We start from the raw sequence: 57516 nt of genomic DNA, 5'->3' as shown, positions 1-57516 counted from the left end.
CGCTGGGCGCGGTGTGGAACCCCACCGACGCGCTCAATCTGAGCCTGGACCTGTACCAGATCAACATCCGCAACCGCATCGCGCTGTCGGGCGCCATCTCCACCACCACCCCGTCGGTGGTCAGCTACCTGGCGGCCAACGGCATCAGCAACCTCGACTACAGCAGCATCAGCTACTTCACCAATGCCGCCAACACGCGCACCCGCGGCGTCGACTTCGTGGGCACCTACCTCGCCGACCTGGGCAGCGCCGGCACCCTGACCACGACGCTGAGCGCGAACTACAACCAGAACAAGGTCACCAGCGTCAAACCCAACCCCGCGGTGCTGGCCAACCTCGGCGTGAGCTTCACGCGCCTCAACCGCCAGGACATCAAGGGCTACCTCGCCAATTCCTCGCCGCGCAGCAAGCTGATCCTCGGCGAGCAGTACGACATCGGCAACTGGGGTTTCGTCGGTACGCTCACCCGCTACGGGAGCTACACCAGCTACGTGAGCAGCCTGGCCAGCTACAACCCGGCGAAGGGCATCGTCGACCAGACCTTCAGCCCCAAGTGGATCCTCGACCTGGCGGGCAACTACCGCTGGCAGGGCTGGACCTTCACGCTGGGTGCGGACAACGTGCTGAACACCCACCCCGACAAGAACATCGCCAACAACAACAACCACGGCACGTTGCCGTACTCCACCTTCTCGCCGTTCGGCTACAACGGCGCCTACGTCTACGGCAAGGTGGCGTACCGCTGGTAAGCAGCTGCACCGAAAGGCCCGAAGCCCCGGCCATGCCGGGGCTTCCTTGTTTTGCGGGCGTCGCCAGGCGCAAGCGCGACGGCTGCGAAGCCCGCTACCGGAAGAAAGAACAGCGCTGGCGCGAGGGCGACAAGACGGTGCTCGACCTCGGGTGAGCCCCGGCAGGGCCGGGATCGCGGCGGCGTCCTGCGCCACGACCCCGGCCGGCCGCCGGCGTTTCCTCACCCCTTGCGGAACACCAGGTGCCCGCCTTCGGCGGTAACCTGGACGGTATCGCCCGACTGGAAGCGGCCCTCGAGGATTTCCCTTGCCAGCGGGTTCTCCAACTGCTGCTGGATCGCCCGCTTCAGCGGCCGCGCCCCATAGACCGGGTCGAAGCCGACGTTGCCGAGCAGCGCCAGCGCGTCGTCGCTGACCGACATCTTCAGCTGGCGCTCGGCCAGGCGCTGCTCCAGGTAGGCCAGCTGGATGCGGGCGATCGCGCGGATCTGCGTCTTGTCCAGCGGGCGGAACACCACGATCTCGTCGAGCCGGTTGATGAACTCCGGGCGGAAGTGCGCCTGCACCACGCCCATCACCGACGCCTTCATCTTGGTGTACTGCTCCTCCGCGTCGCCGCCGTCGTCGGATGCGTCCTGGATCATCTGCGAGCCCAGGTTCGAGGTCATCACGATCACGGTGTTGCGGAAGTCCACGGTACGGCCCTGGCCGTCGGTGAGGCGGCCGTCGTCGAGCACCTGCAGCAGGATGTTGAACACGTCTGGATGCGCCTTCTCCACCTCGTCCAGCAGGATCACGCTGTACGGCCGGCGGCGCACCGCCTCGGTGAGGTAGCCGCCCTCCTCGTAGCCGACGTAGCCCGGCGGCGCGCCGACCAGCCGGCTCACCGAGTGCTTCTCCATGAATTCGCTCATGTCGATGCGCACCATCGCGTCGGTGGTGTCGAACATGAACTCGGCCAGCGCCTTGCACAGCTCGGTCTTGCCCACGCCGGTGGGACCGAGGAACAGGAACGAACCGTTCGGCCGGTTCGGGTCGGACAGCCCGGCGCGCGAGCGGCGGATCGCGTCGGACACCGCATGCACCGCCTCGTCCTGGCCGACCACCCGCTTGTGCAGTTCCGTTTCCATGTGCAGCAGCTTGTCGCGCTCGCCTTCGAGCATCTTGCTGACCGGGATGCCGGTCCAGCGGCTGACCACCTCGGCGATTTCCTCGGCGGTGACCTTGGTCTGCACCAGCTTGAAATCCTGCGTCTCGGCGGCCTGCGCCGCAGCCAGCTGCTTTTCCAGCGCCGGCAGCTTGCCGTACTGGATCTCGCTCATCTTGGCGTAGTCCTGCCGGCGCTGGGCGGCATCGAGCTCCTGCCGCGCCTGCTCGATCTGTTCCTTCACCTTGGTCGCGCCCTGCAGCGCGGCCTTCTCGGACTTCCAGATCTCGTTGAGATCGGAGAACTCGCGCTCGAGCTTGCCGATGTCGGTCTCGAGGTCGGCCAGGCGCTGCTTCGACTCGCTGTCCTTCTCCTTCTTCAGCATCTCGCGCTGGATCTTCAGCTGGATCAGCCGGCGCTCCAGCCGGTCGAGTTCCTCCGGCTTGGAGTCGATCTCCATGCGGATGCGCGAGGCGGCCTCGTCCATCAGGTCGATCGCCTTGTCCGGCAGCTGGCGGTCGGCGATGTAGCGATGCGACAGCGTGGCCGCGGCGACGATCGCCGGGTCGGTGATCTCCACGCCGTGGTGCACCGCATAGCGCTCCTTCAGCCCGCGCAGGATCGCGATGGTGTCCTCCACACTCGGCTCGCCCACGAAGACTTTCTGGAAGCGGCGCTCGAGCGCGGCATCCTTCTCGATGTACTTGCGGTATTCGTCCAGCGTAGTGGCGCCGATGCAGTGCAACTCGCCGCGCGCCAGCGCCGGCTTGAGCATGTTGCCGGCGTCCATGGCGCCTTCGGCCTTGCCGGCGCCGACCATGGTATGCAGCTCGTCGATGAACAGGATGATCTGGCCTTCGTTCTTGGCCAGGTCGTTGAGCACGGCCTTCAGGCGCTCCTCGAACTCGCCGCGGAACTTCGCGCCGGCGATCAGCGCGCCCATGTCCAGCGCCAGCACGCGGCGGTCGCGCAGGCCCTCGGGCACCTCGCCCTTGATGATGCGCTGGGCCAGACCCTCGACGATGGCGGTCTTGCCCACGCCGGGCTCGCCGATCAGCACCGGGTTGTTCTTGGTGCGCCGCTGCAGCACCTGGATGGTCCGGCGGATCTCCTCGTCGCGGCCGATCACCGGGTCGAGCTTGCCCGACTCGGCGCGCGCGGTGAGATCGATGCAGTATTTTTCCAGCGCCTGGCGCTGTTCCTCGGCGTTCTCGCTCTGCACCTTCTCGCCGCCGCGCAGCCTCTCGATCGCCGCTTCCAGATGCGCCTTGGTCGCGCCGGCCGCCTTCAGCGCCGCGCCCAGCTCGCCCTTGTCCTCCAGCGCCGCCAGCACGAACAGCTCGCTGGCGATGAACTGGTCGCCGCGCTGCTGCGCCAGCTTGTCGGTGAGGTTGAGCAGGCGGTTGAGGTCGTTGCCGAGATTGACGTTGCCTTCCTGCCCGCTGACCTTCGGCAGGCGCTCCAGCAGGTCGTTGACGCGCTGGTTCAGCAGCGGCACGTTGACCTGGGCCTGGGTCAGCAGCGGCGCGGTCGAGCCGCCCTGCTGGCCGAGCAGCGCGGCCATCACGTGCACCGGTTCGAGCATGTTGTGGTCGCGGCCCACGGCCAGTGACTGCGCGTCGGCCAGCGCCTGCTGGAAACGCGAGGTGAGTTTGTCCATCCGCATGAGTAGGCCCCCGCAAGAGGTGAAAGGTTCCGGCGGACGATGCCGCCACTGCCCGGCTAAATGCGGACAACAGGGAGCGATTCAAGCAAACAGCATGACGACGCGGCGTCAAGGGCCGGCCGCGGCTCAGCCGTCGGCCAACCAGATCAGGCTGGCGAAGCGGCCGCTGCGGGCGCCGTCGCGGCGGTAGGAGTAGAAACGCGCGTCGGCCAGCGTGTCGCAGTCGCTGCCATGGATGTACCGCACGCCGGCCGCCTGCAGCCGGCGCCGCGCCAGCGCGGCGAGGTCGCAGCGCCAGTGGCCGGGCCGGGTCGGCACGAAATGGGCGGCGGCCGCGGCATCGGGGGCCACGAAGGCCTCGCGCACCTCCTCGCCCACCTCGTACGAAGCCGCGCCGATGCACGGCCCCAGCCATGCCAGCAGCCGCGCCGGCGGGGTTTCCAGCTGGGTCAGGGTGGCCTCCAGCACGCCGGCGGCCAGCCCGCGCCAGCCCGCATGGGCCGCGCCGATCTCGCTGCCGTCGGCAGCACAGAACAGCACCGGCAGGCAGTCGGCGGTGAGAATGGCCAGCACCGTGCCGGGAATATGCGACACCGCCGCATCCGCCTGCGGCTCGCTCGCGCCGGGCAGCGGCCCCAGCTGGGCCACGCCGACCCCATGCGCCTGGTGCAGCCAGCGCGGCGCGGACGGCAGGCGCAGTGCCTGCTGCAGGGCGCTGCGGTTGGCTTCGACCGCATCGATCGAATCGCCGCTGCGCAGCCCCAGGTTGAAGCGGTCGAACGGCGCCGCCGAGATGCCCGGCCCCTGCCGCGTGGTGATCGCCGCATGGACCCGCGACGGGGCGGCCCAGTCGGGGAAGATCCAGGTATCGGTCATGGTTTCAGGGCATGAGAATGGGGAACGGCAAGCATCGCACATGCGCCGGCGGCGTTCCTCGCAGTTGCCGTCAGTAATGGTCCGGGCCGTGCTCGGCCAGGTCCGCGCGCAGCGCCTCGATCAGCGCCTGCTGGTCGGCCGGCCGCTTCGCGTCGAACGACAGCGCCTCGCCCGTGGCCGGGTGGACGAACGACAGCTTCTCGGCGTGCAGCGCCTGCCGGCGGAAGCCGCGCAGCGCGGCGGCCAGTCCCGCGGTGGCGCCCTTGGGCAGCTTCAGCCCGCCGCCGTACAGCGGGTCGCCGACCAGCGGGTGGCCGATGTGCGCCATGTGCACCCGGATCTGGTGGGTGCGGCCGGTTTCCAGCTGGCACTGCAGCAGGCTGTGCGCGCGGAAGCGCTCGCGCAGCCGGTAGTGGGTCACGGCATGCTTGCCGTCCTCCTCGTCGCGCACCGCCTGGCGCAGGCGATCGCCCATGCTGCGGCCGATCGGCGCGTCCACCGTGCCGCCGGCCACCAGCGTGCCCAGCACCACCGCCTCGTACTGGCGCTCCACCTCGTGCCGCGACAGCAGGTCGACCAGCGCGGTGTAGGCGGGCAGGGTCCGCGCCACCACCATCAGGCCCGAAGTGTCCTTGTCCAGCCGGTGCACGATGCCCGCCCGCGGCAGCTCGGCCAGCCTCGGGTCGTGGTGCAGCAGCGCGTTGAGCAGGGTGCCGGCCGGGTTGCCGGCGCCGGGGTGGACCACCAGCCCGGCAGGCTTGTCCAGCACCAGCAGGTGCGCGTCCTCGTGCACGACCGCCAGCGCGATGTCCTCCGGCGCGCTGGATACCTCGTTTTCCAGTTCCACCTGCAGGCGCACACGCTCGCCGCCGCGCAGCAGCTGCCGCGGCAGTGCCGGCGCGCCGTCCAGGGTCGCCGCGCCGGACTTGATCCAGCCACTGAGCCGCGAGCGCGAGTAGTCGGGGAACATCTCGGCCAAAGCCTGGTCGAACCTGCGTCCCGCCGCGCCCAGCGGGACTTCCGCCTCGTGCCGGACCGTGGTCATGCCGTCCACCGCGGCCGGCGGCCGGTTTCGGCTATCATGCCTTTTCGCTCAAACATCCGAATTCCTTCCTTATGCGCCCAACGATCGACCCGCCCAAGCTGCCGATGTCCCCGTTGCCTGTCTTGAAAGTGCTTGTGGTGCTCATGCTCGCCGTGTCGATCGGCGCGTGCTCGATGTTCAAGTCCAAAGGCGATTCGATCGACACGATGCCGGTGGACGCGCTGTACAACAACGCGCACAACTCGCTGGAAAACGCCGACTACGCCGCCGCCACCAAGGCCTACCAGCGCCTGATCGCGCGTTTCCCGTCGGGCGACTACAACGAACAGGCCCAGCTCGAGCTGGCCTATGCGCAGTACAAGGACAACCAGCCGGATGATGCCCTGTCGACCGTGAACCGCTTCATCAAGACGTATCCGGCCAACAAGCACGTCGATTATGCCTATTACCTGCGCGGCCTGATCAACTTCGACCGCACCAGCACGTTCCTTGAGCGCTACATCCCCCGCTCCACCTCGAACGCGCGCCGCGACCAGGGCTACAACCTGCAGTCGTTCGACGACTTCTCCGAGCTGTCGCGACGCTTCCCGGACAGCGCCTACACGGCGGATGCGCGCCAGCGCATGATCTACCTGCGCAACGTGCTGGCCCAGTTCGAGATCAACGTGGCCGAATTCTACCTGCGCAACAAGGCCTATATCGCCTCTGCCGATCGCGCGCAGTACGTTATCGAGCACTACCAGCAGTCGCCGCAGACCGGCGACGCGCTGGCCATCCTCAGCCGCAGCTACCTGGCGCTGGACCAGAAGGCGCTGGCCGACCAGAGCCGCCAGGTGCTGGCACTGAACTACCCGAACCACCCCTACCTGACCGACCCCAAATGGCCGCGCGCGCCCTCCACGCTGCGCAAGCTGGTGCCGTTCTCGGGGCACCACTGACCAGGCCGGCTGCGCCTGTTGCCTCCTCTCCCCCCAGGGGGAGAGGGGTAAATGTGCCATGCGGGTTCGGCTTCGGACATGTCGACGAGATCGTCCGCGTCGAGGCTCAATGCCATCCTGAAGTAATCGGATAACGCCGCTCGCGGCCGAACGCGCGGGTGGTCACCCGCGGTCCCGGTGCCGATTGGCGGCGCTTGAACTCGTTCAGCAGCACCAGCCGCACCACCCGGCGCACGGTGTCGGCGCGGAAACCCTGCGCCACGATTTCCGCCTGCGACTGCTCGCCCTCGATGAAGCGCGCCAGGATCGCGTCCAGCTCGTCGTACGGCGGCAGCGAATCCTGGTCGGTCTGGTTGTCGCGCAGTTCAGCCGATGGAGCGCGGTCGATGACTTCTTCCGGGATTGGGGACTGGAGATTCGGGATTCGGAGAAGCTCGTTCTCGCGGAACTGCTGCTCTTCCCCAATCCCGGATCCCGAATCCCGAATCCCGTTCCTCCAACGCGCCAGCCGGTACACCACGGTCTTGTAGACATCCTTCAGCGGTGCGTAGGCGCCGCACATGTCGCCGTACAGCGTGGCGTAGCCCACCGCCATCTCGCTCTTGTTGCCGGTCGCCAGCAGCAACAGGCGGTGCTTGTTGGACAATGCCATCAGCATCGTGCCGCGGATGCGCGACTGCAGGTTTTCCTCGGTGGTGTCGGCCGGCTTGCCGGCGAACGCCGGGGTCAGCGCATCGAGGAAGGCCTGGCAGGTCGCCTCGATCGGGATCACGTGGTAGGCCACGCCGAGCCGCTCCGCCTGGGCGCGCGCGCCGTCCAGCGACAGCTGCGAGGTGTAGCGGGTGGGCATCATCACCGCGGTGACCCGCCCGGCACCCAGCGCGTCGACCGCCAGCGCCAGGGTCAGCGCCGAGTCGATGCCGCCGGACAACCCCAGCAGCACGCCGCCGAAACCGTTCTTGTCGATGTAGTCGCGGGTGCCGCGCAGCAGCGCGGCATACAGCACGGCCTCGGGCGCCTGGTCGGCGGCGACCGGCCAGTCTTGCGCCGACAACGTGCGCGTGGCCGGATCGAATTCGGCCCAGAGCAGCGCATCGACGAAGGCCGGCGCGCGCGCAGCGACCGAGCCGTCGCCGTTCACCAGCAGCGAGCCGCCGTCGTAGACCACCTCGTCCTGGCCGCCCACCAGGTTGAGGTAGGCGACCGCGCAGCCGGTTTCGCGCGCCCGCGCCTGCAGCACTTCCTCGCGCTCGGCCTGCTTCGCGCCATCCCACGGCGAGGCATTGATCACCAGCAGCAGCTCCGCGCCTTCGGCCGCCGCCTGCGCGGCGGGTTCGGGCTGCCACACGTCCTCGCAGATCAGCAGGCCGATCCGCACCCCGTCGACCACCGCGGTGGTCGACTCGTGGCCGGGGCGGAAATAGCGCTTGTCGTCGAACACGCCGTAGTTCGGCAGCGCCTGCTTGTGCGCGGTGCACTCCACCCGGCCGTCGCGCAGCAGGCTGGCCGCGTTGAACACCTCGCCCTCGCTGTGCGGATGGCCGACCAGCGCGGCGATGCCGCGGGCCGTCGTCGCCAGCGCGGCCAGCTCGCCGGCGCAGGCGGCCAGGAAACTGGGCCGCAGCAGCAGGTCCTCCGGCGGGTAGCCGCTCAGGGTCAGCTCGGGAAACGCCACCAGCGCGGCGCCGCCGCGGCGCGCGCGCGCGATCAGCTCGCCGGCCTTCGCGGCATTCGCCGCCACCGCACCGACCGGAAAATCGAACTGCGCAAGCGCGAAGCGTAGGGAGGGCATGCCGACGAATCCGTGTTTCGGGGTAGCTCCCTATGATACCCGAGGCGCCCGCGCGCCCCCGGGCATCAGCCTATCCGCCGGGCCAGCAACAGCGCCGCCAGCGCGAGCATGAGGACGCCCACGGCCACGTCGAACAGCCGCCATGCCACGGGGCTGCGGAACACCGGCAGCAGCGCGCGCGCGCCGTAGCTCAGCGAAAGGAACCACAGCACGCTGGCCGTGGATGCGCCTCCGGCGAATGCCCAGCGGCCGTCGCCGTCGTACTGGGTCGACAGGCTGCCCAGCAGCACCACCGTGTCGAGGTACACGTGCGGGTTGAGCAGGGTGAAGCCCAGGCAGGCGAGCACCACGCGCCGGCGGCTCCCCGCGCCGTCGCTGGCCGGTTGCAGGCCGCTCTCGCCGCGCCAGGCGCGCCACAGCGCCAGTGTCGCGTAGGCGGCCAGGAACGTCGCGCCGGCATAACGCAGCCATTGCAGCAAGCCGGGATGCTGCTGCACCGCCAGGCCCATGCCCGTCACGCCCAGCAGGATCAGGCAGATGTCCGCCAGGATGCACACCAGCACCACGGCAGCGACGTGGTTGCGCTGCAACCCCTGCCGCAGCACGAAGGCATTCTGCGCGCCAATAGCGACGATCAAGCCCGCGCCGGCGCCGAGCCCGGCCAGGTAAGCCGAAGTAAACATGCGGATGCCCTCGGGAAAGGCGGCCACTCTGGCGCAGGCCCGTGCTTCAGTAAAACTAAATATCCTTAAGTGTGTTCAGTTTTGCTAATGTGCTTGAAGACGTCGCCGTGGAAGCGTGCCCGCTGCACGGGCGCGGCGACGGATGCCCCGCTCCGGCGGCCGGTCGCGCAGCGGGCGAATTCCTCCACACTGGCGGGTACCGCCCATGAGCCTCCTCAATCCGCAACTCGCCGCCTTCGCCGCCGTGCTCGAGGAGGGCAGCTTCGACGGGGCCGCCCGGCGGCTCTCGCTGACGCCGTCGGCGATCTCGCAACGGATTAAGGCGCTGGAGGATCGCCTGGGCCAGGTGCTGCTCCTGCGCCGAGCGCCTTGCACGGCCACGGCCGCCGGCGAGCGGCTGTTGCGCAGCGTGCAGCAGATGCGGCTGCTGGAGGCCGAAACGCTGGAGGCCTTCCACGTGGAGCCGGCCAGCGCCGGGCCGGGCTCCGTCGCGATCGCCGTCAATGCCGATTCGCTCGCCACCTGGTTCGTATCCGCGCTGGCGGACCTGCACGCGCAGCACGGGATGCTGTTCGACGTGCGCGTGGAAGACCAGGACCATTCCGCCAACCTGCTGCGCGACGGTTCGGTGCTCGGCGCCGTCACCGCCATCGCCCGGCCGGTGCAGGGCTGCAGCGTGCAGAAGCTGGGCGTGATGCGCTACCTGCCGGTCGCTTCGCCCGCCTTCGTCGAGCGGCACTTCGCGCGCGGCGTCGACGCCACCTCGCTGGGCAGGGCGCCGATGCTGGTGTTCAACCGCAAGGACACCCTGCAATGGCGCTTCATCCATGGCGTGACGCGCGCCCGGCTGGCGCCGCCGATGCATTACCTGCCCTCCGCCACGGCCTTCGTGGAAGGCGCGGCGCTCGGCATGGGCTGGGCGATGGCGCCGGAGAGCATGCTCGGGCAACCGTTCGCCGCGGGAACGCTCGAGGCGATCGTTCCCGGCCGCTGGCTGGACGTGCCGCTGTACTGGCAGCACTGGTCGATCCGCTCCGCCACACTGTCGACGGTGACCGCGATGCTGCTGCGCGCCGCCCGGCAGGGCCTGCGAAACCCGCAGCGGGCCTGACCGCGGAGCCGCGGCAAAGGAAAAGGGCCGCGTCGCCGCGGCCCTTTTCCGGTCGGTCGTGTCGACCCGGTTACTTCTTCATCAGCTTCGCAAGCGTCTTGCCCAGGTCGGCCGGCGACTTCACCGTGGTGACGCCGGCCTTCTCCAGCGCGGCGAACTTCGCCGCGGCGGTGCCCTTGCCGCCGGAGATGATCGCGCCGGCGTGGCCCATGCGCTTGCCGGCCGGGGCCGAGGCGCCGGCGATGAACGACACCACCGGCTTGGTCACGTACTCGCCGATGAACTCGGCGGCGTCTTCCTCGGCGCTGCCGCCGATCTCGCCGACCATGATGATGCCCTCGGTCTGCGGGTCGTCCTGGAACAGCTTCAGGCAGTCGATGAAGTTGAGGCCGTTGATCGGGTCGCCGCCGATGCCGATGCAGGTGGACTGGCCCAGGCCCTCGTTGGTGGTCTGGAACACCGCTTCATAGGTCAGCGTGCCGGAACGCGACACGATGCCGACCTTGCCCGGCTGGTGGATGTGGCCCGGCTGGATGCCGATCTTGCATTCGCCCGGGGTGATGATGCCGGGGCAGTTCGGCCCGATCAGGATGGTTTCCGGATGCTGCGCCAGCACGTTCTTCACGCGCAGCATGTCGAGCACCGGGATGCCCTCGGTGATCGCCACGATCACGCGGATGCCGGCGTCGACCGCTTCCAGGATGGAGTCGGCCGCGAACGGCGGCGGCACGAAGATCACCGACGCGTCGGCGCCGGTTTCCTGCACGGCCTCATCGACCGAGTTGAAGACCGGCAGGCCGATGTGCTCGGAGCCGCCCTTGCCCGGGGTCACGCCGCCGACGACCTTGGTGCCGTAGTCGAGGCACTGCTGCGCATGGAAGGTGCCCTGCTGGCCGGTGAAGCCCTGCACGATCACCTTGGTGTTTTTGTTGACCAAAACGCTCATGGGAATGTCCTGTGTTCGTGTAGGAGCGCACCCTGTGCGCGACCGCTCTTCGTCACGTGACGGAAAGCATCGCGCACGAGGTGCGCTCCTACATGGTTATTTGGCTGCGGCCACGGCTTTCTGCGCCGCGTCGTTGAGATCGTCCGCCGGCGTGATCGCCAGGCCGGAATTGGCCAGCAGTTCGCGGCCCTGATCGACATTGGTGCCCTGCAGGCGCACCACCACGGGAATCTTCAGCCCGACTTCCTTCACCGCCGCGATGATGCCCTCGGCAATCAGGTCGCAGCGCACGATGCCGCCGAAGATGTTGACCAGGATGGCCTTCACCTTGTCGGAGGAAAGAATCAGCTTGAACGCCTCGGTGACGCGTTCCTTGGTGGCGCCGCCGCCGACGTCGAGGAAGTTGGCCGGCTCGCCGCCCGCCAGCTTGATCACGTCCATGGTGGCCATCGCCAGGCCGGCGCCGTTGACCATGCAGCCGATCGAGCCGTCCATCGTCACGTAGTTGAGGTTGTTCTGCACCGCGGCCGCCTCGGCGGCGTCTTCCTGGGTGAGGTCGCGCATCGCGGCCAGGTCGGGGTGGCGGAACTCGGCGTTGTCGTCGGAGTTGACCTTGCCGTCCAGCGCGGCGAGGTTGCCGTCGGCGAGGATCGCCAGCGGGTTCAGCTCGACCAGCGACAGGTCCTTCTCGTTGAACAGCTTGTACAGGCCCAGCATGATCCTGGTCAGCTGGTTGACCTGCTTCGCGTTGAGATCCATCGCGAAGCCGAGCTGGCGGCACTGGTAGGGCTGCAGGCCCTCGACGAAGTCCACCACGATGGTGTGGATGTCCTCGGGGGTGTCCTTGGCGACCTGCTCGATGTCCACGCCGCCGTGCTTGGAGGCGATGAACGAGACGGCCTTGGAATCGCGGTCCACCAGCACCGACAGGTACAGCTCCTTGGCGATGTCGGTGGCGTCGGTGACCAGCACCAGGTTGACCGGCAGCGCGCGGCCGGCCGACTGGTAGGTCTCCATGCGCGTGCCGAGCATGCCCTTGGCGGCGGCGCGGACGTCGTCGAAACTCCTGCAGAACTTCACGCCGCCGGCCTTGCCGCGGCCGCCGGCGTGGATCTGCGCCTTGACCATCCATTGCGTGCCGCCAAGCGCCTTGGCGGCATCGACGGCGGCGTCGGGGGAGTTGGCGATCTTGCCCGGCGGCACGGCAATGCCGTACTGCGCGAACAGTTCTTTGGCCTGGTATTCGTGGAAATTCATTCGATACCTCGAGCGAACGGGAAACGGGTGACGGCCGCACGCGGACACAGCAGCGTGGGTCAGGAGGTCGGACAGCGGATGAATGCGCCGCCGGGATGCATGCGCCTGCCATACAACCGGCAACATCTACGCAACATGGCCGCCTATTTTCGCGGAAGCGGGCGCCGATGGAAAGTGTCGCCCGCCCGGAAGCCCGCGTGGCGCGGTTTCATGCGCTTTCGGCCGCTCCGCACGGCGCCGGCCGGCCCGTCTATACTCGCCGTGAACCGTCGGGGACGCTCCAAAAATCCATCCAGCTGCAGGCGGCACGATGTCCAGCACACCCTCTCCAACCAGCGCGCGCGCGGGTACCGCGACGGTTCGCCACGAGCTGTCTTTCCTCAATGCCTTCCGGCTGGTGCAGGCGCTGGTCTACGTCGGCCTGGCCTTCAGCCCGCCGGGCCTGGGCTGGCCGGTGCTGGCCGTGCCCGACTTCGCCCGCGGCATGGCCATGCTGTACCTGGTGTTCGCGCTGCTCATGCTGCTGTTCAACCGGCGCAGCATGCCGTACGCGCGAGCGGTGGTGGCCTCGACCCTGGCCGTGGACATCACCGCCGCGGTGCTGGCGATCGTCGCCATGCACGACGCGCGCATCGGCATCGCGATGATGCTGGCGGTGAACCTCAGCGCCGGCGCGCTGATCCTGCCGCTGCGGCTGTCCAGCTTCTTCGCCGCGCTGGCCACGCTGGGCATGCTCGGGCATACCTTCTTCGGCAAGTCGGCCGAGAGCCCCGGCGACCGCGACCTGCTCGAGGCCGCGCTGTTCGGCCTCGCCTACTTCGCCACCACCACGCTGTGCCACGTGCTGGGCCGGCAGCTGCGCGCCACCGAGGCGCTGGCCGAGCAGCGCAGCACCGACCTGGCCAACCTGGCCCAGGTCAACGAACTGATCATCCGCCGCATGAAGACCGGCGTGCTGCTGGTGGACGATGCCAACCGCATCCACCAGATCAACGAGTCGGCGTGGATGCTGCTGGGCAACCCCGGCGCCGACCAGCGCGACCTCGGCCAGCTGGCGCCGGAACTGTCGCGCCGGCTGTACCACTGGATGACCTCGGGCAAGCTGGACGAGACCGCCACCCAGCTCGCCGACGGGGTGCCCGAGGTGGTGCCGCGCTTCACCCGGCTGGCGCCGAACGACGACTCGCACGTGCTGATCTTCCTCGACGACACCTCGCTGCTGTCGCGCCGTGCCGAGGAACTCACGCTGACCTCGCTGGGCCGGCTGTCCGCCTCGATCGCGCACGAGATCCGCAACCCGCTGGCGGCGATCCGCTACTCGGCGCAACTGCTCGCCGAGTCCCGCAGCATGGACGCCACCGACCAGCGCATGGTCGAGATCATCAACAACCACTGCATCCGGCTCAACGAGATCATCGAGAACATCCTGCAGCTGTCGCGGCGTGAACGTTCGCGCCCGGAGACGCTGGACCTGGGCCACTGGGCGAAGAACTTCGTCGACGAATACCAGCAGGGCAACGACCTCGGCGCCGACTCGCTGCGCGCGATCGCCGGCAGCGGCAGCCCGGTGGCGGCGGTGGCCGATCCGCAGCAGCTGCAGCAGGTGGTGTGGAACCTGGTGCAGAACGCGCTGCGCTACGGCCGCCTGCCCGGCGAACCGGCGCGGGTGATGGTGGTCACCCGCCAGGGCGAGCACGGCGTGCCGATCCTGGAGGTGATCGACCGCGGCCCCGGCATCGCGCCGAAGGTGGCTGCGCAGATCTTCGAGCCGTTCTATACCACCCACGAATACGGCACCGGCCTGGGCCTGTACCTGGCCCGGCAGATGAGCGAGGCCAACCAGGCCGCGCTGGAGTACGTGCGCGTGGCCGGCGGCGGCAGCTGCTTCCGGCTGGTGCTGACGCCGCCGGCGCGCAGCCCGGCCGATCCCGCCGAGACCGCCGAAGCCGCCGCGCGCTGAGCCGCCCTCAGGTCGAACGCAAGATCAGGCTGACCGGCAGGGATTCCGAGCTGGCCGGTTCGCCCTCGATCAGCGCCAGTACCTTGCGCGCCAGCAGCATGCCGCCTTCCTGCCAGTCCTGCCGCACCGAACTCAGCGGCGGCAGGAAGCTGGCGCCGAGCGGCATGTCGTCGTAACCCACCACCGACACGTCGGCCGGCACCGAGCGCCCCAGGTCCAGCGTGGCGCGGATCGCGCCCATCGCCAGCAGGTCGTTGCAGGCGAAGATCGCGTCGAAGCCGACCTTGCGCTCATTCAGGGAGCGCACCGCGTCCATGCCCGAGTCCATGGTGAACTCGTCGCGCCGCATCAGCAGCGGCTTGATCCCGCGCACCGCCAGCGCGTCGATGAAGCCGTTCAAGCGCTCGAAGATCTCCGGGTGGCTGGGATTGCCGATGAACACCGGGCGGCGCCGGCCAAGCGCGATGAAATGCCGTGCCACCACCGCGCCGCCGAGGCGATTGTCGCTGCCCACCACCACATGCGTGTCGCTGGCCGACTGCGCGCCCCATACCACCATCGGCAGGTTCAGCTTGTCGAACCGGCGCACCGCGTCCTGGTGCGCACCCTGGCCCAGCAGGATCAGCCCGTCGGCGGCCTGCACCGCCGCCGCGCTGGCGCCCTGGCGGGTGGTCAGCAGCACGCTGTAGCCGGCCGCGGTCAGTTCCTGCGAGATGCCGCCCAGCAGCACCAGCGGGTACGGATCGAACATGGTGCGGTCGGTGGACGGCTTCATCTCCACGATCACCGCCACGGTATGGCTGCGGCGCAGGCGCAGGTTGCGCGCGCTGATGTTGAGCTTGTAGCCGTGCTCGCACGCCAGCGCCTGGATCCGCTCGCGGGTTTCCGGATTGACCAGCGGGCTGTCGCCCAGCGCCCGCGAGACGGTGATCTTGGAAACCCCGGCCAGTTGCGCCAGGTCGGCCATGGTCGGGCCGCCCGACGCGTGCCTGCGCGTGCCCTTCTTGCTCAACTATCCGATTCCCTGTTGGTCTGGCCGATCCGGTGACGTGGCGCCGCCGGGCTACGGCAATGGCCGGCACCGGCGCCCGCAGTGTGTCGACATTCGCCTTGCCGATGCAACCTCGCCCCGCGCGCGCGCCGGCAGCGCGCCGAGGCAAGCGGAAAGCACGCACCCATGGCCCTTCTCCCTCGCCCCGGAACGGTTTGGACAAGTCTGCCGCATCAAATGTTATCGGTATCTTGATACCGATAACATTTGATGCCAAGCTCCCCGCCAGCCTGGTGCGGGACGGCCCATGCCATGCGAATCGGGGAGATTTATCGTGGAACACCAGATGACGGCAGCAGCGGGCCTCGATGCCCGGCCGCCCGAGAGGCAGGCCGTGGACGATCCGTGGCTGCTGGTCCGCCATGGCACCGACCCGGCCGGCTTCGCCCGGGACGAGAGCCTGTTCGCCCTCGCCAACGGCACGCTCGGCGTGCGCGGCAACCTGGAGGAAGCCGACAGCGCCAGCCAGGCCACCCTGCTGTCCGGAGTATGGGAACGCACCCCGATCGAGTACCACGAGCGCTTTCCCGGTTTCGCCAGCCATACCGACACGCGCATCCCGGTCGCCGACGCCACGCACATTCGGCTGCGCCTGGGCGACACGCCGGTGCGGCTGGACCAGGGCGAGTGGCTGCAGTTCGAGCGCATCCTCGACCTGCGCCACGGCTGCTACCGGCGGCGGCTGCGCTGGCGCTCGCCGCAAGGCGCCACGCTGGAGATCGAGGCCGAACGCCTCGTCAGCCTGGCGGAGGCCGGGCTGCTGGCGATCCGCTACCGCGTGCGTTCGATCGACTACCGCGGCCCGGTCACGCTGGAGTCGTCGATCGGCTGCGGGCGCGAGGCCGTCGGGCAGGGCGATGACCCGCGCATCGGCAGCCGCCTCGCGGGCGGCCTCACCACCTGGGCCGCGCAGGCGAACGAGGCCTCGGCCTGGGTCGGCCAGCAGACCACCCACAGCGGCATCCGGCTGGCCTGCGTGCAGCGCCACGAACAGGCCGCCGGCCTCGTCTTCCGCAACGCCGGCCGGACCACGGATGGCGTGATGCAGGCCTATGCCGGCACGCTGGCGCCGGGCCAGAGCGTGGGCCTGGACAAGTACGTCGCCTACGCCTTCACCGCGCCATTCGCCACGGATTCCGCCGACACCCTGCCGGCCCGGGCCGAGGCCACGCTCGCCGCGGCGATCGCACTCGGCTACCCGGCCCTGCTCGAACGGCAGGCGCGGGTGCTGGCCGGATTCTGGGCGCAGGCCGACCTGGCCATCGCGGGCGACCCGGCGACCGAGCGGGCGCTGCGCCTCAACCTGTTCCACCTGTTCCAGTCCAGCGGCCGCGACGGCCACAGCAGCACCGCCGCCAAGGGACTCACCGGCGAGGGCTACGAAGGCCACTACTTCTGGGACGCCGAAGCCTTCATGCTGCCGGCGCTGGTCACCCTGGCCCCGGAACTGGCGCGCGCCATGCTGGCGTACCGCCACCGCACGCTGGGCCATGCGCGCCGGCATGCGCGTGAACTCAATCATCTGCGCGGCGCGCTGTACGCCTGGCGCACGATCAGCGGCGACGAATGCTCCGCGTACTTCCCCGGCGGCTCGGCGCAATACCACATCAACGCCGCGGTGGCCTGGGCGGTCCGCCTCTACGTCGACGCCAGCGGCGACCAGGCGTTCCTGCTCGAATGCGGCGCCGAGATGATCTTCGAGACCGCGCGCATCTGGCTGGAGATCGGCCATTTCAATCCGCGCCGCGGCGGCGCGTTCTGCATCCACGAGGTCACCGGCCCGGACGAGTACTCCGCCCTGGTCGACAACAACCACTACACCAACCGCATGGCGCAGCGGCACCTGCGCGACGCGGCGGCCACCGCCGAATGGATGGCGCTGAGCCACCCGGCCGACTACGCCGCGCTGGCCGCACGGATCGGCCTGCAGGCCGACGAACCGACGCAGTGGCTGGCCGCGGCCCAGGCGATGCACCTGCCGGTGGACGCCGCGCTGGGCATCTTCCCGCAGGACGACGGCTTCCTCGACAAGCCGCGGCTGCCCGCCGCGCTCGCCACCACGCCGGACAAGCGCCCGCTGCTGCTGCGCATGCATCCGCTGGGCATCTACCGCCACCAGGTCTGCAAGCAGGCCGACGCGCTGCTCGCCCTGATGCTGGCCGGCGAGCAGGTGGACGTGGCCGCCAAGCGGCGCAACTTCGACTACTACGAAGCCATCACCGTGCACGACTCCACCCTGTCCGCCTCCACCTTCGCGGTGATCGCGGCCGAGGTGGGCTACGCCGACAAGGCGCATCGCTATTTCCTCGACACCTTGCGGGTCGACCTGGACGACCTGCACGGCAACGCGGCGCACGGCCTGCACATGGCGGCGATGGCCGGCAGCTGGCTGGCGCTGACCTGGGGCTACGGCGGCCTGCGCGTGCACGATGGCCTGCCCGCGCTGGCGCCGCGGCTGCCGGCGGCATGGCGCAGCTACCGCTTCGGCCTGCGCTGGCGCGACGCGCACCTGCGCGTGGAGGTCGACGGCGACGGCGTGCAGTACACGCTTACCGAAGGCAGCGCGCTCACCTTCCTGCACGACGGCCTGCCGCAACGCCTGCATGCCGGCCAGCCGCTGCGCCTGCCCTGCGCGGGCGTCGTCGCGCCGACGCCGTTGAAGGCAGTGGTGTTCGATCTCGACGGCGTGCTCGCCGACACCGCCGTGCTGCATCGCGCGGCGTGGCAGCAGCTGGCCGACGAGATCGGCGCGCCGCTCGACGAGGCCACCGCCGGGCGCATGAAGGGCGTGGACCGCCGCGGTTCGCTGGACATCCTGCTGGAGCGCGCGCCGCGCTCCTACAGCGAAGCGGAGAAGGTAGCGCTCGCCGCGCGCAAGAACAGCTACTACGTCGAACTGATCGGGCGCCTCGGCCCGCAGGACCTGCTGCCCGGCGCGCGCGCCGCGGTGGAGTCCGTGCGCCGCGCCGGGCTGAAGACCGCGCTGGCCTCGGCCAGCCGCAACGCGCCGCAGCTGCTCGACCGGCTGGGCATCGCCGCGCTGTTCGACTACGCGGTCGATGCCGGCCGCATCGCCCGCTCCAAGCCCGACCCGGAAATCTTCCTGGCGGCGGCGAGCGGGCTGGGCGTGGCCCCGGAGGAATGCCTCGGCGTGGAAGACGCCGCGGCGGGCATCGCCGCGCTGCACGCGGCGGGCATGGCGGCGGTCGGCATCGGCCGCGCCCAGGAGCTGGACAAAGCGGATGTGCTGTTGCCGGACATTGCCGCGTTCGACATCAGCCGTTTCATTGCATGAGCGGCCATTCCGCGCGGCCGGCATGGGCTTCGCGGCGAAAATAATCCAATCCAACTATTGGTGGGGAGTGACGTAAATGAAGAGCAAGCAGCTGTCCAGACTGAGTCTTCCGGTGGCGATAGCCGCCATCCTGTTCTGCGGCACGGCCATGGCCCAGGACACCACGCCGGCGCAGGGCACCCAGGCGCCGGCGAGGAAGAGCACGGCCCAGCAGAAGAAGGCCGATGTCGGCCAGGCCAAAAACCTCGAGCAGGTGGTGGTAACCGGCAACACCGCCACCGGCGGCCTGAAGAAGATCGACACCAGCTACTCGGTCACCGCCGCCTCGGCCGAGCAGATCAAGATGGCCAACCCGAAGAGCACGGCGGACCTGCTGAAGATCTCGCCCGGCATGTGGCCGGAATCCACCGGCGGCCAGACCGGCGCCAACATCGAGATCGCCGGCTTTCCGGGCGGCGGCGACGCTCCCTATTTCTCCACCCAGCTGATGGGCTCGCCGCTGTACGGCATGCCCACGCTGTCGTTCTTCGAAACCACCTCGATCTTCCGCCTCGACGATACCGTCGAGCGCGTGGAGATCCTGCAGGGCGGCCCGTCGGTGGTGTTCGGCGACGGCCAGATCGGCGCCACCGCGAACTTCATGCTCAAGACCGGCACCGACGTGCCCGGCGGCAGCGTCGGCGTCACCTACGGCAGCGAGAACCTGCGCCGCGTCGACGGCTTCTTCGGCTTCCCGATCGCCAAGAACTGGTACGGCAGCGTCGGCGGCTTCTGGCGCACTTCCGACGGCGTGCGCGACCCGCAGTTCGCCGCGGACAAGGGCGGCCAGCTCACCGCCACGCTGAGCCACGACAGCGACAACGGCAGCATGACCCTGTACGCGCGCCAGCTCAACGACCGCAACCAGTTCATCACGCCGATCCCTCTGCTCCAGCACGGCACCGACCAGTTCAGCGCCTACCCCGGCTTCGACCCGCTGACCGACACCTACTACAGCAAGGCGATCCAGCACGTGCACCTGCCCGGCTACCCCGGCGGCGGCACCGACGCCAACCTGGCCAACGGCCGCGGCACCAAGTTCAGCTTCTTCGGCGGCAACTTCGACTACGACCTGGGCAACGGCTGGAACCTGTCGGACAAGTTCCTGCTCGACGGCGGCGACGTCGACACCAACGCGCTGTTCTCGGGCAACAACCCCGGCCGCATGAACGACATGCTGTACACCGATACCGCGAGCATGGGCGCCTTCAACCTGCCCGCCGGCTCGGCCACCGCCAGCTACGTGAACGGCGGCGGCGCGGTCGACCCGAACCAGAGCGTGATCTATCAGGGCTGGTGGTACATCCACAAGCACCTGAAGAACATGAGCAACGACTTCCGCCTGAGCAAGGAGCTGTTCGAGGGCAACACGCTCACCGGCGGCCTCTACGTGGCCCACTACACCATGGACGACAAGTGGGCACTGGGCAACCAGATGCTGATGACCAACACGCCCAACGCGCAGCCGATCCGGGTCAGCTACGTTGACAACGGCCAGACCAAGTACCTCACCGACGGCCAGGGCTTCCTCGACTACGGCGGCTACAACATCGCCCAGCACGGCGACGCCACCAACAAGGCGTTCTACCTGTCCGACGTGTGGCGCATCGGCAAGTGGTTGATCGACGTGTCCGGCCGCATCGAGAACGAAAACGCCACCAACAACGTCTGCAACCTCACCAACGTCAACCTTGACGGCAACCCGAACACGCTGTACGACAACAGCGTGCCGGTGTGCAACGGCACCTACGCGCAGACCCGCTATGACAAGACCCACCCGTCGTGGACCGTCGGCGTGAACTACGAGCTGGCCGACAACATGAGCGTCTACGTCCGCGCCAACCGCGGCGCGCACTTCGGCGACTTCGACAACGCGCTGCGCGGCAACACCACCGGCAATACCCCGCCGCTGGAGAAGGTGCAGAACTTCGAGGGCGGCTTCAAGTACCAGTCCGACCTGCTCTATGCCGACATCAGCGTGTACCACCGCCAGTTCAACGGCCTGACCTACCAGCCCACCAACAACCAGGGCGTGCCGGTCGGCGCGCAGGCGCTGTACGGCTCCGACTCCAAGGGCGTGAACCTCGCCGGCGCGGTCACGCCGTTCGAGAACTTCAAGGTGCAGGTGGTCGCCAACTACCTCGACGGCCACTACTCGCACAACAACTCCTGTTTCCTGTACACCGACCTCGCCAGCGGCTCCACCCAATGCATCGGCATCAACGGCAAGCAACTGCAGCGCCAGCCGAAGGTGCGCTACATGCTCACGCCGAGCTACCGCCTGCCGTTCGCCTGGGGCGATATCACCGCCTTCGTGACCTACACCCACGTCGGCCCGCACACCCAGGACCAGTCCGGCCTGCAGCAGCTCGGCAGCTACGACACCTGGGACTTCGGCATCGTCGCCAACGTGGAAAAGAGCTGGCAGATCCGCCTGCAGGGCACCAACATGACCAACGAACTGGGCCTGACCGAGAGCAACTCGCGCATCTTCGGCTCCGCCGCCGGCACTGATGGCGTGATCCTCGCCCGCCCGATGGAAGGCCGCGAGGTCAACGTGACGGTGAAGTACCTGTTCTGAGCCTGGGCTTGTTGCAGGGCGCGCGGTCCGGGTCGTACCCCCAAGAGCGACCCGGATCGCGCTTTTTCCGAAACTTCATGCGCTGCGGCGCCGGGGGTGACATGAACCGAATCCGCATGATCCTCGCGCTGGCGCTGATCTACATGATCTTCGCGATCCTGCTCAACAGCGTCGGCACGGTGATCCTGCAGTCGATCGCCACGTTCGGCATCGACAAGCCCACGGCCAGCGCGCTGGAGCGCTACAAGGACCTGACGATCGCGTTCACCTCGTTCCTGGTCGCCTCGTTCCTGCCGCTGTTCGGCTACCGGCGCTCGATGATGCTGGCGCTGGCCATCGTCGGCGGCGCCTGCATGCTGATGCCGCTGTACCCCAGCTTCCTGGCCACGCGGCTGCTGTTCGCCTGCGTGGGGTTCTCGTTTGCGCTGGCCAAGGTCGGCGTGTATTCCTCGATCGGCCTGCTCACCGCCGACAAGACCGCGCACTCGCGGCTGACCAACACCATCGAAGGCCTGTTCATGGTCGGCGTGCTCGCCGGGAACTGGATCTTCAGCGCCTACATCGACCCGGCGAGCCCGGGCGACCCGGTGTGGTTCAACGTGTACTGGCTGCTCGCCGGCGCCTGCGCGCTGACGATCGCGCTGCTGGCCGCCAGCCGGATGGACGAAAGCGCCGCCCACGCGCAGGGACACAACAATTCGTTCACCGGCGCGGTCATGGAGATGCTGCGCCTGTTCGTGCGCCCGCTGGTCTACGTGTTCCTCGCCTCCGCCTTCCTGTACGTGCTGATCGAGCAGAGCTTCGGCACCTGGCTGCCCACCTTCAACAACGAGATCCTGAAGCTGCCGAACGCGATGAGCATCCAGTTCGCCAGCATCCTCGCCGGGATGACCGCGCTCGGCCGCATCGGCGCCGGCTTCGTGCTCAAGCGGGTGCGCTGGTACGCGCTGCTCAACGCGTGCGTGCTCGGCATGGGCGTGCTGGTGGTCGCGGTGTTGCCGCTGGCGCGCGGCGTGGTGGCGCGGCCAGACGTCGGCTGGTTCGACGCGCCGCTCGCGGCGTACCTGATCCCGCTGCTCGGCCTGCTGATGGCGCCGATCTACCCGGTGATCAACTCGGTGGCGCTGAGCTCGCTGCCCAAGCCGATGCACGCGGCGATGACCGGGCTGATCGTGGTGTTCTCCGCGCTCGGCGGCACGCTGGGCTCGTACATCACGGCGCGGGTGTTCGCCAGCTTCGACGGCATCCACGCGTTCTATTTCTCGCTGCTGCCGATGACGCTGATCCTGGTCACCCTGTTCCTCTTCAAGCGCGAAACCGATCGTGTCTGCGCCGCTACCCCGGCGGCGATCCGGCTCGCTACGAAATAGCCTTCCGCCCGGAACGACCATGAAACCCCGCATCGACCGCGGCGCTGACGGCAAGCCGCGGCTGATCCGCAAGGCGCGCTGAAACCGTGCCCTGCCGACGCCGCCAGGGGGCCACCACGCCCCTCGCGCGTGCCCGGCGGCCATCACCGGCCGCGCCGTCCGGCGGCGGCGACTGTCCGGATACCACGGCCGGCTTGCCGGACCGGACGGCGCCCGGATCGCGCCCGTCGCATGCCGCGGCGACGGGCTTCCGAGGACTGCCTGCGGCATCGGCGGTCTTTGCCCCGCAGCACGGGGCCGGGTATTCTCTGTCGCATCGTTTGCCACGCGCCGTGCCATGAATCCACAGACCGTCCTGGTCATCGACGACGAACGCGACATCCGCGAACTGCTGACCATCACGCTGGGGCGGATGGACCTGCAGGTCGACGCCGTCGGCACCGTCGCCGAGGCACGCCGCGCACTGGCCGAACGCAGCTACGACCTGTGCTTCACCGACATGCGGCTGCCCGACGGCACCGGCCACGAGATCATCGAACTGATCGCCGCGGACCATCCCGACATGCCGGTGGCGATGATCACCGCCTACGGCAACGTCGACGCCGCGGTGAATGCGCTGAAGGCCGGGGCGTTCGACTTCGTCTCCAAGCCGGTCGACATCCAGATGCTGCGCGGCCTGGTGCGCACCGCGCTGCGCCTGGCCGAGGAAAGGCGCACCGGTGCCGCCGCCGCGAAGACCGGCGAATCCGGCGATCGCCTGATCGGCAGCTCGCCGGCAATGCAGCAGGTGCGCGCCACCATCGCCAAGCTGGCGCGCAACCAGGCGCCGGTCTACATCGCCGGCGAATCCGGCGTGGGCAAGGAGCTGGTGGCGCGATTGATCCACGAGCAGGGCCCGCGCGCCAGCGGCCCGTTCGTGCCGGTCAACTGTGGCGCAATTCCATCCGAGCTGATGGAAAGCGAGTTCTTCGGCCACCGCAAGGGCAGTTTCACCGGCGCCAGCGTAGACAAGGAAGGCCTGTTCCAGGCGGCCCAGGGCGGCACGCTGTTCCTCGACGAAGTGGCCGAGCTGCCGCTGCACATGCAGGTGAAGCTGCTGCGCGCGATCCAGGAAAAGGCGGTGCGCCCGATCGGCGGCCGCGACGAGATCCCGGTCGACGTGCGCATCCTCTCGGCCACCCACAAGAACCTCGGCCAGCTGGTCGAGCAGGGGCAGTTCCGCCAGGACCTGTTCTACCGCATCAACGTGATCGAGCTGCGCGTGCCGCCGCTGCGCGAGCGCCGCGGCGACGTGCCGCAGCTGTCCGACTTCATCCTCAAGGCACTGGCCGGCAAGAGCGGCGAAAGCGTCGGCCAGCTGTCGCCGTCCGCGCGCGACTCGCTGGAAGCCTATGACTTCCCCGGCAACGTGCGCGAGCTGGAGAACATCCTCGAGCGCGCGATGGCGATGTGCGACGGCAGCACCATCGAGGCCGCCGACCTGATGCTGCCGCAGCGCAACGCGCGCACCGGCGCCGACGCGCCGCTCGCCGGCATCGCTGCGGCGGCACCGCCGCCAGCGAGCGCGAACGGCGGCCTCGACGACTACATCAGCAACCTCGAGCGCACCGCCATCGTCAAGGCGCTGGAAGAATCGCGCTACAACAAGACCGCCGCCGCGCGCAAACTCGGCATCACCTTCCGCGCGCTGCGCTACAAACTGAAGAAGCTCGGCATCGACTGAGCCGCCGCAACAGGCGCGCAACATCTCGTAGGGCGGGCATTGCCCGCCCTACATAACCCGTCCTGCTCACACCGAGCGCGTCGCCTCCACCGGCGGCACGGCGGCGGCGCGCCGCGCCGGATCGAGCACGGCCAGCTGGCCTAGCAGCCACAGCAGCACCGCGCCGACGCCGAGCACCCAAAGCGGCATCCGTGGCAGTTCATGGTGCGTCATCAGCGACAGGTTCGCGGCGATGCCGAGTGCCACGCCCAGCACCACGCCGACGCCGACGATCAGGGCGTTCTCGACCTGGAAATAACGCAGGATGTCGCCGCGCGTCGCGCCCAGCGCGCGCCGCACGCCAATGGAGCGCCGCCGCTGGCCGACCCAGAAACTGCTCAGGCCCACGATGCCGCCGGCCGTCGCCAGCAGCAGCAAAACGCACATCGCGGCCATCATGATCGCCACGCCGCGATCCGTGGCATAAGCCTTTGTGCGTGCCTGTGCCAGCGTGACCACGCCGTCCTCCGGGCTGATCAAGCGCATGCGGTTCTGCGCCACCAGTGCCGCTGGCGCCGAGCGCAGTAACGCGGCCAGCTGGCCCGGCTGCGCGCGCACCAGATAGACCACCCCGCCGGCGTAGGCCGCCCCGTCGTCGACACTGGCGTAACGCGCCGGCACCAGGACGGTGTACTCATCGATCGAGCGCGTGCTGCTGCCCGCGTAACTGCCTTCCAGCCGATCGACCACGCCGATGATCGTGCTCGGGCCGTCATCGCTGAGATAGACGCGCTGGCCCACGGCCGCGCCATCGGGGAAAAGTTTTTGGGCCAGGTCGCGCGTGATGATGATCACCGCCGGCACTACCTTGTCGTACGGGCCGAGGCTGCCGATCTCGTCGGCGCGGAAGTTGCGGCCGGCCACCAGCGCGATGCCGAACGTGTCGATCGCGTGCTCGTCGGCAAAATAGGAAAGCGCCAGCTGCAGCTTCTTCTGCTCGACCCGATGCTTGATGCGCACCAACCCGCCGCCGCCTTCTTCCAGCGGATAGGCCTGGCTGGCAAACGCGTTGCGCACGCCCGGCAACTTGCGCAAGGTCGCCAGGTCGGCGCGCATCTGCGCATGAACATGCGGCACCTCCGGCCGGCCGATCCACTGGTTGTTGATCGCGAACAGATGCGCCTCGTCGGTGCCGCTCGGGCGCGACAAGTGCACCACCCGCGTCTTGACGATGAACAGCGCGTTGCTGACCACGGCGAGAGTCAATGCGATCTGCAGCACGATGAGCAGCGTGGCCATCTTGTGCCGGCGCAGCGCGGCGAGGATCGGGCGTATCTGCATGGCCGCGTTCATCCGTTCGACTTCAACTGCCACGCCGGCTGCACCTGGGCGGCGCGCCAGGTGGGATACAGCGCCGCGATCAACGTGGCGGCCACCGCGACCAGCACGGCCAGCAGAAACAACGACGCATCCAGCCGCGCCAGCCGGGCGATCTCCGGTTCGAACACCTTGCCGATGCCGGCCATGCCCAGCGCCGTCAGCAGCACTCCCAATACACCGCCGGCCAACCCGATCGCCGCCGCCTCGACCAGGAACTGACGATAGATCGCCCCGCGCGACGCACCCAGCGCGCGACGCACGCCGATCTCCGGCGCGCGACGCATGAAGCGGGCCAGCATCAGGCCGACCACGTTGACGAGGCATATCAGCAAAAAACTCACCGAGACGATCAGCGACAGCGCCGACGACTTCGGTATCACGTTGAAGCCATCCTGGTGCAGCCACTGCATGACATTGGACAGGCGCACGTTCGGTGGCCAGTCAAGGCGGCCGAGGCGTCGCTGTTCGGCCGCGTAGTTGCGCAGCCAGTCGTGGTAATGCGCCACGTCGGCGCGCGTGGGCAGCTCCACCCAGGCCACGATCCATGCGCATTCGCTGTGCAGGATGCTGCTCCAGTCCGGCAGGTGGGGATCGACGGTATTCGTGCTGCAATAGAACTGGCCACTGGCGGCTTTCTGCAGATCGATGGCGCGACTGAACGGGAGATAGATCTGCCGCGGATGGCCGAAGGCATCGAATGTGCTCGTCACGTCGAAGAAGCGCGGGCGCGGATCCCAGTCGTCCAGCACACCGACGATGCGATAGACGTGCGCATCCAGGTTGATCTCGCGCCCCACGCTGTCGTCGCCGCCGAACAGCTTCCGGTTGAGCGCGCTGCTGATGACGGCCACCGCCGCGCGCTGGTCGTCATCGTTGGCCGACCAGCCGCCGCCGTAGCGGAACCGCGCGTCGAACATGGCGAAGAAATCGCTGCTGACCGCATCGCCTTCCTGCGGGAACGGCTGCTGCCGCGCGTCATCCGGCAGCACCGTCCACTTGCTGCCGTAGATCAGCACCTGACGCCGCGCCTGCCGCGCATGCAGCAACGCCTCGGCATCGTTATAGCTGAGCAGGATCGGCGGCTGACCCTTCCAGTTGTGCACCGGCCCGAAGTTGTCGATCTGCGGCACGAACAGCTGGTTCGATTTCCACGGTATCGGATCGGCCGCGGCGGCGCGGAACACCGCGAAGGCGACCATGCAGGTGGCCACGCCGCAGCCCATCAGCACCACCACGAGTGCCGTCAGCGCCTTGCTGCGACGGAAGCTGCGCAGGGCCAGATCAAGGTAATACGCGAACATCCCTGTCCTCCCGGTCGTTGCATCCGCGCGGCTCACGCATCCGCCGCGTTACCGGCCGTGTCCAACGCCTTGCGCAAGGTGCGCAGCAGCACCTGGGTGGTGACCGGCTTGTCGATCACGTACAGGTGCTGCAGCGGAGGGAGTTCGTGCAGGTCGGGCGTGGCGCCGGGGCGCGCCAGCAGGATCACCGCGCCGCTGTAGCCCTGCTCGATCAGCGCGGCCAGTGTACGCACGCCGGTGAACAGGTTCATGTCCGCGTCCAGCACCACCAGGTCGGGCAGGCCGGCGGCCTCGATCCACTGCAGCGCGGCGGTGCCGCTCTGGCTGGCGTGGGCCTGGTAGCCCCAGGCATCCAGCGTGTCGGCCAGCAGGGACAGCTGGCCGGCCTCCTCCACCACCACCAGCACGCGCTCGGCGGCGCCCTCCAGGCTTTCCTGTTCGCCCAGTTGCTCGTCGACGGCCGGCGGCGCCTCCAGCGGAAGGTACAGGTCGAAACGGCTGCCGCGGCCCGGCCCGCTGTCCACCCGCATCACGCCGCCATGGCTGGTGACGATGCGCTTGCACGAGAGCAGGCCGAGCCCGGTGCCGGCCTCCTTGGTGGTGAAGAACGGCTCGAACAGGCGCGCCTTGACCGCCGGCGGCATGCCCGGGCCGTCGTCGATCACGCTGATGCAGAGGTAGTCGCACTGCCACGACCGCTCTTCGGCCTGGAAGAAGTCTTTCGGCAGCTGCGCCCGCGCCGCCTCGACGCGCAGGTGGCCGCCATCCGGCATGGCCTGGATCGCATTGAGGCACAGGTTGAGCAGGCACTGCTGCAACTCGGTGTGGTTGCCCTCGAACGTCAGTTCCGGGTCGTCGATGGCCAGCTCCATCGTCACCGTGCGCGGCACGCTGCCCTGCATCAGCAGGTCGAACGCGCTGAACAACGCACCCAGCCGCACCTGTTCCGCGCGACGCGCACCGCTGGCGAACGACAGCATGGAGTGCACCATGTCCAGGCCGCGCTTGCCGCAGTCGCGCACCAGCTTGCCCAGCCGCGCCAGGCGCGGGTCGTCCTGGTAATCCTGCAGGCTGTCGCCGGCGAGCAGTAGCGGCTGCAGCAGGTTGCGCAGGTCGTGGCTGAGGCCGCCGGCGAGCATCGCCAGACTCTCGAAACGCTGTGCGCGGACCAGTTCCGTCTCGGCACGGCGCCTGGCCCGGCGCGCCTCGGCCTCATTGAGGGCACGCCGCACGGCGCTGGCCAGCCGGGCCGGGTTCTGCTTCAGGATGTAGTCGGTGGCGCCGTTGCGCAGCGCCTCGATCGCCGCCTCCTCGCCCAGCGTGGCGGAGACGAAGATGAACGGCAGATCCTCGTCGTGCCGCCGCAGCAGCTCCAGCGCGTGCTGGCCGGAGAACCCCGGCATGCTGAGATCCGACAACACGATGTGCGGATTGAATTCGTCCAGCGCCGCGAGGAAGCCCGACTCGTCGTCGACCAGGCGCACCTCGTAGCCGATGTCGTCGGCATCCAGCTCGGCCAACACCAGCTCGGCATCGAGCTGGCTGTCCTCGACCTGCAGCACCCGGATGGTCGGCATCACCCGAATTTGCCCGTTTGGCATATGGTTACCTGCTGCCCTGCCCGATTTCGCCGCCCGCTTGCGGCTCATGGGCCGGCGCGGGTCGCCGCGTTCCATTCGCTCACTCTTGCTCGGGTGCCTGGTTGAGCACCGCCCAGAACTGCCCCAGCGTGCGCACCGCGTCGAAGAACTGGTCCACGTCGACCGGCTTGATCACATAGGCATTGGCGCCCAGGTCCCAGCTGCGCGCCAGATCGCTTTCCTCGCGCGAAGACGACAGGATCACCACCGGAATCCGCCGCAGCCGCTCGTCGCCGCGCATCGCGGTCAGCACGTCCAGCCCGTTCATGCGCGGCATCTTGATGTCCAGCAGCACCACCGCCGGATCACCCGGCTCGCGCGAATCCCATGCGCCGCGGCTGTAGAGGTAGTCCATGCATTCCACGCCGTCTTCCACGTGCACCACCGGGTTGGCCAGATGTGCCTCGCTCAGCGCGTCGATCGCCATCTCGGCGTCGGCCACGCTGTCTTCGACCAGCAGGATGGTGCGCAGGTCTCTCTTGTTCATGCTCAACTCTCGGTATGTGCCCCGGTCGCATCAGTGGCCGGCAGCGAAAAGTGGAAACGGGCTCCCTGACCCGGCTCGGCCTCGGCCCAGACGCGGCCACCGTGGCGGACCACGATCCGCCGCACGTTGGCCAGGCCGATCCCGTTGCCCGGGAATTCCGAGGCGCGATGCAGGCGCTGGAACACGCCGAACAACTTGTCCGCGTACTGCATGTCGAACCCCGCGCCATTGTCGGTCACGGTGAATTCGTAGTCGCCGTTGCGCCCTCTTCGCACGCTCACCCCGATCTGCGCCACCTCGCAGTGGCCGGTGTACTTGACCGCATTGCCGAGCAGGTTCTGCCATACCGTGCGCAGCATGTTCTCATCGCCGATCACCATCGGCAACGGTGCGATGTTCCACACGATGCGCCGGTTCTCCACGCCAGCCTCGGCCAGCGCCCGCGCCTCCTCGGCCAGCGACTGCATGTCCACCGCCTGCAGCCGCAGCGCGCCGCGGCCGAGCCGGGAGAACACCAGCAGGTCGTCGATCAGCAGGGCCATGCGCTGGGCCGAGCTGGCGATCACCTCGATGTAGTGGCTGGCCTTTTCGTCGACGTGGTCGCCGAGGTGCTGCTCCAGCTTGCGCGCGAACCCGGCGATGTGGCGCAGCGGCGCGCGCAGGTCGTGCGAGACCGAGTAGCTGAACGCCTCCAGCTCGCGGTTGACGTCGGAGATCTGCGCCACCTTGCCCTCGAGCTGGTGGTTCAGCTCGAGGACCCGCTGCTCGGCCAGTGCGCGCGCGGTGACGTCGCTCACCGTCAGCAGCAGCGCATGCGCGTTGGTGTCCTGCTGCAGGCGCCGCGCGTTGATCACCACGTGCCGGTCGACCCCGTCGACGGTGCGCTGGACCATGTCGTAATCCCAAAGCTCGCGGTCGCGCAGCAGCACGTCGCTCAGGCGCTGCAGCAGCACGCTGTCGTCCCAGGCACCCTTGCCGATCTGCGCCAGCGGCATCGCCCGCTGCCGCGGATCGACGCCGTACAGCTCGCCGAACGCATTGTTCACCAGCAGGCTGTTCAGCTCCTCGTCGAACAGCGCGATCGGTTCGCGCACGGACTGGAAGATCATCTGCGAACGCAGCACCGCGCGACCCTCGCGGGTTTCGGCCAGCTGGCGCCGGCCGATCTGCCGCTCGGAGGTGATCACGATGATGATCAGCAGCACGAGCTGCGCCAGCGCGGTGATGGCGAGCGCGACATGCCCGTTGAAGGACTGCCGCGCGACCTCGGCCTGGCGTGCCTTCAGCAGGTCCTCCTCGCTCTTGGCGATGCCGGCGATCTTGTCGTTCATGCCGAACAGGTCGTCGCTGTCGCGCAGCGATTGCCGCGCGCCGGCGGGGTCGCCGTGCCGCAGCCTGTCCAGCGCCCGATTCATGAAGGCGATGCGGCCGGCGACGCTGCCGTCCAACGCACCGAGCATGGCTTGCTGGTCGGCGTTGTCGCGCGTCATCAGGCGCAACTGCTGCATCAGCGGCGGCGCCTCCTCGCTGGCGCGCACGGCACGCTTGCGGGCAGCGTCGCTCTCGTCGCCGGCCAGCAGCCGGTAGGTGGCGGCCTCGCTGTCGCGCACGACGTAGGCCACGCGGTAGACCAGCGATTTCACCGCGACCGAATGGGCCACCCAGTCCGTGGCGCGCTCGGTGCTGCGCGCGCTCTCGCGCGTGACGAAGTAGGGCAGGCCGACGATGATCAGCATCGCCAGCAGCAGCCCGGCGGTACGCCAGCGCATGATGCCCCTGGTTTTCATGCCGCTCGCCGCATCGGCAGGTTCACCCCGGAAGGTCTCCGGGGCATTCTTGCATGATTCATTCACGCCGCGCCCACGGGCCGGCCGGCGTCGCTCACCCGCCGTAGCGGCTCATGGCCGCCGGCCGCGCCGCCGCCGCACGGCCCCACTCCCGGTTCGGTTCGGCCTGCATGGTGAAGTGCAGCTCGCCGCCGGCCATGATCTCGCCGTGGCGCAGGTAGGTGCGCTCCAGCGGCTTGCCGTTGAGAGTCACCGCGCCGACGTAGGGATGCGCCCCGTCCAGCGGCGCGGCGCTGACCGTGAACGTGCGGCCGTTGGCGAGGTGGATCGCCGCCTTCGCCACGAACGGCCGGCCGATCGCGTACTCGTCGCTGGCCGGCGTCACCGGGTAGAAGCCCAGCGCGGTGAACACGTACCAGGCCGACATCTGGCCGAGGTCGTCGTTGCCGCTGAGGCCGTCCGGGCGCGGCGCGTACTGGCTGTCCATGATCTGCTTCAGCCTGGCCTGCGTCTTCCACGGCGCGCCGGCGTAGTCGTACAGGTAGGCGATGTGGTGGCTGGGTTCGTTGCCGTGCGCGTACCAGCCGATCAGGCCGGTGATGTCCTCGACGTTCTTGAAGTGGCTCGGGTCGACCTTCGCCTCGAACAGCGCGTCGAGCTTGGCCACGAATTTCGCGTCGCCGCCCATCGCGGCGATCAGCCCGGCCACGTCCTGCGGCACGTACCAGGAGTACTGCCAGGCATTGCCCTCGGTGTAGTCGCTGCCGTAGCCGGCGGCTTCCGGGTCGAACGGTTCGCGGAATTTGCCGTCGCTCAGTCGTGCACGCATGAAGCCGGTCTTCGCGTCCCAGGCATGGCGCCAGTTGCCGGCACGCTTGCCGAACGCGGCGGCGACGTCGGCCTTGCCCATCGCCCTGGCCATCTGCGCCAGCGACCAGTCGTCGTAGGCGTATTCCAGCGTCTTGGAGGCGGCCTCGGGCTCCTTGTCGATCGGCACGTAGCCGAGCTTCATGTAGTCGGCCAGGTCGCCGTACGGGCCGTAGCTGGCGCTGGCCACCATCGCCGCCAGCGCCTTGTCCGCGTCGAAGCCGCGCACGCCCTTGATGTACGCATCGGCGATTACCGGCACCGCGTGGTAGCCGATCATGCACCAGGTCTCCAGCCCCTGGTACGCCCACACCGGCAGGATGCCGAACGGACTCGCCTCGCGCGCGGCGATCAGCGAGCGGATGAAGTCGGTGCTGCGCGCCGGTTGCAGCAGCGCCATCAGCGGCTGCTGCGCGCGGTACACGTCCCACAGCGACCAGGTGGAATGGAACTCGAAGCCGTCCGCGCGGTGCACCGCGCGGTCCGGCCCGCGGTAGTCGCCGTTGACGTCCATGCTCAGCGTGGGCGACAGCATGGCGTGGTACAGCGCGGTGTAGAACTGGGTCTTCGCGGTCTTCGGCGCGTCCACGTCGATCACCGCCAACGCCTTGTCCCAGGCCGCGGTCGCCTCGGCACGGCGGGCGTCGAAGTCCCAGCCGGCGCCGTCGTGGTCGAGGTTGGCCACGGCGTTCGCCTCACTCACCGGCGAGATCGCCACCTTCACCTCCAGCGGCGTTTCCAACCGGCCGAAATCGAACACGCCGACCAGCGCGCGGCCGTCCTGCGCGTCGCGGTCCTCGGCCTGGTGGCCCGGCCCCTTGAAGCCCTTGTAGGCGATGTCGGTCTCGCGGTTGTACAGCTCGCGCGAACTCATCGGTTGCGAAAAACGCATCGCGAAGCACAGCTCGCGCCCCGGCGCCCAGCCGCGGGTGGTGCGGCAGCCGGTGACGGTGCCGTCGGCGTGCACGCGCAGGCTGGCCCACAGCACCTTGCCGGCGTAGTCGTAGATGCTCGGGCGCAGGTCCAGCAGCACGTGGGCTGGCTTGCCGGCGGGGAAGGTGTAGCGGTGCCAGCCGATCCGGCGGCCGGCGGTGAGTTCGGCGCGCACGCCGTAGTCGCTCAGCGTCACCGCGTAGTAGCCGGCCTGCACCACCTCGCCGTCATGCGAGAAGCGCGAGCGGTAGCCGCTGCCGGGCGTGGCCGGGTCGCCCGGCTCCAGCCGCACGTCGCCGGCGATCGGCATCACCAGCACGTCGCCCAGGTCCGAGTGGCCGGAGCCGGAAAAGTGCGTGTGCGAGAAGCCCATGATGGTGGGGTCGCCGTACTGGTAGCCGGCGGCCCACTTGTAAGCGTGCTTGAAGTCCGGCATCGCGGTGTCCGGCGACAGCTGGATCATGCCGAACGGCACGGTGGCGCCGGGAAAGGTGTGTCCGTCGCCGCCGCTGCCGATGCGCGGGTCCACCTCGCCGGCATGGCCCGTCGCGGCATGCGCGCCGACCGGCGCGAGAGCAACGACGCCGAACGCGGCAGCGAGCAGAAGGGAAAGCGGGGCACGCAAGCGGACAGTCATCTGGGCTACCTTTTGGAACGATCCAGGCCGCACGCTAACACCCGTGGGCGGACAAGGCATGTTGCGCCGCGACGTGCTTAAAATCGTCGATAAGCTAGTTTTGGATCGTTCCAACTCGGTAAAACTGCATGTCGAGCTATACCCCGATCGGGCGCAAGGTCACCTTGAACGACATCGCCGCCGGCTGCGGCGTATCGCGCGCCACGGTCTCGCTGGTGCTGCGCGGCAGCCCGCTGGTGAACAAGCACACCCGCGCCCGGGTCGAGGAGGAGCTGCGCCGCCAAGGTTACGTCTACAACCGCGCCGCCGCCAACCTGCGCCGGCGCACCTCGTCCAGCATCGCGCTGGTGCTGAACGACCTGGCCAACCCGTTCTTTGCCGAATTCGCCGCCGGCGTGGACGAGTCGCTGGCCGCCGCCGGCTTCGTCACCCTGCTCGGCTGCACCGGCGAGTCGGCCGCGCGCGAGCTGGCGGTGCTCGGCTCGCTGCTGGAGCACGGCCCGGCCGGCATCATCCTGTCGCCGGCCGAACACAGCCGGGCGCCGGACGTGCTGGCCGCCGTCGGCCGGCGCGCGCCGTTGCTGCTGTTCAACCGCGAACTGGACGGCGCCGTGGCCGAAGCGGAACCCTGGGACCGGCTGATGCTGGACAACCAGCACGGCGCCCGCCTGGCTACCGAGCACCTGATCGAGCGCGGCCACCGCCGCATCGCGTTCTTCGGCGGCCACCACGATTCCAGTTCGTGCCGGCAGCGCCATGCCGGCTACCTCGAGGCGATGCGCGCGGCTGGGCTGCGCACCGAGCCGCACGGGCGCGTCGAATGCGCGCCGACCCGGCTCGACGCCGCCCACCATGCGCCTGCCCTGTTTACCGGCGCACTGCCGCCGACCGCGGCGGTCTGCTACAACGATGCGGTGGCGCTGGGGCTGATGCTGGGCCTGCGCCGGCGCGGGCTGGAGCCGGGCCGCGATTTCGCGCTGACCGGCTTCGACGGCATCGCCGAGGCGGCACTCGGCACGCCGCCGCTGACCACCCTGTCGGCCGCACCGCGCGAGCGTGGGCGGCAGGCCGCAGAACTCGTACTGCAGCGGCTGCAGCAACCGCGGGCCGCCGGCCGCCAGGTCCTGGCGCCGGTGGAACTGGTGGTTCGCGAAAGCAGCTGTCCACCCATCGCCTGACCAACACGTCCCAGGGGAGCTCCATGGCCTTCGCCCAACCGCCCGCACCGACACCCGACGCGCCCGCCCGCGGCGAGCATTACACCGATTACCCGATGGCGATGGGTGTGCTCACCACGATCTTCTTCATGTGGGGCTTCCTGACCTGCCTCAACGACATCCTGATCCCGCACCTGAAGTCGATCTTCCAGCTCAACTACGCCCAGGCGATCCTGGTGCAGTTCACCTTCTTCGGCGCGTACTTCCTGATGGCGATGCCGGCTGGCCGGCTGGTCGCCGCGCTGGGCTACAAGAAAGGCATCGTGGCCGGACTGGCGATTGCCGGCGTCGGCGCGCTCGGCTTCTGGCCGGCGGCCAGCCTGCACCTGTACCCGGCGTTCCTCGGCGCGCTGTTCGTGCTGGCCACCGGCATCACCGTGCTGCAGGTGGCCGCCAACCCCTACGTGGCCCTGCTCGGTCCGGAACGGACCAGTTCCAGCCGGCTGACCCTGGCACAGGCGCTGAACTCGCTGGGCACCACGCTGGCGCCGCTGTTCGGCGGCCTGCTGATCCTGTCCAACGTGGTGAAGAGCCCGGCCGAACTGGCCGCGCTGGCGCCGGCGCAGCGCCTGCTCTACGACACCCAGCAGGCGCAGGCGGTGCAGTTCCCGTACATCGGGCTGGCCATGGTGCTGTTCCTGCTGGCGGTCTTCGTGTGGCTGTTCCGCCTGCCGGCGCTGACCGAAGCCACCGACAGGGGCGATCATGACCGCCACGGCTTCGTCGAGGTGCTGCGCCATCCGCACGTGCTGTTCGGCGTGCTCGGCATCTTCTTCTACGTCGGCGCCGAGGTGGCGATCGGCAGCTTCATGGTCAACTACCTGTCGATGCCCGAGATCGGCCACCTGAGCGAGCAGCAGGCCGCGCATTACGTGTCGTGGTACTGGGGCGGCGCGATGGTCGGCCGCTTCGTCGGTTCGGCGCTGATGGCGAAGTTCTCGCCGCGCAAGCTGCTCGCCCTGTTCGCCGCGATCAACGCGCTGCTGGTGCTGACCACCATGCTCGGCAGCGGCGCGGTGGCGATGTACAGCATCATCGCGATCGGCCTGTTCAACTCGATCATGTTCCCCACCATCTTCGCGCTCGGCATCGAGCGGCTGGGCCCGATGACCAGCAAGGCGTCCAGCCTGCTGATCATGGCCATCGTGGGCGGCGCGATCGTGCCGTTCGTGCAGGGCGTGTTCGCCGACCGGATCGGCCTGCAGCATGCGTTCTTCCTGCCGCTGCTGTGCTACCTGTACATCGTGTTCTACGGCCTGCGCGGCTCGCGCATCCGCAGCCTCTCGGCGCCGGATGCCGGCGGAAACGATTGAGCATGGCCATGCGATCCATCCTGTGCTTCGGCGAGGCGCTGATCGACCTGCACGCCGACGGCCTCGACGGGCGCGGCTTCGCCGCCCGCTTCGTACCGTTCGCCGGCGGCGCGCCGGCCAACGTAGCGGTAGCCGCGGCGCGGCTGGGCGGGCAGGCCCGCTTCGCCGGCATGCTCGCATGCGATCGCTTTGGCGACTTCCTGCTCGACAGCCTGCAGCAGGCCGGCGTCGGCACCGCCGACGTGGTGCGTACCGAGGCGGCGAACAGCGCGCTCGCGTTCGTCACGCTGGATGCCCACGGCGAACGCAGCTTCAGCTTCTACCGCGACGGCACGGCCGACCTGCGCTTCCGGCCGGCCGATTTCCGCGCCGAGACGTTCCGCGACATCGCCGTGTTCCACGTCTGCTCCAACAGCATGACCGACCCGGCGCTGGCTGCGACCACCCGCGAAGGCATGCAGCGCGCGCACGGCGCCGGCGCGCTGGTCAGCTTCGACCTCAACCTGCGCCCGGCGCTGTGGCCGGCCGATGCCGATCCGCGCCCGCTGCTGTGGCCGGCGCTGCACCTGGCCGACGTGGTGAAGCTGTCGGCCGAGGAATTTGCCTGGCTGGCGGTCGACGGCGAACAGCCCACGCTGGACCGGCTGTGGCTGGGGCGCACCCGGCTGGTGGTGGTGACCGACGGCGCGCGGCCGCTGCGCTGGTTCCACCCCGAGGCCGAAGGCGAGCTGCCGTGCTATCCCGTCGCGGTGGTCGACAGCACCGCCGCCGGCGATGCCTTCGTGGGCGGCCTGCTGTGCTGCCTGGCCGAACTGGAAGCCGCCCCCGACCGGCTCGACCGGCTGGTCGCCGCCCTGCCGCGCCTGCACGCCATGTTGCGCTTCGCCGCCGCCTGCGGCGCGCTCACCGTGACGCGCCAAGGCTCGTTCGCCGCGATGCCGCGCGGCGACGAGGTACTCGCCTTCATGGAGCAGCAGGCATGAACAGCGCCCCCGACTTCCGCTCGGCGACCTTCCTGCGCGAGCACATCGCGCAGACGATGGCGTTCTACCACCCCCGCGCGATCGACCCGGCCGGCGGCTTCTTCCACTACTTCAGAGACGACGGCACGATCTACGACCGCAGCCACCGGCACCTGGTCAGCAGCACCCGCTTCGTCTTCAACTACGCGATGGCGGCGATCGAGTTCGCCGACGACGCGGCACTCCAGCGCGAATATCTCGACGCGGCCCGCCATGGCCTGCGCTACCTGCGCGAAGTGCATCGCGACCCGTACACCGGCGGCTACGCCTGGACGATCCGCGACGAGCGGCCGGAAGACCGCACCAACCACGCCTACGGCGCAGCCTTCGTGCTGCTCGCCTACGCCAGCGCGGTGAAGGCCGGCATCGGCGAGGCCGCCGCATGGATGGACGAAACCTGGAATCTGCTGGAACGGCGCTTCTGGGATGCCGACGCCGGCCTGTACCGCGACGAAGCGGACGCGAACTGGCAGTTCAGCGGCTACCGTGGGCAGAACGCGAACATGCACATGTGCGAGGCGATGCTGGCGGCCTACCAGGCCAGCGACGAGCCACGCTACCTGGAACGGGCGCTCGCCCTCGCCGACCACATGACCCGCCGCCAGGCGGCCCAGGCCGGCGGGCTGGTGTGGGAACACTACGACGCCGGCTGGCGCATCGACTGGGACTACCACCGCGACGACCCGAAGCACCTGTTCCGGCCGTGGGGCTTCCAGCCCGGGCACCAGACCGAGTGGGCCAAGCTGCTGCTGATCCTGGAACCGCTGCTGCTGGAACGCGGCCGCGAGGAAAACTGGCTGCTGCCCACCGCGATGCACCTGTTCGATACCGCGCTGGCGCGCGCCTGGGACAACCAACACGGCGGCATCTGCTACGGCTTCGCGCCGGACGGCAGCGTCTGCGACGACGACAAGTACTTCTGGGTGCAGGCCGAATCGCTGGCCGCCGCCGCGCTGCTGCACGCACGCACCGGCCTGGCCGGGTATGACGACTGGTACGGCAGGCTGTGGGCTTACGCGTGGCAGCATTTCGTCGACCATCGTTACGGTGCGTGGTACCGCATCCTCACCCGCGACAACCGCAAGTACAGCGACGAGAAGAGCCCGGCCGGCAAGACCGACTACCACACCATGGGCGCCTGCCACGAAGTGCTGGCCTTGCTGCGCGCCGGCGGCCGGCCGTGATCCGCCACCCTCCCCAAGGCACCGCATGAAGAAGCCCGCGCTTTCCCTCGCCGCCGCAGCCGCCATGCTGCTGGCAACCGTCGCCATGGCCGCCGGGCCGGTGCCGGCAAAGTTCGACCCGCTGCAGGCGTTCGCGCCCTACAGCTACCCGCAGCCGGCCACCGCGTACCGCTCCGCCAGCGGCAAGCCCGGCCCGCTGTTCTGGCAGAACCGCGCCGACTACACGATCACCGCCACGCTCGATCCGGCCACGCGCCGGCTCGGCGGCAGCGAGGTGATCAGCTACACCAACCGCAGCCCCGACGCGCTCGACGTGCTGTGGCTGCAGCTGGACCAGAACCGCTACCGCCGCGACGCCCGCGGCGCGTTCACCAGCAAGTTCCCCGCCGAGTTCACCGACGGCTACAAGATTGCCTCGGTCGAAGTGGATGACGCGCACGGCCGCAGGCAGCCGGTGAAGTGGGTGGTTTCCGACACGCGCATGCAGGTGCAACTGCCCGCGACGCTGAAGGGCAACGGCGGCAACCTGCGTCTGCACATCGCCTGGAGCTATACCGTGCCCGGCGAATTTGGCGGCCGCACCGACGTCAACCCCAGCAAGAACGGCGAAATCTTCGAGATCGCGCAGTGGTACCCGCGCATGGCTGTGTACGACGACCTGCGCGGATGGGACACCGCGCCCTACCTCAACAGCGAGTTCTACCTGGAATACGGCGACTTCGACTACGCGGTCACCGTGCCGTGGGACATGATCGTGGCCGGCTCCGGTGAACTGGTGAATCCCGAAGACGTGCTGACCAAGACCGAGCAGCAGCGGCTGGAACAGGCGCGGCACAGCGACAAGACCGTGATGATCCGCAACGCCGAAGAAGTCACCCAGCCGTCCAGCCGTCCGAAACAGAGCGGCACGCTGACCTGGCACTTCCGCATGAACAACACCCGCGACGTCGCGTTCGGCGCCTCGAAGGCGTTCGTGTGGGACGCCGCGCGGATCAACCTGCCCGAGGGCAAGACCGCGCTGGCGATGTCGGTCTATCCCGCCGAAAGCGGCGGCCAGCAAGCCTGGGGCCGCGCTACCGAATACCTCAAGGCCGCCACCGAGTATTTCTCGAAGCAGTGGTATCCGTACCCGTGGCCGGTGGCGATCAACGAGGCCGGCACTGCTGGCGGCATGGAATATCCGGGCATCACCTTCGACCACAAGCTGGCCAAGGGCAGCAAGCTGCACATGGTGATCGCGCACGAGATCGGCCACATCTGGTTCCCGATGATCGTGGGCAGCAACGAGCGCCGCGACGCGTGGATGGACGAGGGCTTCAACACCTTCATCGACGTCTACGAGGACGACGCCTTCAACCACGGCGAATACGCGCCCAAGCGCGACAGCGAGTACGCGCCCGGCGGCGGCAATCCGGCCGACGAGATCGCGAAGGTGCTCGCCGACCCCGCCGCGCCCGCCCTGCTCAACGGCGCCGACATGACGCCGGAGAAGTATCGCCACCCGATCAGCTACTTCAAGAGCGCGTTCGGCCTGGTGCTGCTGCGCGAACGGATCATCGGGCCGGAGCGCTTCGACCCCGCGTTCCGCCGCTACATCGCCACCTGGGCGTACAAGCACCCAAGCCCGTCGGACTTCTTCCGCTTCATGGAAAGCGACACCGGCGAGGACCTGGGCTGGTTCTGGCGCGGCTGGTACGAGCACAACTGGCCGTTCGACATGGCGGTACGCAAGATCGCGCCGGTCGACGGCCAATGGTCGCACGGCGCGGAGATCACCGTCGCCAACCTCGGCCAGTTGGTGCTGCCGAACACGCTGCGGGTGAGCTACGACGACGGCAGCACGCAGGACGTGCGCATCCCGGTCGAGACCTGGCAGCAGCACCGCGACTACGTGGTGCGGGTGGCGGGCACGCGCAAGGTGAAGTCGGCCACGCTGGACCCGGCCCACGCGCTGCCGGAAGCGGACCGCTCGAACGACACGCTGAAGGTGGAATAAGCCGTGGTGCGCGGCTACCGGCCCGGCAGGCGCTGCCGCAGTTCGCCGATGCCCTGCCACGGATCGGCACGCAGGCTTGCCGCCCGCGCGAGCGCGGCGTGCAGGCCGAACGCGGCGCCGCCCGCGACCTCGTCCAGCTCGCCCCAGCCCAGCGGCATCGCCACCGGCGCGCCGGCACGTGCGCGCAGCGACCAGTTGCACACGCTGGTGGCGCCGCGGGTATTGCGCAGCCAGTCGATGAAGATGCGGCCCTTGCGCCGCGCCTTGCCCGCGGTGGCGACGTAATCCGGCGGATGCCCGGCCACCATCGCCTCGGCGAACGCCGCGCAGAAACGCTTCACCACATCCCAGTCCGGACCGCGGCGGAACGGCACCACCACGTGCAGGCCCTTGCCGCCGCTGGTGCGCACGAAACCCTGCAGGCCGGCGTCCTGCAGCCGCGCACGTATCCTGCGCGCGGCCTCGATCACCGCCGGCCAAGGCACGCCGACGGCCGGATCGAGGTCGAACACGATCCGGTCGGGCGCCTCGGGCCGATCCACCCGTGCGCCCCAGGGATGGAACTCCAGCGTGTTCATCTGCACCAGCTCGAGCACGCCGCGCAGGTCGCGCACGTAGAGGTAATCGGCGACCCCGCCGTCCTTCTCGCGCAGGGCGATCGAGCGCACGTGCGTACCGAGCGCCGCCGCATGATGCTTCTGGAAGAAACAGGCGCCAGCGGCGCCGTCCGGGCAACGCAGCAGCGACAGCGGCCGGTCGACCAACCCGGGCAGCAGCCACGGCGCCACCGCCGTGTAGTAGGCCGCCACGTCCCCCTTGCTGATCCCTGCATCCGGATAGACCATGCGCCCGGCGTGGGTGATCGCCACGCCCGCCGCCGCCGCATGCGAACGCTCTGGCAGGGAGCCGGCTGCCGGACCGGGATCGCTCACGCTCATGGCCTGCCTCCGCGCTGTGGACGTGCGCCTAGGGTAGGCGCCGGGCGCGTGCACGGCGCGGCAAGGCCATCGCCTGGCCGGCAGGGCCGTCCGGCTTCGGCTTCGTCGCCCTGGCCATCGTCACCTCGCTGATCCCGCCCGGCGGCGGCGATCCCGTGCTGTTCCTGGGCAAGGTGGCGGGCGGCTGCGCGCTGCTGGTCGGCACCGGCCTGGTGTTCTACTCGCGGCAACGCCGGCGCGCCGCGCGTTGAACGCGCATCGCGCCTGCCGGGCGCGTGCACTGCTCGGCCGTTGTACTTCAGCTCAAAGCCTGCGATGCCCGTTGCATTGGTCTCGCCGCTTCACTCGCCATCGTCTTCCTCCAGCTCCAGCTCGTCGCTGCGCAGGCCGGTGCGCGCGCCCCAGTGGTAGACGAGCAGGGCGAGCAGGGCCATCGCCAGCGAATCCCACGGCTGCGGGATCGCGCCGATGCCGCCGAAGCTGCCCAGCCAGGACATGCCCAGCACCAGCACGTAGAACCCGATCAGCCACAGCGAGCCCTGCACCTGGCGCCGCAGGCGCGGTCGCGCAGCCTTCGACGGCAGGCGGTACAGCACGTAGGCCGCGAAGATCAGCACCTGCAGCCCCAGCAGCCACGACAGCGTCCGCCAGGTGGACCAGTACACGATCAGTGCGGCGACCACGAACGACAGCGGCCCCAGCAGCCCGAACGCGCTGACCCGGAACGGCCGCGCCAGCGCCGGCGCGCTGCGCCGCAGCGCCGCCACGGTGACCGGCGCCACCGCGTAGCTCAGCACCAGCGCGGCGGAGACCACGTTGATCAGGGTTTCCCACGACGGGAACGGCAGCGTCCAGAACACCGACAGCGCGAGGCTCAGCCACAGCGCCGGACGCGGGATGCCGGACTTCGCGTCGACCCGGGCCAGCACCGGCAGGAAACCGCCGCTGCGCGCCCAGCCGTAGGCCACGCGCGGGGTGGCGTTCATGTAGATGTTGCCGGTGCCGCTGGGCGAGACCACCGCGTCGCTGACCACCAGCGTCGCCAGCCAGCCCATGCCCAGCGCCAGCGCGATGTCGCGGTAGGGCAGCGCGAAGACTTGCTCGATGCCGCCCCAGCCACCCGCCAGCCGCCCGGCCGGGATGCCGCCGAGGAAGGCCAGCTGCAGCAGCACGTAGATCACCGTGGACAGCGCCACCGACAGGATCAGCGCGATCGGGATCGTGCGCTGCGGCTCGCGCACCTCGCTGGCCACCGCCACGATCGGGGTCAGCCCGAGGTAGGCGAAGATGATGCCGCCGGCCGCGATCGCCGCCTCCACGCCCGCCGCGCCGAACGGCGCGAAGCCGTGCTGGTGCAGGTTGCCTGGGTTGAAGTGCGCCAGCAGCAGCACGATCACCAGCACCGGCACCACGAACTTGAACACGCTGATGATGTTGTTGGCCAGCGCGAACGACTTCACGCTGAAGTAGTTGAGCAGGAAGAACAGCACCAGCAGCGCGAACTGCAGCAGCCAGCCGGCCAGGCTCGGATGCGTGCTGCCCGGCAGGCTCAGCGACGGGAACCACGCCGCGGCGTACTGGCGGCAGGCCTCGACCTCGATCGCGATCAGGCTGGAGAACGCGATCAGGGTGATGAAACCCATCAGCGAACCCAGCAGCGCGCCGTGCGAATACTCCGGATAGCGCACCACCCCGCCGGCGCGCGGCAGCGCCGCGCCCAGCTCGCAATACACCAGCCCCAGCAGCAGCACCGCGACGCCGCCGATCATCCAGGACAGAATGCCGGCCGGCCCGGCGATCCCCGCCACGTGGCTGGCGGCGAACAGCCAGCCCGAGCCGAAGATCGAGCCGAGCCCGATGAAGGTCAGGTCGACCAGACTCAGACTCTTGTGGAACTTGCCTTGTGCGGCCATGCATTTCCCCCGGTGGAAACGAACGCGCCGCCCCCGCGGCGCGCGATGTACGGATGGCGGGCGCGCGGCCGGATCATTCGGCCGCGCCCGCCCACGGCGACTTGCCGCCGCCCGCGATGAAGCGGTCGATCTGCGCCTCCAGCAGCGGCAGCGGCACCGAGCCGGTCTGCAGCACCGCGTCGTGGAAGGCGCGCAGGTCGAACTTCCCTCCCAACGCCGCCTCGGCCTTACGGCGCAGCTCGATGATTTTCAGCTCGCCGAGGTAGTACGACAGCGCCTGGCCAGGCCAGCTGATGTAGCGGTCCACCTCGGTGGTGATCTCGTGCTCGCTCAGCGCGGTGTTGTCGCGCAGGTAGGCAATGGCCTGCTCGCGCGTCCAGCCGGCGTGGTGGATGCCGGTGTCGATGACCAGCCGGCTGGCGCGCCAGACCTGGTAGGTGAGGTAGCCGAAGCGCTCGTAGGGCGTGTCGTACATGCCCATCTCCTGCCCCAGGTATTCCGCATACAACGCCCAGCCCTCGCCGTAGGCGGAGATGTAGGTGTAGCGGCGGAAGTCGGGCAGCGTGGCGTCCTCGGCGGCGAGCGGCATCTGCAGCGCGTGGCCGGGCGCCGACTCGTGCAGGGTCAGCGCCGGCAGCACATACAGCGGGCGCGACGGCAGGTTCCAGGTGTTGACCAGGTAGAGGCCAGGGCCGCCGCGGCCGCCGGTGTAGAACGGCGCCAGGTCGGCCGGCACCGGCTCGATCGCGAAGCGGCGGCGCGGCAGCCGCCCGATGTAGTCGCCGATCTTCCCGTCCACGCGCTTGGCGATCCAGGCGGCGTCCTTCAGCAGCTCCTGCGCGCTCTTCGGGTAGAAGCGCGGATCGGTGCGCAGGAAATGCAGGAACGCCGGGAAGGTCGACTCACCCGGTGGCGCCTTGAAGCCGCTGTCGGCGATGGCCTGGTCCATCGCCCGGCGCAGGCGCGCCACTTCCGCGAGGCCGAGCTCATGGATCCGCTGCGGGTCCTGGTCGAGCGTGGTGTATTCGCGGATCTGCGCGCGGTAGTAGGCCGCGCCGTCCGGCAGCGCCTCGGCGGCCAGCGTGGTGCGCGTGCGGGCCAGGTATTCCCCGCGCATGAACGCCAGCAGCTTCGCGTAGGCCGGCGCCACGCTGGACGAGATGGCCGCCAGCGCCTGCTTGCGCAGCTCGGCCTGCCGCGCCGCGGGGATGGTCGCCGGCAGGTGCCGGAACGGCGTGTAGAACAGGTTCGCCTCGCCCGCGGCGTCGGCGACCTCGGCGATCGACCGGTCGCGCCCCTGCAGCGTCACCCGCGGCTGGCTGAAGCCGCGCGCCAGGCCGGCGCGCATGTTGGCGATCTGCTCGTCGAAATAGCGCGGGATGTCGGCCAGCTGGCCGAGGTAGCGCCGGTAGTCGTCGTCGCTGTGGAAGCTGCCGCGCGCGGTGAAGCCGAGGTTGCTCCAGAACGCGCTGTCGCTGTTGAACGGCATCTCCCAGGCGCGGAAGCGCTGCCGCTCCAGCAGCACCGCGATCTGCTGGCGGTAGACCAGGTAGTTGACCTGCTCCGCCGGCGGCAGCTGCGCCGGCGCGATCGCGTCCAGCTCCGCCATCACCTGCTGCCAGTAGGCGGTGCGCTGCTGCTGGCTGGCCGGATCGACCTTCGGCAGGTGGTCGGCCGGCGTGCCCTGGCTGTCCTCGGTGTCGGCACCGGCGAACTGGGCCTGGCGCCAGTGCCATTCGCGCTCATACAACGCCTTGAAGCGCGCGGCGGCATCGTCTTGCGCGGGCGCAGCGGTCGCCGATGCCCCCGTCACGGGAGGTGCGACCTGCTGGCAAGCGGCGAGGAGCACGGCAGCGAGCAGGCCGACGGCAAGTGCGAGCGGACGGAACGGCATCACGCGATCCCTCCGGCAGGATCGTGGCGAACGGAACCACGCGGAAAGCGCCATGCCCCGGCCGTCACGCGAACGGCCGGTCGATCGACGGCGACGGCGGCGTGAACCACTGCGCGCCGTCCGCGGTGACGTGGAAGTGGTCTTCGAGCCGCACGCCGAACTTGCCCGGCAATACGATCATCGGCTCGTTGCTGGCGCACATGCCCGGCTGCAGCGCGATGCGGTTGCCGCGCACCAGGTACGGCGCCTCGTGGATCGCCAGGCCGCAGCCGTGGCCGGTGCGGTGCGGCAGTCCCGGCAGGCGGTAGTCCGGGCCCAGCCCGGCCGCCTCCAGCACCTTGCGCGCGGCGGCGTCCACCTCTTCGCAGGCCACGCCCGGGCGCACCGCGGCAAACGCGGCAGCCTGCGCGGCCTGTTCCAGATCCCAGATGCGGCGCTGCTCGTCGTCGGGCGTGCCGAAGATCCAGCTGCGGGTAATGTCGGAGTGGTAGCCCTGCACCGTGCAGCCGGTGTCGATCAGCACCAGCTCGCCTTCGCGCAGTTGCTGCACGCCGGGGATGCCGTGCGGGAACGCGGTGGCATGGCCGTACTGCACGATGCAGAAGGTGGAGCCGTGGTCGGCGCCCAGCGCGCGGTGCGCCTGGTCGATGAAGCGCACCAGCTCGTCGGTGCCCAGGCCCTCGCGGGCGATGCCGGCGGCCAGGCGCTGCACCTGCAGGGTCATGTCGCAGGCCTGCTGCATCAGCGCCAGCTCGGCCGGCGACTTGCACCGGCGGCAGCCGTCGATCACCGGCGCGGCGTCGACGATGGCGCGCGGGTCCAGGTGCGCGCACAGCCCGGTATGCAGCGCGAACGCCGCGGCGGGGTCCAGCGCCAGCGTGCGCGCGCCGCGCTCGGCCATCGCCTGCGCGACCAGCGCGTATGGGTCCTCGTGTTCTTGCCACAGGCGCTTGCGCGCCGGGATCTTCAGCACCGCGTCGAGCGAGCCTTCCTCGAACGCCGGGCACACCAGCAGCGGATCGCCCGCGGCGGTGAGCAGCAGCGCCACCAGCCGTTCGCTGGCGCCCCACGGCACGCCGGCGAAGTAGCGCAGCGAGGTACCGGCGTTGACCAGCAGCGCATCCACGCCCAGCGTGCGCATCAGCGCGCGGGCTTGCTCGATCCGCTGCTGGTACTCCGCCCCGGCAATGGCCGGCGCGCGCCGCGCCCACGGCTGCAGCTGCGCCTGCGCCTCGGCGAGGCCGAGCTGGCCGATCTGCGCGCTCATGCCCGTGCGGCCACGTCGGCGACGGTCCACTGCCCGTCGAGCAGGCGCGGCACGCCGCCCGGGTTGGCGTCGCGCAGTTCCACCGGCAGCAGCGCGTCGGGCACGCCGTCGTAGCTGTGCAGCGCGGCGAAGCGGCGGATCGCCGCCGGCATGCCGACCGCGGTGAAGCCGGGGTGGCTGGTGCTCGGGAACGGCCCGCCGTGGTTCTGCGCGGGGCTGACCGCCACGCCGGTCGGCATCTTGCTGTTGATCAGGCGACCGACGCGGGCGCGCAGCACCGGCGCGATCGCCCGCCACGCCGCGTCGTCGGAACCGTCGGCGGCGCGGTACAGCGTGCCGGTGAGGTTGCCTTCGAGCGCGCGCGCCACCGCGAGCATCGCGCCGGCATCGGCCGTGCGCACCAGCAGGCCGACCGGGCCGAACGCCTCGGTCTGCAGCTCGCGCGGACGCGCCAGGAAGTCCGCCGCGTCCACCGCCAGCAGCGTGGGCGGATAGCGGAAGCCGCCCTGCCCGTCGGTCGGCGCCGTCGCCAGCACCTGGGCGCCAGCCAGGCGCAGCGTGTCCACGCCGCGCGCGACGTGCTCCACGCCGCCCGCCGAGAACAGCACCATCGGCGCGGCCGCGGCGAAGTGCGCGGCGGCCGCGGCGGCGAAGGCGTCGCCGTCGGCGCCGTGCGGCACCACCAGCACGCCGGGGTTGGTGCAGAACTGGCCGCTGCCCAGCGTGCACGAGGCGAAGAACTCCTGCGCCAGCGCCGCGCCGCGCTCGGCCAGCGCGCCGGGCAGCAGGAACACCGGGTTGACGCTGGACAGTTCGGCATAGCACGGCACGCCCGCCGCGTCGGCGGCCGCCTTCAGCGCCAACCCGCCGGCGCGGCTGCCGGTGAAGCCGATCGCGCCTAGCCGCGCGTCGCCGGCCAGCCGCAGCCCGATGCCGTGGTCGAAGTGGTACAGCAACTGCACCGCCGCGGCCGGCAGGCCGCTGTCGCGCAACGCCTGGTGCGCCAGCTGCGCCAAGCGCTGGCTGGTCGCCGGATGCAGCGGGTGCGCCTTGGCGATCACCGGGTTGCGCGCGGCGATCGCCGAGGCGAAGTCGCTGCCGGCGACCGCGTTGAAGGCGAACGGGAAGTTGTTGGGGCCGAACACCAGCACCGGTTTGGACAGCGGCGCCAGATGCGAGCGCAGGCCGGCAGCAGTGTCGATCACCGGATGCGTCCACGCGTAGCCGCGCACCGCCTTCGCCGCCTGGCGCAGCTGGCCACTGGCGCGCGGCAGCTCGTTGCCGCGCAGCCGGGTCGGCGCCGGCAGCGCGGTCTCGGCGTGCGCCAGCGCAACCAGGGTGTCGGCATCGGCGTCGAGCGCGTCGGCGTAGGCCTCCAGGAACGCGGCGATCCGTTCGGCCGGCGCCGCAGCCAGCTCGGCGGCGACAGCGCTGGCCGCGGCGACGGCGGCCTCGACATCGCTGCCGCCGCTGACCGGGAAGGCCGGGCCGATCGCCGCGCCGGTGGCGGGGTCGGCGGCACGGAAGCTGCCCGTCGGCTCGCGGCTGGGCTGCCAGGCGCCGGCCAGCAGGACGGGTTGGAGTGCATCGTTCATGGCGGATACCTCGGGACTTGAGGGGATCGGCACCTCTCCCGCGCGCGGGAGAGGTGCCTCGACTCACGGCGCCAGCCGGGTGGCGATGGCGCGGTCGATCACCTTCAGCGCCGCCTCGCGCTCGGCGCCCTCGACCACCAGGCGCGGCGCGCGCACGGCCTCGCTGCCCATGCCGACCTTGGCCTGCACCAGCTTGATCAGCTGCACGAACTTCGGCACGGTGTCCAGCCGCAGCAGCGGCAGGAACCAGTGGTACAGCCCGGCCGCGGCCCGGTAGCCGCCGTCGCGGGCCAGCTCGAACAGCTTCACCGACTCGGCCGGGTAGGCGTTGACCAGGCCGGCGACCCAACCCTCGGCGCCCATGGCCAGGCCCTCGACGATGGCGTCGTCCATGCCGACCAGCAGCACCAGGCGGTCGCCCAGCAGTTCCTTGATCGCGGCGAAGCGGCGGATCTCGCCGGAGGACTCCTTGACCGCCTGCAGGTTCGGGAATTCACCCGCCATCTGCGCGATCTGCGCCGGCAGGATGTCGGTGCGGTAGGCCACCGGGTTGTTGTAGAGCATGCACGGCAGGTCGGTGGCGCCGAGCACCGCGCGGGCATGGGCGGCGGCCTCGTGCCAGTCGGAGCTGTAGACGTAGACCGGCAGCACCATCAGGCCGCCGGCCCCCGCCGCCTTGGCAGCCCGCGCCAGCTTCACCGCCTCGGCGGTGGACAGCGAGGCGATGCCCGGCACCACCGGCACGCGCTGGCCGACCGCCTGCACCAGCGTCTCGATGATCGCCAGCTTCTCGTCGAAACCCAGCGTGGCGGCCTCGCCGAGCGAGCCCAGCGGCACGATCGCCGTGCAGCCGGCATCGACCAGCTGCTTGGCGTGCCTGGCAAGGAACTCGTGGTCGACGCTGCCGTCGGCCTTGAACGGCGTGGTGATCGCGGGCAGGACGCCCTTCCAGAAAGTGGCATGGCTCATGGTCGTTTCTCTTGCGGGTCGTGGGTGAAGGATTCGGCCAGCGCCGCGAGGCGGACCGGGAACAGCGGCGGCCGGCGGCCGCCGTCGGAGGAAGCCTCGGGGCGGCACACGCCCAGCTCGGCCAGCGCGGTGCCGCAGATGCGGCCCTGGCAGGCGCCCATGCCGCAGCGCGAGGCGAGCTTGGCGTCGCGTGCATCGGGCAGGTCCGCCAGCGCGCCGAGCGGCACGTCCTCGCAGCGACAGACCAGGGTGCCCGGCCGGGCCAGCGCGTGGATGCGCGGGTCCAGCGCAAAGGTTTCGTGCAGCAGGCCGGCGAAGGCGCGCGCGTGCCGGCGGCGTGCCGACAGCGCCCGCGCGGGCGCTTCGGCGCCGGCCGCCACGTGGCCGGCCATCGCGCCCTCGATCCGCGCGCAGTCGCGGCCGCCGATGCCGAGCGCCTCGCCGGCGGCGAACACGCCGTCCACGCTCGTGCGCAGCAGCGCGTCGGCCGCCACGCGTCGGTGCCGGCCGGCCGCTTCGAGGCGGCAGCCCAGCAGCTCGGCCAGCCCGGTGTCGGGCACCAGCCCGTAGCCGACCGCGAGCTGGTCGCAGGCGAGGCGTGCGCGCCCGCGCGGGCCGTCGATCTCGACTTCGCGCAGCACGTCGTCGCCATGCGCCGCGACCACCACGCTGCCGGCGCGGTAGGCCACGCCAGCCAGTCGCGTGCGCAACGCCAGCGCCTGCAGCGCCTTGCCCGGCCAGCGCGGCAGCCGCAACGCGAAATCGCGCAAGGCATGCAGCGGCGCCTGTTCGTGGATGCCGAGCAACTGCGCACCGTGCGCGCGCAGCGTCGCCGCCGCGGCGAGCAGCAACGGCCCGCTGCCGGCCACCAGCACGCGCTTGCCGCGCAGCGGCCAGCCCTGCTTGGCCAGCGCCTGCGCACCGCCGGCGCCGGTCACGCCCGGCAGGGTCCAGCCGGGAAACGGCAGCAGCAGTTCGCGCGCGCCGGTGGCCAGTACCAGCGCGCGGTAATGCAATTGCAGCGCGCCCCGCGGGCCGTCGGCCAGCAGCCAGCCCGGCTGCGCCAGCACCGCCTGGGTGCCGGGCAGCCAGTCGACGCCGGGGGCGGCGAGCGCCGCGAACGCGCGCCGCGCCATCGCCGGCATGCCCCGCCTGACATCGTGCCGCCACACCTGCCCACCCGCCCGCGGCTGCGCGTCGACCAAGCCGACGCGTGCGCCGTGCGAGGCCGCGGCACGCGCCGCGGCGAGTCCGGCCGGGCCGGCGCCGACCACCAGCACGTCGTAGCGGCGAACCGGCTCAGTCATCGGTCGACACCCGCATGCCCGCGCGCGCCGGCGTCATGCACGCGCGCAGCTGCGCCACGCCGTCGATGCGCACCCGGCATTCGAAGCACACGCCCATGCCGCACAGCGGCGCGCGCGGCTGGCCGCCGCACGAGCGGCGGAACGGCACGCCGAGCACGGCCACCGCGGCCGCCGCGCTGGCGCCGTCCGGCACGTCCACCGGCTGCCCGTTCACTTCCAGGCGCAGCGTGCCGCTCATGCCGCCGCCCCACCCAGCATGCGCGCCGGCAGGTAGGGCGCCGGGTCGATCGCCGGCACGCGCCCGAGCAGGCCGTCCACGATCAGCCGCGCGCTGCCCAGCGCGGTGGTGACGCCCAGGCCCTCGTGGCCGGCGGCGACCCACACGTCGCGCCGCCCCGGCAGCGGGCCCAGGTACGGTCGGCCGTCCGGCGTGGCCGGACGCAACCCGGTCCAGATGCGGATGCCCTGCAGCCCGCGCAGGATTGGCAGGAAGGCGAAGGTACGCTGCAGCATCTGCCACAGCAGCGGCAGCGACACCTCACGGTCGGCCACGCCGGACTCGCGCGAGGAGCCGACCAGGATCTGCCCGGTCGGGCGCGGCTGCACGTTGAACGCCACGCTGCGCTCGGCGTCGCCGTGCGCGGAATCGGCATAACCCAGCTCCAGCAGCTGGTGCCGGATCAGGCCGGGGTAGCGGTCGGTGATCGCCAGCTGGCCCTTGCGCGGGTACAACGGCAACTCCGGCAGCAGTTGCGGCAAGGCCACGCCGGTGGCGACCAGCACCGGGCCGGCCAGCCGCGTGCCGTCGTCCAGGCGCACGCCGTGCTCCAGCAGCTCGACCACGCGCCGGCCCAGCCAGGCCTGCGCACCGGCGGCGCCCGCCTGGTCGAGCAGGTGGCGCGCCATCCGCGGCGGATACACCACCGCCTCGTCCGGCACCCGCATGCCGCCGGCCAGGCCGGGCGCCAGTTGCGGTTCCAGTTCGTACAGTTGCCGCGCGTCGACCCGCTCGGCGCGCAACCCGGCGCCGGCCAGCCGCGCGATCCTGGCCGGCACCGCGGCCAGCTCGCGCTCGTCGCGCGCCACCCACAGCGTGCCGCAGCGGCTGAATTCGATCTCCGGCAGCATCGCGTAGCGTTCCCACAGCCGCAGCGAGTACGCCGACAGCGCCAGCTCGGCCGGGTCGTCGTCCATCGCCACCAGGTGTCCCATCGCCGCCGCGGTGCTGCCGCCACCCACCGGGCCCGGCTCCACCACGGCCACCGTCAGGCCCTCGTGCGCCGCCGCCGCGGCGCAGGCCGCGCCGACGATGCCGGCGCCGACGACGATGAGGTCGAAAGCTTTCATTCGGCGCGGATGCCCCAGGCAAACGGATCGGCCGGATCGATCAGCAGCTGCGCGCGCGCGATGACGTGGGCCGTGCCGGCGATGCGCGGCGCCACACCGCGCGCGCCGCGCCGGTAGCTGCCTTCGAAAACGCTGCCGAGGATGCCCTGCTGCAGCCAGCTCTCGCCTTCGGCCAGTTTGCCGTCGGCGGCCAGGCAGGCCAGCTTGGCGCTGGTGCCGGTGCCGCACGGCGAGCGGTCGTAGGCCAGGCCCGGGCACAGCACGAAGTTGCGCGCCTGGCCACTGCCGTCGGGCGCCGAACCGTTGACCTCGACGTGGTCGATCTCACCGCCTTCCGCGCCGGTGATGCCGGCCGCTTCCAGCGCCTGCCGGATCGCCTCGGTATAGGCGGTCAGCTCGCGCTGGTGGGCCAGGTCGAGCGGGCACGGCGCTTGCCCGGTGATGAAGAACCAGTTGCCGCCCCAGGCGACGTCGCCGCGCACTTCGCCATGCCCGGGCACCTGCACCGCCACGTCCTTCGCATGGCGGTAGCTCTCGACGTTGTCGATGTGGACCCGGCCGTCATCGTCGAGATCCACGCCCACCGTGCCGACCGGCGTCTCGATGTAGTGCCGTCCCGGCCCGATCCGGCCGAGATGCTGCAGCGTGCGCACCACACCGATCGTGCCGTGGCCGCACATGCCCAGGTAGCCGACGTTGTTGAAGAAGACGACCCCGCTGCAGGCGCGCGGGTCGCGCGCTGGCAGCAGCACCGCACCGACCATGGCGTCCGAGCCGCGCGGCTCGCACGCGATGGCGCTGCGCCAGTGGTCGAACTCGGCCGCGAAGCGCTCCCGGCAGCGGGCCAGGCTGTCGCCGCCGAGATCAGGGAAGCCCGCGACGACCACGCGGGTCGGTTCGCCGGCGGTGTGCGAGTCGATCACATCGAGGGTATGCATGCGTCCATGCTCACACCCGGGTCGCCGCGGCGACTAGCGGAGAATGCCGAGTGCGCATGCGGAATTCGGCACAATCCGCGATTGCTTGCGCCGCCTGCGATTGCGCTAGCATCGGGCCATCGGCGGTCACCGCCCCTACGCAACCCACGCCGCCGCGACGATGCAACCCAGCCTGCCCGCCCTCGAGATGCAGAAGCTGTTCGATGCGCTGCCGGACGTGGTGTTCTTCATCAAGGACCGCGAGGGCCGCTACACCCATTGCAACCTCACGCTGGTGCGCCGGCTGGGCCGCCAGCGGCGCGCCGAGGTGATCGGCCGCTCGCCGGCGGACGTGTTCCCGCTGCCGCTGGGCGGCAACTACATGGCCCAGGACAGCCGCGTGCTCGGCGGCGAGCTGATCGACAACCAGCTCGAAGTGCACCTCTACCCGAACCGGCTGCCCGGCTGGTGCCTCACCTTCAAGCGCCCGCTGGTCGAGGCGGGCGAGGTCGTCGGCGTGGTCGGCGTGTCGCGCGACTTGGGCCAGCCGGACGGCAAGCATTCGGCGATCAAGCGCCTCAACAAGGTCGTCGAATACATGCAGTCCCACTACGACGAGAACATCCGCGTGCAGGACTTGGCCGCCTTCGCCGGGCTGTCGCTGGCCCAGCTCGAGCGGCACTTCCGCCGCGTGTTCCAGTTCACCCCGCAGCAGCAGCTCACCAAGATCCGCATCGACGCCGCCATGCGCTTGCTGCACGATGACGACAACAGCATCGCCAGCATCGGCGTGCAATGCGGCTTCTCCGACCAGAGCGCCTTCGCCCGGCAGTTCAAGGCCACCGTCGGGATCACCCCGCGCGAGTACCGCGCGCTCAGGGGAAAGCTCTAGCTGGCCGGAGGAGCACCACCACCGGCTGCCGGAAACGACGAGGGCCTGCGGAAGCAGGCCCTCGGGGGCGACAACCTGTGTTCGCTAGAACGGAATGTCGTCATCCGCGAAGCCGTTGTCGGCCGGCGGCGGGGCGCGGCGCGGCTCGTCGCCGCCGCGCGGCTGGCCGGCGGAGCCGCCACCCTGGCGCTGGCCGCCGCCCTGCGGACGCTCGCGCTGGAAGCCGCCGCCGCCCGCGCCGCCCTCACCGCCGCCGCCGAGCATCTGCATGTCGCTGGCGATGATGTCGGTGGAGTACTTCTCGACGCCGCTCTTGTCGGTGTACTTGTCGGTGCGCAGCGAGCCTTCGATGTACACCTGCCGGCCCTTCTTCAGGTACTCGCCGGCGATCTCCGCCAGCTTGCCGAACATCTTCACGCGGTGCCACTCGGTGCGTTCCTGCTTCTCGCCGCTCTGCTTGTCGGTCCAGCTCTCCGAGGTAGCCAGGCTCAGCGTGGCGATCGCGGTGCCGCTGGTGGTGTAGCGCACTTCGGGGTCGTTGCCGAGGTTGCCGACCAGGATGACTTTGTTGACGCCACGTGCCATGGGAATGTCCTCGTTGGGCCGGCCGTGCATTCGGGAGTGGTCACGGCCGGAATGGTGGTCCGGGCTGGCTATCATAACCATGGCCGGCATCGAGTGCAGCGGACGCGGACCCGAATGGGCGTAGGCCGCGGCCCGGCCCGCCGGTCCGCGCCACGCACGTGCGGATCAGGCCGGATGGCCGTCCGGGCCGTGGGTCGCCGCCGCACCGGCCGGCAGCCGGTCGACGCCGTAGCCGGCCGCGTCCCACGCCTCCAGCCCGCCCAGCAGCGGGCGCACCCGGCGGTAACCCTGCGCCATCAGGGTCTTGGCCACCCTCGCGGCGGACACCTCGTTCGGGCAATTGCAGTAGACCACCAGCTCGCGGTCGAGCGGGATGCCGCGCAGCGCATGGTCGATACCGCGATCGTCGACCAGCAGCGCGCCGGGGACGACCCGCGTGTCGAGCTGGCGCGACCCCGCCGGGCGCACGTCGACCACCACCGGCGCGCGCCCGTCCTCGATCGCGCGGTACAGCTCGTCCACCGTGATGCGCGCCATCCGCAACGTGCGCAGCAGGCGCCGCCGCTGCCACCAGCGCGCCAGCACGTACAGCGCCAACAGGGCGCCGAGCAGCTCCAGCGCGATCGTGCCGGCGTCGGCAATCGCCGCCAGCAGGTCGTCGATCTGCGCGGCGAAAGCGTAACCGAGGGCGACTGCCAGCCCGGCCCACAGCAACGAGCCGATCCCGTCGAACAGCAAGAACACCGGCAGCCGCAGCCCCATCGCGCCGACCAGCGGCGGCGCCACCGTGGCCAGCCCCGGCACGAACTTCGCCACCAGCAGCACGCCGGCGCGCCAGCGCTGGAACTGCAGTTCGGAACGCTGCACGCACGAGTCGGGCGACAGCGAGATGCGACACAGCAGGCGCATCACGCTCCCTCCGTAGCGCCGCCCGGCGGCGTACCACGCCAGGTCGCCGAACAGGCAGGCGACCAGCGCCACCGCCAGCACGCCCGCCGCCGCCAGTTGTCCGTCCGCCGCCAGCGCCCCGGCCACCACCAGGGTCGGCACCGCCGGCAGCGGCGCGCCGAGCTGGGTCAGCAGCACGTTGAGGAAGACCAGCAGCACGCCGAACTCGGCGATCAGCGCGATGATCTGTTGGGCCATCGAAGCGGTACCCAGTGCGCGGCGCGGCCGCAGGCTCCCATCATGGGGCGTCGCACGGCCGTTGCAAACCCCGCGGGATCCGCGCCGGTACGTTCCTACACGGGCTGCACCTGCGCGATGGCGGCGCGAGCGATCCGGCGCGAGCCGGACACCACCAGCGGCAGCCACAGCAGGGTCAGCGCCGCGGCGCAGACGAACACGCCGTCGGGGCCGAGCCGGCCCAGCGCGATGCCGCCGAGCGTGCCGCCCACGAACGCGCCAATGAACTGGCTGGTCGAATAGGCGCCCATCGCCGCGCCGCGCAGGTGCTCCGGAGCCAGCCGCGAGACCAGGCTGGGCAGCGCCGCCTCCAGCAGGTTGAAGGCGGAGAAGAACACCGCCGCCGCCGCGCCGAACGCGGCCAGGTGACGGCCGGACAACGCGAAGCCGAGCAAGGCCAGCCCGATTGCCACCACGCACACCGTCACGATGCGCAGGCTCTGCGCCACCTCGCGCATGTAGTGCAGGCTCGCGCCCATCACGAACGCGGCAACCGTCATCACCGGCAGGTACAGCTCCCAGTGCCGGTTCACCGGCAGGTGCAGCGTGTTCGCCAGCAGCAGCGGCAGCCCGACGAAACTGGCGGTGAGCAGCGCGTGCAGGAAGAACACCGAGCCGTTCAGCACCAGCATCCGCCCGTCGCGCAGCATCGCCAGCACCTGGCCGACGCCCGCCGCGGCCGGTGCACGGGCGCGCGCCGGCGTGGGCACGATCAGCCACAGCAGCGCCAGCGAGGCCAGGGCCAGGATCGAGGTGGCGGCGAACAGCCCGGGCAGGCCGGCGACCGCCTCCAGCGGCGGCCCCAGGATCAGCGCCAGCAGGAACGCCAGGCCGATCGACACGCCGATGATGCCCATCGCCTTGCCGCGGTTTTCCTCGGCGGTGAGGTCCGCCGCCAGCGCGATGCCGGCGCCGGCCACCGCGCCCATGCCCTGTACCGCGCGCCCCACGGCGATGCCGGCGAGCGTGTGCGACATCGCCGCGATCAGCCCGCCGAGGGCGAACAGCAGCAGGCCGAAGGTGATCGCCGGCTTGCGCCCGATCCGGTCCGACAGCAGCCCCAGCGGGATCTGCAGCAGCACCTGGCCGATGCCGTAGACGCCCAGCGCCAGCCCGATCATGAAACCGCTGGCGTCGGGCATCCCCTTCGCGTACAGCGAGAACACCGGCATGATCAGGAACAGGCCGAACAGGCGCAGGCTGATCACGCAGGCCAGGGTCAGCGCGCTGCGCAGTTCGAGGCTGGAGAGTTTGCTCACCGGGGGACAGCTGTCGGAAAAGGCATGGCCGGCATTATAGAGGGCGCCCCGCGTCGGGGTTTGTGGCGACATGTCGCGGCGCAAGTTGTTGCAGGCCCTATAATCGGAACGATTCACGCCCCCGAAGCCCCCATGACCACGACGATGCCCGCCGACGCCAGCCGCCCCGCCGACTTCGCCCAGGTGCGCGACCTCGCCGCCGCCGACATGCAGCGCGTCGACGGGCTGATCCGCCGGCGGCTGTCCTCCGACGTGGTGCTGATCAACCAGATCGCCGACCACATCATCGCCGGCGGCGGCAAGCGCTTGCGCCCGATGCTGCACGTGCTGGCCGCCGGCGCGGCCGGCTACCGCGGCGAGCAGCACACCAAGCTCGCCGCGATCATCGAGTTCATCCACACCTCCACCCTGCTGCACGACGACGTGGTCGACGAATCCGACCTGCGCCGCGGCCGCAAGACCGCCAACGCGCTGTGGGGCAACGCCGCCAGCGTGCTGGTCGGCGACTTCCTGTACTCGCGCTCGTTCCAGCTGATGGTGGAACTGGACGATATGCGCATCATGCGCATCCTCGCCGACACCACCAACACCATCGCCGAAGGCGAGGTGCTGCAGTTGCTCAACATCGGCAACGCCGACGTGAGCGAGGCAGCCTACCTGGCGGTGATCGAACGCAAGACCGCGGTGCTGTTCGCCGCCGCCACCGAACTGGGTGGCCTGCTCGGCGGGTTGCCGGAAGCGCAAGTGACCGCGTTGCGCCGCTACGGCATGGAACTGGGCTACGCGTTCCAGATCGCCGACGACCTGCTGGACTACACCAGCGACGCCGGCACCCTGGGCAAGAACATCGGCGACGACCTCGCCGAGGGCAAGCCGACCCTGCCGCTGATCTACGCGCTGGAGAAGGCCAACCCGGAACAGGTGCAGTCGCTGCGCCACGCGATCGAGCACGGCGGGCTCGACTCGCTGGACCGCATCATCGCCTCGATCCGCGACTCCGGCGCGCTGGAGCGCACCCGCGACCGCGCCCTGCTGCACGCCCGCGCCGCCCGTGAGGCGCTGGCCGCGCTGGCTCCTTCGGCACATCGCGACGCGCTGGGGACGCTGGCGGATTATTCGGTGCAGCGCACGTTCTGAGCTGGTTGATGCTTCGCTTGTAAAGGTTGTTTTCAGAGCTTTCGTGCGCCTGCGGCGCCCGAGTCACTTTCTCTTTGCGTGGCCAAAAAGAAAGTAACCCAAGAGAAAGGCCACCCCGCTTGCGCGCCTTGCGGGCCTCCTGCCCGCAAGGTCCGCGTCCAGGCGGTGGGGTTTGTCGACAGGGCTTCCTGCCCTGACGACAAACTGGCCGGCCTCCGTGCCGGCCACCCTGCGGGCTGATCCACCACCCGCCCGCCGCTTCAGAGGGGCCCCGGGAAGAGCAGCGCGCTCCCGGCGCGCACTCTTCAAAAGAGCCAGATCAAGAGCGGGAGCGAAGCC

General features: G+C 70.0%; 43 protein-coding genes (1 of these 43 only partly in view). 16 read left to right on the top strand and 27 right to left on the bottom strand.

What is annotated here, in order from left to right:
• Window positions 1-749: the end of a TonB-dependent siderophore receptor gene (locus tag RHOFW104R8_RS03995; RefSeq protein ID WP_068096484.1), read on the top strand. Its footprint begins 1729 nt before the window's first position; the window shows 749 of its 2478 coding nt (coding positions 1730-2478); its start codon lies beyond the left edge, outside the window; its stop codon occupies window positions 747-749.
• A gap of 32 nt (window positions 750-781) precedes the next feature.
• The gene (locus RHOFW104R8_RS17935; RefSeq protein ID WP_255373117.1) at window positions 782-904 is read left to right on the top strand and encodes a hypothetical protein; all 123 of its coding nucleotides are present in this window, start codon (window positions 782-784) and stop codon (window positions 902-904) included.
• A gap of 66 nt (window positions 905-970) precedes the next feature.
• On the opposite strand, the gene clpB is transcribed toward RHOFW104R8_RS17935, so the two are convergent.
• The 3 genes from clpB to rluD all read right to left on the bottom strand — a co-directional run bounded on the left by clpB (window position 971) and on the right by rluD (window position 5483).
• Window positions 971-3562, bottom strand: a complete 2592-nt coding sequence (clpB, locus tag RHOFW104R8_RS03990; protein WP_068096486.1) for an ATP-dependent chaperone ClpB — start codon at window positions 3560-3562, stop codon at window positions 971-973.
• A gap of 126 nt (window positions 3563-3688) precedes the next feature.
• The gene (gene pgeF, locus RHOFW104R8_RS03985) at window positions 3689-4438 is read right to left on the bottom strand and encodes a peptidoglycan editing factor PgeF (protein ID WP_068096487.1); all 750 of its coding nucleotides are present in this window, start codon (window positions 4436-4438) and stop codon (window positions 3689-3691) included.
• A 70-nt stretch (window positions 4439-4508) separates the two neighbouring features.
• Window positions 4509-5483, bottom strand: a complete 975-nt coding sequence (gene rluD, locus RHOFW104R8_RS03980; RefSeq protein ID WP_068096489.1) for a 23S rRNA pseudouridine(1911/1915/1917) synthase RluD — start codon at window positions 5481-5483, stop codon at window positions 4509-4511.
• Between the two features lie 71 nt (window positions 5484-5554).
• On the opposite strand from rluD, the gene RHOFW104R8_RS03975 reads away from it, so the two are divergent.
• Complete coding sequence (locus RHOFW104R8_RS03975; protein ID WP_068096491.1) at window positions 5555-6421, top strand: outer membrane protein assembly factor BamD; 867 nt, start codon at window positions 5555-5557, stop codon at window positions 6419-6421.
• Between the two features lie 106 nt (window positions 6422-6527).
• Here RHOFW104R8_RS03975 and RHOFW104R8_RS03970 read toward each other — a convergent pair whose 3' ends face one another.
• Together RHOFW104R8_RS03970 and RHOFW104R8_RS03965 are read right to left on the bottom strand one after the other, a co-directional pair.
• Window positions 6528-8213, bottom strand: coding sequence for an NAD+ synthase (locus RHOFW104R8_RS03970; RefSeq protein WP_068096493.1), 1686 nt, complete (start codon window positions 8211-8213; stop codon window positions 6528-6530).
• Between the two features lie 65 nt (window positions 8214-8278).
• On the bottom strand, window positions 8279-8896 hold the full coding sequence (locus RHOFW104R8_RS03965) for a LysE/ArgO family amino acid transporter (RefSeq protein ID WP_068096495.1): 618 nt from the start codon (window positions 8894-8896) through the stop codon (window positions 8279-8281).
• Window positions 8897-9101: 205 nt separating this feature from the next.
• On the opposite strand from RHOFW104R8_RS03965, the gene RHOFW104R8_RS03960 reads away from it, so the two are divergent.
• The gene (locus RHOFW104R8_RS03960) at window positions 9102-10007 is read left to right on the top strand and encodes a LysR family transcriptional regulator ArgP (protein WP_068096496.1); all 906 of its coding nucleotides are present in this window, start codon (window positions 9102-9104) and stop codon (window positions 10005-10007) included.
• 70 nt (window positions 10008-10077) lie between these two features.
• Here the strand turns inward: RHOFW104R8_RS03960 and sucD are convergent, their stop codons facing one another.
• Together sucD and sucC are read right to left on the bottom strand one after the other, a co-directional pair.
• Window positions 10078-10953, bottom strand: coding sequence for a succinate--CoA ligase subunit alpha (sucD, locus tag RHOFW104R8_RS03955; protein ID WP_068096497.1), 876 nt, complete (start codon window positions 10951-10953; stop codon window positions 10078-10080).
• A gap of 96 nt (window positions 10954-11049) precedes the next feature.
• Window positions 11050-12210 carry an ADP-forming succinate--CoA ligase subunit beta gene (sucC, locus tag RHOFW104R8_RS03950; RefSeq protein ID WP_068096503.1) on the bottom strand — a complete coding sequence of 387 codons (1161 nt, stop codon included), beginning with the start codon at window positions 12208-12210 and terminating at the stop codon, window positions 11050-11052.
• Window positions 12211-12520: 310 nt separating this feature from the next.
• On the opposite strand from sucC, the gene RHOFW104R8_RS03945 reads away from it, so the two are divergent.
• Window positions 12521-14170, top strand: coding sequence for a PAS domain-containing sensor histidine kinase (locus tag RHOFW104R8_RS03945; RefSeq protein WP_068096506.1), 1650 nt, complete (start codon window positions 12521-12523; stop codon window positions 14168-14170).
• A 7-nt stretch (window positions 14171-14177) separates the two neighbouring features.
• Here the strand turns inward: RHOFW104R8_RS03945 and RHOFW104R8_RS03940 are convergent, their stop codons facing one another.
• Window positions 14178-15182: a LacI family DNA-binding transcriptional regulator gene (locus RHOFW104R8_RS03940; protein ID WP_082823514.1), complete on the bottom strand. Its 1005-nt coding sequence runs from the start codon at window positions 15180-15182 to the stop codon at window positions 14178-14180.
• A 325-nt stretch (window positions 15183-15507) separates the two neighbouring features.
• On the opposite strand from RHOFW104R8_RS03940, the gene pgmB reads away from it, so the two are divergent.
• The 4 genes from pgmB (at window position 15508) to RHOFW104R8_RS03920 (ending at window position 24229) form a co-directional block, all read left to right on the top strand.
• Window positions 15508-18516, top strand: coding sequence for a beta-phosphoglucomutase (gene pgmB, locus RHOFW104R8_RS03935; protein ID WP_407071426.1), 3009 nt, complete (start codon window positions 15508-15510; stop codon window positions 18514-18516).
• Window positions 18517-18592: 76 nt separating this feature from the next.
• Window positions 18593-21136 (top strand): TonB-dependent receptor, encoded by a 2544-nt coding sequence (locus tag RHOFW104R8_RS03930; RefSeq protein ID WP_068096508.1) that lies wholly within the window; start codon window positions 18593-18595, stop codon window positions 21134-21136.
• Window positions 21137-21237: 101 nt separating this feature from the next.
• Window positions 21238-22506 carry a sugar MFS transporter gene (locus tag RHOFW104R8_RS03925; protein ID WP_068096510.1) on the top strand — a complete coding sequence of 423 codons (1269 nt, stop codon included), beginning with the start codon at window positions 21238-21240 and terminating at the stop codon, window positions 22504-22506.
• A gap of 337 nt (window positions 22507-22843) precedes the next feature.
• A complete protein-coding gene (locus RHOFW104R8_RS03920; RefSeq protein WP_068096512.1) occupies window positions 22844-24229 on the top strand; it encodes a sigma-54 dependent transcriptional regulator in 1386 nt (461 codons plus the stop codon).
• Window positions 24230-24295: 66 nt separating this feature from the next.
• Here RHOFW104R8_RS03920 and RHOFW104R8_RS03915 read toward each other — a convergent pair whose 3' ends face one another.
• The 6 genes from RHOFW104R8_RS03915 to RHOFW104R8_RS03890 form a co-directional block, all read right to left on the bottom strand.
• Window positions 24296-25561, bottom strand: coding sequence for an ABC transporter permease (locus RHOFW104R8_RS03915; RefSeq protein ID WP_068096514.1), 1266 nt, complete (start codon window positions 25559-25561; stop codon window positions 24296-24298).
• Window positions 25558-26889 carry an ABC transporter permease gene (locus tag RHOFW104R8_RS03910; RefSeq protein ID WP_068096517.1) on the bottom strand — a complete coding sequence of 444 codons (1332 nt, stop codon included), beginning with the start codon at window positions 26887-26889 and terminating at the stop codon, window positions 25558-25560. Before RHOFW104R8_RS03910 ends, RHOFW104R8_RS03915 begins: the two co-directional genes overlap by 4 nt.
• Before the next feature lie 32 nt (window positions 26890-26921).
• A complete protein-coding gene (locus RHOFW104R8_RS03905) occupies window positions 26922-28466 on the bottom strand; it encodes a response regulator (protein ID WP_068096519.1) in 1545 nt (514 codons plus the stop codon).
• A 103-nt stretch (window positions 28467-28569) separates the two neighbouring features.
• A complete protein-coding gene (locus tag RHOFW104R8_RS03900; protein WP_068096521.1) occupies window positions 28570-29016 on the bottom strand; it encodes a response regulator in 447 nt (148 codons plus the stop codon).
• A 2-nt stretch (window positions 29017-29018) separates the two neighbouring features.
• The gene (locus RHOFW104R8_RS03895; protein WP_068096523.1) at window positions 29019-30803 is read right to left on the bottom strand and encodes an ATP-binding protein; all 1785 of its coding nucleotides are present in this window, start codon (window positions 30801-30803) and stop codon (window positions 29019-29021) included.
• 94 nt (window positions 30804-30897) lie between these two features.
• Entirely contained in the window at window positions 30898-33240 is a 2343-nt protein-coding gene (locus RHOFW104R8_RS03890) for a GH92 family glycosyl hydrolase (protein ID WP_068096526.1), read from the bottom strand.
• 128 nt (window positions 33241-33368) lie between these two features.
• Between RHOFW104R8_RS03890 and RHOFW104R8_RS03885 the strand changes: the two genes are divergently transcribed.
• The 5 genes from RHOFW104R8_RS03885 (at window position 33369) to RHOFW104R8_RS03865 (ending at window position 39972) form a co-directional block, all read left to right on the top strand.
• Window positions 33369-34418 (top strand): LacI family DNA-binding transcriptional regulator, encoded by a 1050-nt coding sequence (locus tag RHOFW104R8_RS03885; protein ID WP_068096527.1) that lies wholly within the window; start codon window positions 33369-33371, stop codon window positions 34416-34418.
• 95 nt (window positions 34419-34513) lie between these two features.
• On the top strand, window positions 34514-35770 hold the full coding sequence (locus RHOFW104R8_RS03880) for a sugar MFS transporter (RefSeq protein WP_201028679.1): 1257 nt from the start codon (window positions 34514-34516) through the stop codon (window positions 35768-35770).
• Window positions 35771-35772: 2 nt separating this feature from the next.
• On the top strand, window positions 35773-36753 hold the full coding sequence (locus tag RHOFW104R8_RS03875) for a carbohydrate kinase (RefSeq protein ID WP_068096530.1): 981 nt from the start codon (window positions 35773-35775) through the stop codon (window positions 36751-36753).
• Entirely contained in the window at window positions 36750-37976 is a 1227-nt protein-coding gene (locus RHOFW104R8_RS03870; protein ID WP_068096532.1) for an AGE family epimerase/isomerase, read from the top strand. The genes RHOFW104R8_RS03875 and RHOFW104R8_RS03870 overlap by 4 nt, the downstream gene beginning before the upstream one ends.
• A 25-nt stretch (window positions 37977-38001) precedes the next feature.
• A complete protein-coding gene (locus tag RHOFW104R8_RS03865) occupies window positions 38002-39972 on the top strand; it encodes a M1 family metallopeptidase (RefSeq protein WP_068096533.1) in 1971 nt (656 codons plus the stop codon).
• A gap of 14 nt (window positions 39973-39986) precedes the next feature.
• On the opposite strand, the gene ligD is transcribed toward RHOFW104R8_RS03865, so the two are convergent.
• From ligD to RHOFW104R8_RS03815, 10 genes are all read right to left on the bottom strand, one after another.
• The gene (gene ligD / locus RHOFW104R8_RS03860; RefSeq protein ID WP_068096535.1) at window positions 39987-40910 is read right to left on the bottom strand and encodes a non-homologous end-joining DNA ligase; all 924 of its coding nucleotides are present in this window, start codon (window positions 40908-40910) and stop codon (window positions 39987-39989) included.
• A gap of 341 nt (window positions 40911-41251) precedes the next feature.
• Window positions 41252-42823, bottom strand: coding sequence for an APC family permease (locus tag RHOFW104R8_RS03855; protein WP_068096537.1), 1572 nt, complete (start codon window positions 42821-42823; stop codon window positions 41252-41254).
• A 73-nt stretch (window positions 42824-42896) separates the two neighbouring features.
• The gene (locus RHOFW104R8_RS03850) at window positions 42897-44717 is read right to left on the bottom strand and encodes a DUF885 family protein (RefSeq protein ID WP_082823513.1); all 1821 of its coding nucleotides are present in this window, start codon (window positions 44715-44717) and stop codon (window positions 42897-42899) included.
• Between the two features lie 64 nt (window positions 44718-44781).
• Window positions 44782-45984 (bottom strand): Xaa-Pro peptidase family protein, encoded by a 1203-nt coding sequence (locus RHOFW104R8_RS03845; protein ID WP_068096559.1) that lies wholly within the window; start codon window positions 45982-45984, stop codon window positions 44782-44784.
• Window positions 45981-47579: an aldehyde dehydrogenase family protein gene (locus RHOFW104R8_RS03840; protein WP_068096539.1), complete on the bottom strand. Its 1599-nt coding sequence runs from the start codon at window positions 47577-47579 to the stop codon at window positions 45981-45983. The genes RHOFW104R8_RS03845 and RHOFW104R8_RS03840 overlap by 4 nt, the downstream gene beginning before the upstream one ends.
• Before the next feature lie 63 nt (window positions 47580-47642).
• Window positions 47643-48548, bottom strand: coding sequence for a dihydrodipicolinate synthase family protein (locus RHOFW104R8_RS03835; protein WP_068096540.1), 906 nt, complete (start codon window positions 48546-48548; stop codon window positions 47643-47645).
• On the bottom strand, window positions 48545-49855 hold the full coding sequence (locus RHOFW104R8_RS03830; RefSeq protein ID WP_068096542.1) for an FAD/NAD(P)-binding oxidoreductase: 1311 nt from the start codon (window positions 49853-49855) through the stop codon (window positions 48545-48547). The genes RHOFW104R8_RS03835 and RHOFW104R8_RS03830 overlap by 4 nt, the downstream gene beginning before the upstream one ends.
• The gene (locus RHOFW104R8_RS03825) at window positions 49848-50093 is read right to left on the bottom strand and encodes a (2Fe-2S)-binding protein (RefSeq protein ID WP_068096544.1); all 246 of its coding nucleotides are present in this window, start codon (window positions 50091-50093) and stop codon (window positions 49848-49850) included. The genes RHOFW104R8_RS03830 and RHOFW104R8_RS03825 overlap by 8 nt, the downstream gene beginning before the upstream one ends.
• Window positions 50090-51202 (bottom strand): FAD-binding oxidoreductase, encoded by a 1113-nt coding sequence (locus RHOFW104R8_RS03820; RefSeq protein WP_068096546.1) that lies wholly within the window; start codon window positions 51200-51202, stop codon window positions 50090-50092. Before RHOFW104R8_RS03820 ends, RHOFW104R8_RS03825 begins: the two co-directional genes overlap by 4 nt.
• Window positions 51199-52140 carry a proline racemase family protein gene (locus RHOFW104R8_RS03815; RefSeq protein ID WP_068096548.1) on the bottom strand — a complete coding sequence of 314 codons (942 nt, stop codon included), beginning with the start codon at window positions 52138-52140 and terminating at the stop codon, window positions 51199-51201. Before RHOFW104R8_RS03815 ends, RHOFW104R8_RS03820 begins: the two co-directional genes overlap by 4 nt.
• Before the next feature lie 160 nt (window positions 52141-52300).
• Here RHOFW104R8_RS03815 and RHOFW104R8_RS03810 point away from each other — a divergent pair, with 160 nt between their 5' ends.
• Entirely contained in the window at window positions 52301-53011 is a 711-nt protein-coding gene (locus tag RHOFW104R8_RS03810) for an AraC family transcriptional regulator (protein WP_068096550.1), read from the top strand.
• Window positions 53012-53095: 84 nt separating this feature from the next.
• Here RHOFW104R8_RS03810 and ssb read toward each other — a convergent pair whose 3' ends face one another.
• The 3 genes from ssb to RHOFW104R8_RS03795 form a co-directional block, all read right to left on the bottom strand.
• Window positions 53096-53596 carry a single-stranded DNA-binding protein gene (gene ssb, locus RHOFW104R8_RS03805; RefSeq protein ID WP_068096561.1) on the bottom strand — a complete coding sequence of 167 codons (501 nt, stop codon included), beginning with the start codon at window positions 53594-53596 and terminating at the stop codon, window positions 53096-53098.
• A 165-nt stretch (window positions 53597-53761) separates the two neighbouring features.
• Window positions 53762-54742 carry a DedA family protein/thiosulfate sulfurtransferase GlpE gene (locus tag RHOFW104R8_RS03800; RefSeq protein ID WP_068096552.1) on the bottom strand — a complete coding sequence of 327 codons (981 nt, stop codon included), beginning with the start codon at window positions 54740-54742 and terminating at the stop codon, window positions 53762-53764.
• Window positions 54743-54837: 95 nt separating this feature from the next.
• Complete coding sequence (locus RHOFW104R8_RS03795) at window positions 54838-56040, bottom strand: MFS transporter (protein WP_068096554.1); 1203 nt, start codon at window positions 56038-56040, stop codon at window positions 54838-54840.
• A 132-nt stretch (window positions 56041-56172) separates the two neighbouring features.
• Here RHOFW104R8_RS03795 and RHOFW104R8_RS03790 point away from each other — a divergent pair, with 132 nt between their 5' ends.
• Window positions 56173-57177 (top strand): polyprenyl synthetase family protein, encoded by a 1005-nt coding sequence (locus RHOFW104R8_RS03790; protein WP_068096556.1) that lies wholly within the window; start codon window positions 56173-56175, stop codon window positions 57175-57177.
• Window positions 57178-57516 lie beyond the last annotated feature (339 nt).

It is taken from the genome of Rhodanobacter sp. FW104-R8 (assembly GCF_001617365.1).
Classification (GTDB): Bacteria; Pseudomonadota; Gammaproteobacteria; order Xanthomonadales; family Rhodanobacteraceae; genus Rhodanobacter.
Note: the sequence above shows the minus strand (reverse complement) of the source record. Positions and strands in the feature narration are given on the sequence as shown.

What these genes read in the sequence shown, in the direction of transcription:
- RHOFW104R8_RS03815 (WP_068096548.1), bottom strand. Translation starts at nt 52,140, where the DNA reads ATGCATACCCTCGATGTGATCGACTCGCACACCGCCGGCGAACCGACC.
- ligD (WP_068096535.1), bottom strand. Translation starts at nt 40,910, where the DNA reads ATGAGCGTGAGCGATCCCGGTCCGGCAGCCGGCTCCCTGCCAGAGCGT.
- ssb (WP_068096561.1), bottom strand. Translation starts at nt 53,596, where the DNA reads ATGGCACGTGGCGTCAACAAAGTCATCCTGGTCGGCAACCTCGGCAAC.
- RHOFW104R8_RS03910 (WP_068096517.1), bottom strand. Translation starts at nt 26,889, where the DNA reads ATGTTCGCGTATTACCTTGATCTGGCCCTGCGCAGCTTCCGTCGCAGC.
- RHOFW104R8_RS03825 (WP_068096544.1), bottom strand. Translation starts at nt 50,093, where the DNA reads ATGAGCGGCACGCTGCGCCTGGAAGTGAACGGGCAGCCGGTGGACGTG.
- RHOFW104R8_RS03920 (WP_068096512.1), top strand. Translation starts at nt 22,844, where the DNA reads ATGAATCCACAGACCGTCCTGGTCATCGACGACGAACGCGACATCCGC.
- RHOFW104R8_RS03850 (WP_082823513.1), bottom strand. Translation starts at nt 44,717, where the DNA reads ATGCCGTTCCGTCCGCTCGCACTTGCCGTCGGCCTGCTCGCTGCCGTG.
- RHOFW104R8_RS03840 (WP_068096539.1), bottom strand. Translation starts at nt 47,579, where the DNA reads ATGAACGATGCACTCCAACCCGTCCTGCTGGCCGGCGCCTGGCAGCCC.
- RHOFW104R8_RS03865 (WP_068096533.1), top strand. Translation starts at nt 38,002, where the DNA reads ATGAAGAAGCCCGCGCTTTCCCTCGCCGCCGCAGCCGCCATGCTGCTG.
- RHOFW104R8_RS03835 (WP_068096540.1), bottom strand. Translation starts at nt 48,548, where the DNA reads ATGAGCCATGCCACTTTCTGGAAGGGCGTCCTGCCCGCGATCACCACG.
- RHOFW104R8_RS03800 (WP_068096552.1), bottom strand. Translation starts at nt 54,742, where the DNA reads ATGGCCCAACAGATCATCGCGCTGATCGCCGAGTTCGGCGTGCTGCTG.
- pgmB (WP_407071426.1), top strand. Translation starts at nt 15,508, where the DNA reads ATGACGGCAGCAGCGGGCCTCGATGCCCGGCCGCCCGAGAGGCAGGCC.
- RHOFW104R8_RS03945 (WP_068096506.1), top strand. Translation starts at nt 12,521, where the DNA reads ATGTCCAGCACACCCTCTCCAACCAGCGCGCGCGCGGGTACCGCGACG.
- RHOFW104R8_RS03905 (WP_068096519.1), bottom strand. Translation starts at nt 28,466, where the DNA reads ATGCCGACCATCCGGGTGCTGCAGGTCGAGGACAGCCAGCTCGATGCC.
- RHOFW104R8_RS03820 (WP_068096546.1), bottom strand. Translation starts at nt 51,202, where the DNA reads ATGAAAGCTTTCGACCTCATCGTCGTCGGCGCCGGCATCGTCGGCGCG.
- pgeF (WP_068096487.1), bottom strand. Translation starts at nt 4,438, where the DNA reads ATGACCGATACCTGGATCTTCCCCGACTGGGCCGCCCCGTCGCGGGTC.
- RHOFW104R8_RS03915 (WP_068096514.1), bottom strand. Translation starts at nt 25,561, where the DNA reads ATGAACGCGGCCATGCAGATACGCCCGATCCTCGCCGCGCTGCGCCGG.
- RHOFW104R8_RS03925 (WP_068096510.1), top strand. Translation starts at nt 21,238, where the DNA reads ATGAACCGAATCCGCATGATCCTCGCGCTGGCGCTGATCTACATGATC.
- RHOFW104R8_RS03970 (WP_068096493.1), bottom strand. Translation starts at nt 8,213, where the DNA reads ATGCCCTCCCTACGCTTCGCGCTTGCGCAGTTCGATTTTCCGGTCGGT.
- RHOFW104R8_RS03965 (WP_068096495.1), bottom strand. Translation starts at nt 8,896, where the DNA reads ATGTTTACTTCGGCTTACCTGGCCGGGCTCGGCGCCGGCGCGGGCTTG.
- RHOFW104R8_RS03975 (WP_068096491.1), top strand. Translation starts at nt 5,555, where the DNA reads ATGCGCCCAACGATCGACCCGCCCAAGCTGCCGATGTCCCCGTTGCCT.
- sucC (WP_068096503.1), bottom strand. Translation starts at nt 12,210, where the DNA reads ATGAATTTCCACGAATACCAGGCCAAAGAACTGTTCGCGCAGTACGGC.
- RHOFW104R8_RS03845 (WP_068096559.1), bottom strand. Translation starts at nt 45,984, where the DNA reads ATGAGCGCGCAGATCGGCCAGCTCGGCCTCGCCGAGGCGCAGGCGCAG.
- RHOFW104R8_RS03870 (WP_068096532.1), top strand. Translation starts at nt 36,750, where the DNA reads ATGAACAGCGCCCCCGACTTCCGCTCGGCGACCTTCCTGCGCGAGCAC.
- RHOFW104R8_RS03875 (WP_068096530.1), top strand. Translation starts at nt 35,773, where the DNA reads ATGGCCATGCGATCCATCCTGTGCTTCGGCGAGGCGCTGATCGACCTG.
- RHOFW104R8_RS03960 (WP_068096496.1), top strand. Translation starts at nt 9,102, where the DNA reads ATGAGCCTCCTCAATCCGCAACTCGCCGCCTTCGCCGCCGTGCTCGAG.
- RHOFW104R8_RS03885 (WP_068096527.1), top strand. Translation starts at nt 33,369, where the DNA reads ATGTCGAGCTATACCCCGATCGGGCGCAAGGTCACCTTGAACGACATC.
- sucD (WP_068096497.1), bottom strand. Translation starts at nt 10,953, where the DNA reads ATGAGCGTTTTGGTCAACAAAAACACCAAGGTGATCGTGCAGGGCTTC.
- RHOFW104R8_RS03900 (WP_068096521.1), bottom strand. Translation starts at nt 29,016, where the DNA reads ATGAACAAGAGAGACCTGCGCACCATCCTGCTGGTCGAAGACAGCGTG.
- clpB (WP_068096486.1), bottom strand. Translation starts at nt 3,562, where the DNA reads ATGCGGATGGACAAACTCACCTCGCGTTTCCAGCAGGCGCTGGCCGAC.
- RHOFW104R8_RS17935 (WP_255373117.1), top strand. Translation starts at nt 782, where the DNA reads ATGCCGGGGCTTCCTTGTTTTGCGGGCGTCGCCAGGCGCAAGCGCGAC.
- RHOFW104R8_RS03855 (WP_068096537.1), bottom strand. Translation starts at nt 42,823, where the DNA reads ATGGCCGCACAAGGCAAGTTCCACAAGAGTCTGAGTCTGGTCGACCTG.
- RHOFW104R8_RS03930 (WP_068096508.1), top strand. Translation starts at nt 18,593, where the DNA reads ATGAAGAGCAAGCAGCTGTCCAGACTGAGTCTTCCGGTGGCGATAGCC.
- RHOFW104R8_RS03790 (WP_068096556.1), top strand. Translation starts at nt 56,173, where the DNA reads ATGACCACGACGATGCCCGCCGACGCCAGCCGCCCCGCCGACTTCGCC.
- RHOFW104R8_RS03890 (WP_068096526.1), bottom strand. Translation starts at nt 33,240, where the DNA reads ATGACTGTCCGCTTGCGTGCCCCGCTTTCCCTTCTGCTCGCTGCCGCG.
- rluD (WP_068096489.1), bottom strand. Translation starts at nt 5,483, where the DNA reads ATGACCACGGTCCGGCACGAGGCGGAAGTCCCGCTGGGCGCGGCGGGA.
- RHOFW104R8_RS03895 (WP_068096523.1), bottom strand. Translation starts at nt 30,803, where the DNA reads ATGAAAACCAGGGGCATCATGCGCTGGCGTACCGCCGGGCTGCTGCTG.
- RHOFW104R8_RS03810 (WP_068096550.1), top strand. Translation starts at nt 52,301, where the DNA reads ATGCAACCCAGCCTGCCCGCCCTCGAGATGCAGAAGCTGTTCGATGCG.
- RHOFW104R8_RS03880 (WP_201028679.1), top strand. Translation starts at nt 34,514, where the DNA reads ATGGCGATGGGTGTGCTCACCACGATCTTCTTCATGTGGGGCTTCCTG.
- RHOFW104R8_RS03830 (WP_068096542.1), bottom strand. Translation starts at nt 49,855, where the DNA reads ATGACTGAGCCGGTTCGCCGCTACGACGTGCTGGTGGTCGGCGCCGGC.